Origin of the sequence: Kocuria turfanensis (assembly GCF_001580365.1) — a bacterium.
In the GTDB taxonomy this organism is placed as follows: domain Bacteria; phylum Actinomycetota; class Actinomycetes; order Actinomycetales; family Micrococcaceae; genus Kocuria; species Kocuria turfanensis.
This window is the reverse complement of sequence record NZ_CP014480.1, coordinates 2,696,961-2,753,611: the sequence shown is the minus strand read 5'-3', so window position 1 is coordinate 2,753,611 and position 56,651 is coordinate 2,696,961. Positions and strand designations below refer to the sequence as shown.

The window sequence follows — 56,651 nt, the reverse complement described above, 5'->3', positions numbered from 1 at the left end:
CTGAGCATCCCGTGGGCGCTCGAGAACGTGCTGCCGGACATCGCCGAGGCCGCGGCCTCGGCCGGCGGTCAGTGAGCCCCCGGTCCCGGTGAGCAGCACCAGCACGGCACCCCCCGCCGCCCCCCGGGGCCCCGGCGCCGCCCAGCGGCGCCGGGGCCCCGCCCTGCTCGCCGCCCTCCTGCTGCTGGCGGTCTCCGCGGCGGCGTCCCTGTTCTGGGGCGCCCGCTCGGTGGATCCCGCCACGGTGGTCCAGGTGCTCGCCGGGCTGCCCGCCGCCCTGCTGGACGGCGGGTCCCAGCTCACCGCCGGGCTGGGCATCGACGCGGCCGTGGTGCAGAGCCGGATCCCGCGGACCCTCACCGCCGTGCTCGTCGGGGCGGCGCTGGCCGTGGCCGGCGCCGGCATGCAGGGCGTCAGCCGCAACCCCCTGGGCGACCCGGGACTGCTGGGCCTGACCGCCGGCGCCTCCTGCGCGGTGGTGCTGGGCCTCGGCTGGCTCGGCGTGGCGGCCACGTGGCAGCTGACCGCGCTCGCCCTCACCGGCTCGGCCGTGGCCGCCGTGCTCGTCTTCGGCTCCTCCCGGCTGGGCGGCGGGGCCCCCACCCCGGCGGGCCTGGTCCTCTCCGGCGCCGCGGTCAGCGCCGGCTTCACCGCGCTCACCACCTCCGTGGTGCTCAGCCAGCCCGCAGTGCTGGACCGCTTCCGGTTCTGGAGCATCGGCTCGGTCGCCCGCGCCGAGAGCACCGACCTCGCCGCCGTGGCCCCCCTCGTACTCCTCGGCGTGCTGCTGGTGCTGGGCGGCTCCTCCGGGCTCAACGCCATGGCCCTGGGCGACGAGCTCGCCCGCGGGCTCGGTGTGGACCTGGGCCTGCAGCGCGTGCTGGTCTTCGTGGGCGTGGTCCTGCTCTCGGGCTCCGCGACCGCCCTGGCCGGGCCCATCGCCTTCGTGGGCCTGCTCGTCCCCCACGCCGTGCGCCGCTTCCTGGGCGGCGACTACCGCTGGATCGTGCTGTTCAGCGCGGTGCTCGGGCCCGCGCTGCTGCTGCTGGCCGACGTCCTGGGGCGCGTGCTCACCCCGCCGCAGGAGATCCACGTGGGCATCACCACGGTGGTCCTCGGCGTGCCCGTGCTGCTGGCGCTGCTGCGCCGGGGACGGAGCGTGACCCTGTGACCGGCACCGCGCTCGCCCCCGCCCCCGCCGCCCCGGAGGACACCGGGGCCGCCGAGGCGCTGCGGGCGGTCCGCCGCACCCGCGCCCGCCGGACCCGCCGGGCGGTGGCCCTGCTCGCCCTCGCCCTGCTGGCGGCCCTGGCCGTGCGGGTGCTGCTGGGGCGCTACACCGTGACGATCCCCGACTTCTTCGCGATCCTCGCGGGCGAGCAGATCCCGGGGGCGAGCTTCATCGTCCTGCAGGAGAAGCTGCCGCGCGCGGTGCTGGGCGCCCTGGCCGGGACCGCCCTCGGCTGCTCCGGGGCGCTGTTCCGCCGGGTGCTGCGCAATCCGCTGGCCAGCCCCGACATCCTGGGCATCACCTACGGGGCCGCGGCGGGCGCCGTGGCGGGCACGGCGCTGTGGGGCCTGCGCGGCACCGCCGTGTCCTGGACGGCGCTGGCCGGGGCGCTGCTCGCCGCCGCCCTGATCGCCACCGCCTCGGTGCGCCTGCGCGGCGGGGGGATCGTGGGCGAACGGTTCCTGCTCGCCGGGATCGGCGTGGCCGCCCTGGCCCAGGCGGTCACCGCCGCCATGCTGACGCGGCTGGCCCTGAACTCCGCCCAGGACGCCGCGGTCTGGACCGCGGGGTCCCTGAGCGCGGCCACGTGGGAGCGGATCACCGTGCTCGGCGCCTGCCTGCTGCTGGCGGTGCCCGCGGCCGTGGCCGCGCACCGGGCCCTCGAGCCCGCCGAGCTCGGCCCCGAGCTCGCCGCGGGACTGGGCGCCCACCCGGGTCGCAGCCGGGCCCTCGCCCTGGGCCTGGGCGTGCTGCTCGCCGCCGCCGCGACGGCCGCCACCGGCCCGCTGGCCTTCGTGGCCCTGATGTCCACCCCGGTGGCCACCGCCCTGACCCGCGGCCGGACCTCGATCCTGGCCTGCGCCCTGGTGGGCGCGGTGGTCGTGGTGGTCGCCGACTCGCTGGGCTCGGACCTGCTGGCGGGCACGCAGCTGCCGGCCGGCGTGGTCACCGGGGCCGTGGGCGCGCCCGTGATGCTGTGGCTGCTCGTGCGGCAGCGGAGAGGAGGTACCGCGTGACACCCGACCTGCACGCCGTGGCGGACCCGGAGGCCGAGGCCCCGGCGTTCCGGATGCGCGGGCTGTCCCTGGGCTACGACGACCGCACCGTGGTGCGGGAGGTCGACCTGGACATCCCGCACGGCTGCACCACCGTGCTCATCGGCGCCAACGGATGCGGCAAGACGACGCTGCTCAAGGGCCTGTCCCGGCAGCTCAAGCCGCTGGCCGGGACCCTCGAGGCCGACGGCCGCGGGGTGCGCCAGTGGCACTCCCGCCAGTACGCCCGATCCGTCAGCCTCCTGCCGCAGTCCCCGGTGGTGCCGGAGGGGCTGACCGTCGCCGAGCTCGTGGAGCGCGGGCGGCATCCCCACCGCCGCTGGTGGGGCGCCCCCTCCCCCGACGACGACGCGGCCGTGGCGCGGGCCATGGAGCTCACCGAGCTCACCGCGCTCGCCGGGCGCCCGGTGGAGGAGCTCTCCGGCGGGCAGCGCCAGCGGGCCTGGATCGCCCTGACCCTGGCCCAGCAGGCCCGCACCATGCTGCTCGACGAGCCCACCTCCTACCTCGACCTGGCCCACCAGGTGGACCTGCTGGACATGCTGCGCGGGCTCGAGCACCCGGAGGGGCCGGGCCGGGCCACCGTGGTGGCCGTCCTGCACGAGCTCAACCTGGCCGCCCGCGTGGCCGACCGGCTCGTGGCGATGGCCGCGGGCCGGATCGTGGCCGTGGGCCCGCCGGCCGAGGTGCTCACCCCCGAGCTGCTGGCCGAGGTCTTCGGTCTGCGCGCCGACGTGGTGCCCGACCCCGTGGGCGGGCGCCCCGTCGTCCTGCCGCGCGGGCGGGCCCGGGAGGGCGCCCACCCCGCTCCGTCCACCGGGACCCCGGTCCCGACCCCCGCGGCGGGCACCCGCCCCGCCGCCGAGACCGTGAGGAACCTGTCGTGACCGTCACCAGCACCCCGGGGGCCGCCCCCGCCGCTCCCGTGCTCTGCGTCGAGGCCGCCGTGACGTCCGTGACGCCGCTGTGCCCGTCCTTCCGCCGCATCACCCTGGCGGGCCCGGAGCTCGCCGGCCTCTCCCCGGCCCTGCTCGGGGCCGGGGAGTCGACCCGGTGCCGGGACGCGTACATCAAGCTGCTCGTCCCGCCGCCCGGCCGGGCACCCGAGCGGGCGGACCTCTCCGTGGGCCTGCGCGAGGGCTGGTTCGCCCGCCCCGCCGAGGAGCGCGGCTGGATGCGCACCTACACCGTGCGCGGCGTCCGGCGCACCACCTTCTGCGGGATCGTGGTGCCGGAGCTGGTGATCGACGTCGTGGTGCACGACGGGCACGGCCAGGACGGGCCCGGCAGCCGGTGGGCGGCGGCCGCGGCCCCCGGCGAGCGCGTCTACCTGCTGGGCCCCGGCCCCCAGGAGCGGCCGTGGGCCGCCTGGGACCACGGCGGCGCGCGGCACGTGCTGGCCGTGGGGGACGAGACCGCGGCGCCGGCCCTGATGTCCGTGGCCGAGGAGTTCGCCGAGGAGTTCGCGGACGCGGCCGCCGCCGACGGGTCCCGCCCCCGCCTCGACGTGGTGCTGGAGGTGCCGCACCGCGACGACGTGGCGGCCCACCGGCTGGCCGCCGAGCTGCCCGACGTGCGCCTGCACGTCCTGCCCCGGGCCGGCCGGGGAGCCCCCGCGGGGCACGGGCACCGGGCCGCCGCGCGGCTCGCTGGCCTGCTGGGGCTGCCCGGCGGGGCCGTGGACGACGTCCTGGCGGGCCGGCGCCCGCAGCGCGGGGAGCACGCGCCGGTGCCGCTGCGGGTCGGCGAGCGGCCCGAGGAGCCCCGGGCGTGGTCGGTGGCGGCTCCCGGGCGCGCCGACGTCCCCTACGTCTTCCTGGCCGGGGAGTCCGGCACGGTCAAGGCGCTGCGCCGGCTGTGCGTGGACGCCGCGGGCATCCCCAAGGACAACGTCTCCTTCATGGGCTACTGGCGGCAGGGGCAGGCCGAGTCCTGAGCCCGCCCGCGCCGGGTCAGCCCTCCGCGGCGCGGGCCGTGACGCGCAGCACGGCGTCGTCGTCGCCGTTGGAGGTGGTCACCCACAGCGCGCCGTCCTCGTCGAGGGTCAGCGAGCGCAGCCGGCCGTAGTCGTTCTCCAGCTCCCGCATCCGCGTGGTGCCCGTGATCCCGGTGCCCTCCACCCGGTAGACCCCCACGCCGGTGTTCTTCAGCTCCGCCACGGCGAGGGCCCCGTCCCACGCCCCCCACTGCGGGCCCTCCAGGAAGGCGGCGCCGCTGACGGCCACGGTCGGGCGGCCGGAGGACCATGCGGCCTCGACCGCGTCCGGGAACTTCTCGAGGTCGGTCATCGGGGTGGACTCGTCGTAGCCGGGCACCGGGTCCCACCCGTAGTTGCCGCCGGGGCGCAGTTCGTTGATCTCGTCGTCGCGGCCGGGGCCGTGCTCCGCGGACCACAGGGTGCCCGTGCCCGGCTGCACCGCGAGGCCCTGCACGTTGCGGTGGCCCAGGGTGTACACGGCGGCGGCGCTGCCCTGCCGGTCGGCGAACGGGTTGTCGTCCGGGACCGTGCCGTCGGCGTGCAGCCGCAGCGTCTTGCCCCCGAGCGAGCCGGGGTCCTGCGGGTTCTCGCCCTGGGCCGCGTCCCCGGTGCCCACGCGCAGGGTGCCGTCCGGGGCGAAGCGCAGCCGGCAGCCGCTGTGCCGGCCGGAGCTGATGGGCAGCCCGTCGACCACCGTCCCGGTGCGCTCGGCCGCCCGGGCGGGCCCGTCGAGCCGCCAGCGGGTGACCCGGACGTCGCGCGGCCCGCCGTCCTCCGCCCGCGTCGCGTGGCACAGGAAGAACTCCCGGGTCCGGCCGAACTCCGGGGACACCGCCAGTCCCATCAGCCCCGCCTCGCTGCCCACGAACACGTCGTCCAGGTCGGCCGCGACCTCCCGGGTGCCCTGCGCGTCGTGGGCGAGCAGCCGGCCGCCGCGCTCCGTGACCAGGGCGGTGCCCTCCGGGGTCAGGGCCACGTCCCAGGGGTTGCTCAGCCCGTCGACGACGGTCTGCACCTCCAGCTCGGGCGCGGCGGCCGGGGCGCCCAGCTGCTCGCTCACGGGCCCGAGGCCGCCCGCGGCGCAGCCGGTCAACAGCAGCGCGGCGCACGCCGCAGCCGCTCCCGCCACGCCCCACGGCCGCGGCTCGTCCCGGTCCCCCATGGTGTGCCCCTCTCCACCGTCCAGCATCCTCCCCCCGGATCCCGCCCGGTACCCCGCGCAAGGTCACGTTCTGCTGGAAAAATCAAGTGCTGAACCGTGACCGGGGGCTCAGTAGGATGGGCCGGAGCCACCGGATCTTCCTGATTTCCCTGGTGGCTGGGCCGGTGCGGGGACGATCTCGCGCCGGCCCGCTCATGAGCCGGGCCGGCGCCCCGGCTCAGCAGGTCCTCTCCTGCGCCGGGAGCACGCCCTGGAGCAGGTAGCCGTTGACGACCTCGTCCACGCAGAGGTTGCCCCGCAGGTAGGAGCCGTGCCCCTCCCCTTCCCGGGTGAGCAGGTGCCCGCCCTCCAGCTGCGCGGCGAGCGCCCGGGACCAGGCGTAGGGCGTGGCCGGGTCCCCCGTGCCGCCGACCACGAGGACGGGACCGGCCCCGGCCCCGTCGACCGGCGCCGGCGGGGAGACCGGCTCGTAGGGCCAGACCCCGCAGGTGACCTCGTCGTGGCTGAAGCGGTCCCCGAGCGTGGGCGCGACCTCCTGCAGCCGCGCGTCCAGGGCCGCCATGGCCGCGGGGCTGTCGTCCACGGGGTAGTCCAGGCAGTTCACGGCCGCGTTCGCCTCGTCGGCGTTGGTGTACGTCCCGTCGGGGTTGCGCCCGTACGCCGCGTCGGCCAGGAACATCAGCGCCGTCCCGTCCCCGTGGTCCAGGGCCCGCTCCAGCGCCTGGCCGAGGAGCCACCAGATCCGCTCCTCGTAGAGCGGGGTGTAGATGCCGGCGAACGCGTCGTCCGCGGTCAGCGGCCGGCCGTCGGCGGTGGGCAGCGGCTGCGTCTCGAGGCGTTCCAGCAGGGCGTCGATCTGCGCCACGGCCTCGTCCACGGTGCCCTCGAGCGGGCAGCCGTCCTGCGGCAGGCAGGAGGCGGCGAAGACCCGCAGGGACCGCTCGAACGCGGCGGCCTGCTGGACCGTCATCTCCGCGATGCCCAGGGCCGGGTCGACCGCGGCGTCCAGGACGAACCGGCCGGTGCGCTCCGGGAACAGCTCGGTGTAGGCGGCCCCGAGCTGGGTGCCGTAGGAGTAGCCCAGGTAGTTCAGCTGCTCGTCCCCCAGCGCCGCGCGCAGCAGGTCCAGGTCCCGGGCGGCGCTGTCGGTGTCGACCTCCCCCAGGAGCGGACCGGTGGTGGCGGCGCAGGCGGCGGCGAACTGCTCGGCGCGCGCGATGCGCTCGGCCAGCCCCTCCGGGGTGTCCGGGTCGACCGGGGCGGCGCGCCAGGCGTCGATCGTGGGCCCGTCCACGCACTCCACCGCCGTGGAGGCGCCCACGCCCCGGGGGTCGAAGCCCACGACGTCGTAGGCGGCGCGCACGCTCGGGTCCAGGCCGGCCGCCCAGCCCTCGATCCCCGCGGTGCCGGAGCCGCCCGGGCCGCCGAAGTTGACGAGCAGCGAGCCCTGCCGCGCGGCGGCGCCGGTGCTCGCCACCCGGACGAGGGCGAGGTCGATCTCCCCGGCGGCCGGGTCGGCGTGGTCCAGCGGGGCGCGCACCGTGGCGCACTCGGCGGCCACCCCGCACGGGGTCCACACGATCTCCTGGGCGTAGAACTGCTCGAGCCCGGGAGGGGCCGGGGCGGTGACCACGGGCGCGGTGCCCGGGACCGCGCCGGCCTCGGTGGCCGGGGCGGCCACGAGGAGGACGGTGAGGGCGAGCGCGGCGGCGCCCCCGCGGGCCCGTGCGCGGCGGAACCGCCGTGCACGGGTGCGGGGTGGAGCGGGAATGGCGGTGGGCTGGCAACGGTGCACGGCACATCACGTCCTCGGGACGGGTGACCGGGATGCGGATCGGGATCGCGCGACGGCGCGGGCCGACCGGTGCCCACCGGTCTCGCGGCCGCCCGGACGACCGGGCGTCCCGGTGCGCCGCCGTGTCCGAGCGCTCGCGACCAACTGTGCGGTGACGAGGGGCTTCAGGGTAGATGCGCCGCGCGGCGGGGGTCAACGATGTGTCGGCGCCGCCCCCGGCGTCCCCGGGTCCGCGACGGGAGGCGACGCGGCCGGGGGCAGCGCGGCGGGGGGCCCGCCCACGGCGCAGTGCGTCGGCGCGACCGCCGCCCGCGGCGGAGCCGGCCGGCCGACCGGGGGCCCCGCGCGGGCGGCGGCCTGCTCCGCGGGGGTCCGGACCAGCAGCGCCGACAGCAGCCCGCCCACGACCAGCGCCCCGGCGCAGACCCGGGTGATCAGCACGAACGCGTCGCGCACCCGCTCGGGTTCGGCGAGGCCGCCGTCGCCGAGCCCGCCGAGCAGCGGCAGCGCCGCGACGGCGAGCAGGCCACCGGTGCGGGCGACGGCGTTGTTCACCCCGCTGGCCAGCCCCGCCTGCTCCTCGGGCAGGGCCGCGAGGACGGTGGCGGTCAGCGGCGTGACGATCAGGGTCAGTCCGGCCCCGAACACGGTCGTGGGCACGAGGACGTCGAGCACGTAGTCGGCGCCGGGCCCGACGCGGCCCAGCAGGGCCACGCCGAGCCCGGCGACCAGGGGCCCGAGCGTCATCAGGGGCCGGGGGCCGGTCCGGCTCATGAGGGCGCCGACGGGCGCCGAGAACACCAGCATGAGCAGGGTGACGGGCAGCAGGGACAGCCCGGCCGCGAGCGGGGAGAACCCCGCGCCGACCTGCAGGGCGACGACGAGGGCGAAGAACACCGCCCCCAGGGCCGCGTAGACCAGCAGCGTGATGACGTTCACGACCACGAACAGGCGCACCCGGAGCACCGCGGGCGGCAGGACCGGGGCGCGCGAGCGCCGCTCCCACAGGAGGAACCCGGCCAGCAGCACCAGGCCCCCCGTGAGCAGGCCGAGCGGAACGGGGGCGCCGGGGCCCGCCTCGGCCGCCGCGGTGAGCCCGTAGGTCAGCGAGCCGAGGGCCAGCACCAGCAGCGCGGAGCCGGGCACGTCCGGTCGTGCGGCCGCCCCGGGGTCCCGTGACTCGGGCACGCAGCGCAGGCTGATGACGACGACGGCCAGCGCGAGCGGCAGGTTGATCAGGAACACCCAGCGCCAGCTCACGGCCTGCACCAGCCATCCGCCGAGGAACGGCCCGACCGCCGCGGCGACCCCTGTGAGACCCGACCAGGCGCCGATCGCGCGGGCCCGGTCCTCGGGCGCGAACGAGGCCTGCAGGATCGCGAGGCCGGCCGGCGTCAGCAGCGCCCCGCCCACGCCCTGCGCGGCCCGGGCGAGCACGAGGACCGTGGTGTCCGGGGCCAGTCCGCACAGCACGGACGCCGCGGCGAAGACCGTCACCCCGATGAGGAAGATCCGGCGCCGGCCGTACCGGTCCCCCAGCGCGCCGCCCAGGAGCACGAACGCGGCCAGCGTCAGGGCGTAGGCGTTGACGACCCAGGTCAGCCCGGCCGTGCCCGCCCCGAGGTCGGCCCCGAGGGAGGGCAGGGCGATGTTGACGACCGTCGCGTCGAGGAAGGACAGCGCCGAGCCGAGAACCGTCGCGGTGAGCACCCACCGGGCGCGGGGCTGCCCCCAGGTCAGCGGCGCCGCCGGCCCGCCGGCCGGACCGGGAGCGGCGCGCGCGGAGAAGTCGTTCATCGCGGCAGGACCCGGTGGTTCCCGGTGGGCGTCACCGGTGGATGTGCCGGCGCCAGTCGGCGGGAACGGCCCCCGCCGGGCCGGGGACCGGCTGGTCCTCCGGGCGGTGCTGCGGCGGGGCGAGATCGGGGCCCTCCACGAAGGTGCCGGTGGCGTAGTCCCACCACCAGGACTCCCCCGGCTCGAAGCTGCGCACGTACCGGTGGCCCGTCCGCCGGTGGTGGGCGGTGGCGTGCTGGGCCGGGGAGGTGTCGCAGCACCCGATGTGCCCGCACCGGGCGCACCGGCGCAGGTGCACCCACCAGCCCCCGTCCGCCAGGCACTCGGCGCACCCGGTCCCGCTCGGACCGGCGCCCACGTCGATGTCGTCCTCGGCCATGCCGACCACCCCCGCGTCGCGGGCCGCCGCGCCGCGCGGCGCCCGGCACCACTGTCCCACGGCGGCGGAGCCTCGACCAGCCCTGGATTTCCCGACGGGACGGCCGCACACTGGGCCGAGGAGGACGCCATGGACCACGTCGCTTTCCCCGAGATGCCCTACGAGCCCTGGCGGGAGACCCGGGAGACCGTCCACCGGTTCCTGCAGGTGGTCGGCAAGGTGCGGCTGGCGGCCGCGCCCCGCCGCAACCACTGGTGGAACGTGCCGTTCCACGTCACCGGTCGCGGACTGACCACCCGGCCGATGGGCCGCGACCCGGTCTTCGCGATCGACCTCGACCTGCTCGACCACCGCCTGGACCTCAGCACCGCCACGGGCCTGCGGCACTCCTTCGCCCTCCCGGGGCTGTCCGTGGCGGCGTTCCACGCCCGCCTGCTGCACGCCCTCCGAGCCGCCGGGGTGGAGGTCACCATCGCCGACCCCCGGCCCTTCGACCTGCCCGACTCCGGGCGCCCGTTCGCCGAGGACACCGAGCACGCCGCCTACGACCCCGCCGCCGTGACCCGGTACTGGCAGGTGCTGGGCCAGGTGAACCTGCTGCTCGAGCGGTTCGCCGGCGAGTGGTCCGGCAAGACCAGTCCCGTCCACCACTTCTGGCACACGTTCGACATCGCGGTGACCCGCTTCGCCGACACGGCCGTGGACGTCCCGCCCGGCGCGGACCCGGTGACCGGCGAGGCGTACTCGCGGGAGGTCATCAGCTCCGGGTTCTGGTTCGGCGACGACGCCTTCCCCGAGCCGGCCTTCTACTCCTACACCGCCCCGGAGCCGGACGGGCTGGCCGCCGAGCCGCTGCGGCCGGACACGGCGCGTTGGACCGAGCGCGGCGGGAGCCACCTGGCGGTCCTGCGCTACGACGACGTCCGGGAACTGGCCGACCCGCACGGCGCCGTCCTCGAGTTCTGGGACAGCGCCTACCGGGCCGGGGCGCGCCGCAGCGCCTGGGACTTCTTCCACTACGACTGCCCGGGCGGGGTCACGGACCCCCGCGTCTGAGGGGCGGAGCCGGCGGCGCTCAGCCGCTCTGCTGGGCCTGGCGCCGCGGGTCGAAGAACTTCCCGAGCACCACGGTGTCCTGCACGGCGTAGCCGAGCCGCTCGTAGAAGTCCCGCGTGCCCGCGTTGCCGGTGCGCACCATCAGCTGCATCTTCGGGATGCCGCGCCCGGCCACCCACTGCTCGCACGCGGCCATCAGCGCCCGGCCCAGGCCTCTCCCCCGGTGGGAGGGCCGCACGGCCACGTAGTACACCCAGCCCCGGTGCCCGTCGTGGCCGACCATCGCGGTGCCCACGAGCCCGTCCTCCTCGACGGCGGCCAGCACCGTGGACGAGGGCCCCGCCAGGGCCCGGGCCAGGTCCGCCCGCGGGTCGTTCCACGGACGGGTCAGCCCCGCGTCCTCCCACAGGGCCACGGCGTCCTCGCACAGGTGCTCGGGCAGTCGGTCCACGATCATGCGGCCTCCTTCGACCGGCCCATGCTCTCACGTGTCGCCGCGCCGGGCGGGCGTTCTCGCCCTGCGATAACACGTCTGGCCCGCGGTGGTGATCTGACTCACACTCGGTGGTGACACCCGGCAGCGCCGACGAGGAGGAGACCCATGGTCTATCCCGCGAAGTACTCCGCCCTGAACGCCCTCGCCCTGACGGACGAGGCGAAGCGCACCCTGACGCGGATCGTGCGGGTCGCGTTCCCGCACCCGCAGCTCCCGGACGGCCCGTACGAACGGATGACCGAGAAGATCGTGGCCGAGGCCGAGAACTCCACCTGGTTCCGGATGGCCCTGACCCAGGGGCTGCTGACCCTCGACTCGCTCAGCGACGAGCCGTTCGTGGACCTCCCCGACGAGGCCGCCCTGAACGTGCTCAAGCGGATCGCCGACCTCGAGTTCTTCGGGTTCGTCCGCCGCACCACCGTGCTGCACTTCTACGACGACCACGAGGTGTGGGAGGCCCTGGGCTACGAGGGCGAGTCCTTCTCGAAGGGCGGCTACCTGCACCGCGGCTTCGACGACCTCGACTGGCTGCCCGACCCGCGCGTCGAGGAGTCCGAGGAGGAGCTGCCCGAGTGCGGCCGCCTCGGCTACCCGGTGGTGACCGCCGCCCCCAAGGAGGGGTGGAACCTGGACCAGCAGGGCGCCTCCGAGACCACCGAACAGCCCTTCAGCGACCTCTTCAAGGGGTCGGACGTCGTCGAGCCGGGAGAGACCGCATGACCACCACGCCCCAGGACCAGCAGCAGCCCTCCGCCCGGATCGCGCTGGACGACGACTCCGCCGTCGTCGTCATCGGCTCCGGCGCCGGCGGAGGAACACTGGCCCACGAGCTGACCGAGAAGGGCATCAAGGTGGTCCTGCTGGAGGCCGGGCCGCACCTGACCAGCGAGGACTGGGTCAACGACGAGTGGGAGGCCTTCCACCAGATGGCCTGGCTGGACCCCCGGACCACCACGGGGTCCTGGCGGATCGCCCGGGACTTCCCCAACCTCCCGGCGTGGCTGGTCAAGGCCGTCGGCGGGACCACCACGCACTGGTCGGGGGCCACGCCGCGGTTCAAGGCCCACGAGTTCCGCACGCGCAGCGTCTACGGGCGCGTGGACGGCGCCAACCTGCTGGACTGGCCGATCACGCTCGAGGACCTGGCCCCGTACTACGACCGCGCCGAGCGGAAGATCGGCAGCACCCACCGCCACGGCCGTCCCCCGCTGCCCGCGAACAACAACTACAAGGTGCTCGCGGCGGGCGCGCAGAAGCTCGGCTACCGGCACTACGCGACCGGCCCGTACGGGACCAACGCGGAACCGTACGACGGGCGCCCGGCCTCCATCCAGGACGGGTTCAACTTCCAGGGCGACAAGAACCGGTCCAAGTGGTCCACGCTCGTCTCGGAGATCCCCAAGGCCCTGCGCACCGGCCACCTCGACCTGCGCCCGCAGTGCCACGCCGTGCAGATCACCCACACGGAGAAGGGCCTCGTGGACAGCGTGGTCTACGTGGACGGGGACGGCCAGGTGCAGCGGCAGCGGGCACGGCTCGTGGCCGTGGCGTGCAACGCGATCGAGACGCCGCGGCTGCTGATGCTCTCGGCGTCCCCCCTGTTCCCGGACGGGCTCGCCAACTCGTCGGGGCAGCTGGGCCGCAACTACATGCGCCACACCACCGGATCGGTCTACGCGCAGTTCGACCGCCCGGTGCGCATGTACCGGGGCGAGACGATGGCCGGGATCGTCGCCGACGAGTCCCGGCACGACGTGGACCGGGGGTTCGCCGGCGGCTACTACATGGAGACGATCTCCCTGGGGCCGGCCTTCCTGGCCAGCTTCGGGGACCCCGGCGCGTGGGGACCGGACTTCACCGCCCTGCTCGACGGCTACGAGCACACCGCCGGGATGTGGGTGGTGGGCGAGGACATGCCGCAGGAGACCAACCGGGTGACCCTCAACACCACGGTGACCGACCACCTGGGCCTGCCCGTGCCCAACGTGCACTTCGACGACCACCCGAACGACGTGGCGATGCGCAACCACGGCTACCAGCAGGGCTCCCTGCTCTACGAGTCCGTGGGCGCGGTGTCCACGCACCGCACCCCGCCGTACCCGGCGACGCACAACATGGGCACGGCGCGGATGAGCGAGCGCCCCGAGGACGGGGTGACCAACGCGTTCGGCCAGACCCACGACGTGCCGAACCTGTTCGTCTCCGACGGCTCGCTGTTCACCACCGGGGCGGCGGCGAACCCCACGCTGACGATCGTGGCGCTGGCCACCCGCCAGGCCGACTACATCGCCGAGCAGCTGGCGGGCCGGCACCTGTAGGGCCCGCCCCGCGGCGGAGGACCGCTCAGTCGGCCCGGCGGGCGACCGGGCAGTCCTCCGCCGCGCGCAGGGCCCGGCCCACCCGGTCGGCGGCGTCCCGGAGCACCGGGGCGATCGCCCGGTGCCGCCGCTCGAAGTCCGGCGGCCGCAGGGACACCGCCACGGAGCCGAGGGTGCGGCCCGCGGCGTCGAGCACGGGCGCGGCCAGGCAGGAGGCTCCGGGCACGAACTCCTCCCGCTCCACCGCGATGCCCTCGGCGCGCACCCGCCGGAGCTCCCGGAGCAGGGCCTCCGCCGTGCGCAGCGTCCGGTCCGTCAGGCCGGGCATGCCGTGGCGCTGGAGGTACTCCGCCACCTCGTCGCGGTCCATCCGGGAGAGCAGGATCTTGCCGAAGGCCGTCGCGTGGGCCGCGTCGGTGAACCCGAAGTCCAGGGGGTCGAGCCGTGGCCGGCGCGGGGAGTCGACCACGTGCGCCACCACGATGGCGTCCCCGCGGTACACCGCGAAGTAGGCGGCGGCGTCGGCCGTGGCGTGCAGGTCGCGGACCGCGCGCCGGACCGTGCCGGGCGTGCCGACCTGCTGGCGCAGGGACGTGTCGAGGGCGTGCACCTTGTAGCCCAGCCCGTAGCGCCGCTGGTCCTTGAGGTGGACCACGTGCTCGGAGGCCACGAGCGTCTGCAGCAGCCGGTAGACCGAGGGCAGCGGGATCCCGAGCGCGGCGCTGATGTCCTTGGCCGTCGCGCCCCGGGGTCCCGCGCCACGACGTCGAGCAGCGCGAAGGCCTTCTGGACGGAGGCCATGCCGGCGCCACGTGTGGTCATGCCTCATATTGTGGCGGTCGGCGTTGCACGTGCCAATGGCCCGGGAGCGCCGCTCCCGGGCCACGGACGGTCCACCGGACGTGCCCCCCGGCGTCCTCGGCGGACCTCCCGGTGCACGCCTCGGCGCACGTCTCGGCGCCGACTCACTCGACGGTGATCTCGCCCATCCGGTTCCAGCCCTGGGCGGAGATCGTCTCGCTGATGATCTGCGGGGTCTCCACGAGCGCCTGCGGTGCCTCCGCCGTGAACTTCCGGAAGTGCTCGCTGTTCACGTGCGGCCCGGCGGCGTCGTCCTGGAAGGCCTCGACGAGCACGAACTCGTCCGGGTCGTCCACGCTGCGGGACCAGTCGAACCACAGGTTGCCCGGCTCCTGGCGGGTGGCCTCCGTGAAGTCCCTCGAGAAGTCGATCCAGCGCTCCGACCACTCCGGCTTCACCTTGAACTTGACGACGATGAAGATCATCCCTGCTCCCTTCTCGGCGGACGCCCCGGGCGCGGGTCCCGGTGCTCTCCTGGTCAGTGTCGCGGTCCGCGGCCCGGCCCGCCAAGGCAGGTTATCGCGGACCGATAACCCCGGGGCGCCCCAGGCCCGCCCGCGCCCGGCGGCTCCGGCGCGGACCCCGGGGCCGGGCGGCAGGAGGCGCCGCCCGGGTGAGATCATGGGCCCATGAGCCACAACCTCACCACCGCACTCGTGGACGACCTGCGGGCACGCATCGTCGACGGGCGCATCGCCCCCGGCGAGCGCCTGCCCAGCGAGAGCAGCCTGATCACCGAGCACGGGGTGAGCCGGACGGTGGTCCGGGAGGCCGTCGCCCGGCTCCAGGCCGAGGGCCTCGTGCACACGCGGCGGGGCAGCGGCAGCTTCGCCCTCACCCCGCCGGCCGCGCCCGCCGGGTCCGGGCGGCCCGTGCGGACGCTCCGCGACCGCCGCAGCCTGCTCGCCTTCCGCACCGGGGTGGAGTCCGAGGCCGCGGCGCTGGCCGCCACGGCCCGCGACGAGCAGCAGCTCGCCCGGATGGAGCAGGCGCTGCTGCGCACGGAGCAGGACGCGGACCACCCGGCCGCCGCCCTGGAGCACGACTTCGAGTTCCACCGGACCGTGGCCGAGGCCAGTCACAACCCCTACTACGTCGACGCCCTGACCGGCCTGGGTCCCGCCATGATCACCATGCCGCCGCGGCGGCTCGACGGCGCCGCCGGGACCGGCGGCCGCACCGCCCGGGTCCTGGCCGAGCACCGGGCGGTGCTGGACGCCATCCGGGCCGGTGACCCGCTGGCGGCGTCGGCCGCCATGCGCGTGCACCTGGCGAACTCGCTGTGGCGCCTGGAGGCCGAGGCGGGCAGCCCCCTGAGCCGCACGGCCGTCCCGGTCGAGGACTGAGCCGGGGATGCGCGAGATCGAGGTGGTCGCCGGCACAGCGGTGTCGCCGGTGCAGATGCTGCGGGCCCTGCGGGACCAGCCCGGGCTGGTGGCCCTGTTCGGGGACTGGGACGGCGGGGACAGCCTGATCGGCTTCCGGCCCGTGCACGTGCTGGCCCCGGAGGAGGACCCGTTCGCCGCCCTGGACACGGTGCCCCCGCTCGCCGATCCGGACACGGTGCCCCTGCCCGCCGCCCCGGGCGCGGTGTCCCCGCTCGCCGATCCGGACACGGTGCCCCTGCCCGCCGCCCCGGGCGCGGTGTCCCCGCTCGCCGATCCGGACACGGTGCCCCTGCCCGCCGCCCCGGGCGCGGTGTCCCCGCTCGCCGATCCGGACACGGTGCCCCTGCCCGCCGCCCCGGGCGCGGTGTCCCCGCTCGCCGATCCGGACACGGTGCCCCTGCCCGCCGCCCCGGGCGCGGTGTCCCCGGGGCCGGCCGGGGCGACGGCGGACGGGCCCGGCGCCGCGGCGGCCGGCCCGGGCTGGATCGGGTACCTCGGCTACCAGCTGTCCCGGCGGCTGGAGCGCCTCCCCGCACCCCCGCCGCGCCCGGCTCGGCTGCCGGAGCACCACCTGGGCTTCTACGACCACGTGCTGCGCCGGCGGGCCGGCCGCGGGGACTGGGTGCTCGAGCGGTGGCCCGGGGCCGATCCGGCCCGGACGGCCGCGGCCCGCGGGATCGTGCGGGACGCCCTGGCGGGCCCGAGCGGCCCGGAGGCCTACCGGTGCGAGCCCTTCCGCACGGACGCCTCCGCGGCCGAGCACGCCGCCGCCGTGACCGCGGCGCTCGGTCACATCCGCGACGGTGACATCTTCCAGGCCAACATCTGCCGCGGCCTCGAGGCCGGCTTCGAGGGCGACCCCCTGGACCTCTTCTGCGCCGGGCACGAACGGCTGGCCCCGCGCTTCGCGGCCTTCCTGCGGCTGCCCGGCGGCGCCGTGGCCAGCCTGTCGCCGGAGCTGTTCCTGCGCCGCACCGGACGCGCCGTGCTGAGCTCCCCCATCAAGGGCACCGCGCCGGCCGTCACCGACCCGGCGGAGCTGCACGCCTCGGCGAAGAACCGCGCCGAGAACGTCATGATCGTGGACCTGATGCGCAACGACCTCTCCCGGGCGTGCGTGCCCGGGTCCGTGCGGGCCCCGGCCGCGCCCCGGGTCGAGCCGCACACCGGGGTGCACCACCTCGTGGCGGACGTGCGGGGCCGGCTGCGTCCGGGCCTCGGCGACGGCGACCTGCTGCGGGCCACGTTCCCGCCCGGCTCCTGCACGGGCGCCCCCAAGATCCGGGCCATGGAGATCATCAACGCGCTCGAACCGGCCGGCCGCGAGGTCTACACGGGCGCCGTCGGCTGCGCCGGCCCGGGCGGCCTGGTGCTCAACGTGGCGATCCGCACGTTCGAGTTCACCGGGGACCGGGTCCGGCTCGGCGTGGGCGGCGGGATCGTGGCCGACTCGGACCCCGCCGACGAGGCCCACGAGACCCTCGTCAAGGCGGTGCCCCTGCTCGACGCCGTCGGGGCTGAACTGGACACCGCCCTGCGGCAGGACTGGGACCTCCACGGCGCGCCGGTCCCGGCCGCGCCGCCCGCCCCGGACATCCCCTCCGCGCTGCCGGCCGCGGCCCCCGCCCCGGACGTCCGCTCCGCGGTCTCGAGCTCCGCAGTCCCGGCCTCCGCCGCGCTGACCGTGCTGCCGGGCCCGTCCGCGCCGCCGGCCCCGCTGTTCGAGCTGCCGGCCCGGGTCCCGTTGCGCGCCGAGGGCGTGTTCACCACTCTGCTCGTGGAGGAGGGCGAACCCGTCCAGCTCGACGCCCATCTGCGCCGCCTCGGCGCCAGCTGCCTCGCCTGCTGCGGCACGGAGCTGCCACGGAGCGTCCGCGAGGAGGTGCTGGAGCACGCCGCCGGGCTGCCCGGCCCCCACCGGCTGCGGATCACGGCGGCCCCCACCCCGGGAGGCGCCCTGGACGTGCGGGTGACGGCCACGGCGCTGCCGCCGGGACCGGTGCCCCCGTGGCGGCTGGTCCCCGTGCGGCTGCCCGGTGGCCTGGGCGCGCACAAGTGGGCGGACCGGCGGGCGCTCGCCCACGAGCCCGAGCCCGGGCTGTGGTCGCGCAGCTGCGACCCGCTGCTGGTGGACGCCGACGGCACGGTCCTGGAGACCGGTCGCGCCAACCTCTTCGCGGTGCTCGACGGCACCGTGGTCACCCCGCCCGCGGACGGCCGCATCCTGCCCGGGGTGGTGCGGGCCCGCGCACTGGAGGCGCTGCGCCGATCGGGGCGCCCGGTCGAGGAGCGGCCGCTGCGGCTCGAGGAGCTCGCCGCGGCCACGGAGGTGTTCGTGACCAACTCGGTGGCCGGCGCCCACCCCGTCGGCTCCGTGGACGGCCTGGCCCGGTGGCACCCGGGCCCGGTGGTCCGCTCCCTGGCCCTCACCCTCCGCCGAGGTTGCGGGTGACGGCGACCCAGCACGGGTAGGTCGTCGTCACCCGCAAGCTCGGTGCGGGGGTGCAGGGAGGGGTGCGGGTCAGAAGACGATCGTCTGGCGGTCGTGGCGGACGACCCGGTCCTGGCAGTGCCACAGCACCGCGCGGGCGAGCACCTGCCGTTCCACGTCGGCGCCGCGCCGGGCGAGGTCCTGGGCGGTGTCCCGGTGGGAGACGCGCACCACGTCCTGCTCGATGATCGGGCCCTCGTCGAGGTTCTCGGTGACGTAGTGGGCCGTGGCACCGATGATCTTCACGCCGCGCTCCTTGGCCTTGCGGTAGGGCTCGGCGCCCACGAAGGCGGGCAGGAACGAGTGGTGGATGTTGATCACGGGCACGCCCACGGCCTCGAGGAACGGTGAGGAGAGGATCTGCATGTAGCGGGCCAGCACCACGAGGTCGACGTTGCCCTCCAGCATCCGCAGGTGCTCCGCCTCGGCGGCGGCCTTGTCCTCGGTGGGCACGTGGAAGAAGGGGATGCCGAAGCCCCGCACGTCCTGCGCCAGGTCCGGATGGTTGGAGACGACCATCGAGATCGTCACGGGCAGCTGGCCGCGGCGCTGGCGCCAGATGAGGTCCAGCAGGCAGTGGTCGGACCGCGAGGCGAAGACCGCCACCCGCCGCGGCACCGAGAGGTCCGTGAACCGCCAGTGCAGGTTGAAGCCGCCCGTGAGGGCCGCGGCGAGGTCCTGCTCGAGCACGGGCCGCAGCGCCGGGTAGTCGGGCAGGTGGAAGACCGTGCGCTGGAAGAACGCCCCGCCCTCGGGGTCGTCGGAGTGCTGGTCCAGTGCCACGATGTTCGCCCCGTGCCGGGCCAGCACGGAGGTCACGACGGCGACGATGCCGGGCTGGTCCCGGCCGTGCACCACGAGGCTGGCGTGGTCGGGGCGGAGCACGGACTGCTGCGCGGGCCTCATGACGCCACCCGCTCCCCGCCGAACTGCCGGACCCAGCCGGCCGTGGCCCCCAGTCCGCCGAAGGTGTAGAAGTGCAGCCGCACCGGCCCGTGGACCCCGGCGTCGTGGCCCGCGGCGAGGTCCTGCAGGAAACGGTCGGGGCCCGCGGTGCCCAGCAGGTGCGTGAGGGAGAAGCCGTACTTCTGCGCGATCCCCGCCGAGGTGGCCACGCCGAAGCGGCGGGCGTGGCCGAGCAGCCGGCGAACCCCCGCCGGGCCCGGCACGCCGATCCGCACCGGGGCGTCGATCCCGCGGCGGCGCGCCTCGGCCACCCACGACAGCACCGGGGCGGTGTCGAAGCCGAACTGGGTGATCACCGTGGCCTCGAGGCCCTGCTCGCGCAGGGCGGTCGTCTTGGCCGCCAGGGCCGACCACAGGACGTCGTCGTCGACGGCGGGGTGGCCCTCCGGATAGCCGCCGATGCCCACGCCGCGCACGCCGTGGCGCTGGAGGGCCCCGCTGCGGATGACCGCGAGGGCGTCCTCGTAGGGCCCCTGCGGAGTTCCGGGGTCACCGCCCACCACGAGCACCTGCTCGGCGGCGCCGGCCTCGGCGAGGTCCGCGAGGAAGGCGTCGAGCTCGCCCGGGGAGCGCAGCCGCCGCGCCGAGACGTGGGGGACCGGTACGAACCCGTGCTCGCGCACGGCCCGGGCGGCGGCCACGCGCAGCGCCGGGTCCTCGTGCCCCAGGAAGGTGACGTTGATCCGGGTGCCCGGAGGGATCCCCGGGGCCGCCTCGTGCAGGGCGGTCACGTCCCGGCCCGTCATCTCCAGCGAGAAGTCCGTGAGCATCTCCACGGCGGCCGGACTCCCGGTGGGCGTGCTGATCGGCATGGGTCCCGTCCTCTCCACGGCGCCGGACCGGCCGGGCGCCGTGCACGGGCGTCCGCGCACCGGCGCGGCGATATCCCACCAGTATGCACAGCGGCCTCCCGGACCGGAGCCGGATCACTAGTCATACAAGTTACGTACTTGTATTATTCCTGGTGTTGCCCCACCGCCCCGACCGCGAGGACCCACCATGACCTACACTCCGGACGCCGTCCGCCACCTGCAGCTGTCCACCGTCACCCTGCCGCTGAGCACCCCGATCTCGGACGCCAAGGTCTTCACCGGCCGGCAGCGGCCGATGACCGAGGTGGTCTTTCTCGTCGCCGAGATCACCACCGAGCAGGGACACTCCGGCGTGGGGTTCAGCTACTCCAAGCGCGCGGGCGGGCCGGCCCAGTACGCCCACGCCAAGGAGGTCGCCGAGGGACTCATCGGCGAGGACCCGAGCGACATCGCCAAGGTGTACGACAAGCTGCTGTGGGCCGGCGCCTCGGTGGGCCGCTCCGGCGTGGCCACGCAGGCCCTCGCCGCGATCGACGTGGCCCTGTGGGACCTCAAGGCCAAGCGCGCGGGACTCCCCCTGGCCAAGCTGCTCGGCGCCCACCGGGACTCGGTGCGCACCTACAACACCTCCGGCGGCTTCCTGCAGGCCTCCCTGGAGGAGGTCAAGGACCGTGCCACCGCCTCCCTCGAGGCCGGCATCGGCGGGATCAAGATCAAGGTGGGCCTGCCCGACTCGGCGGAGGACCTCCGGCGCGTGGCCGGGGTGCGCGAGCACATCGGGGCCGGCGTGCCCCTGATGGTCGACGCGAACCAGCAGTGGGACCGGGCCACCGCCCTGCGCATGGGCCGGCGGCTCGAGGAGTTCGACCTCACCTGGATCGAGGAGCCCCTGGACGCCTACGACGCCGAGGGCCACGCCCGGCTCACGGCCGCCCTGGACACCCCGATCGCCACCGGCGAGATGCTCGCCTCCGTGGCCGAGCACGTGCGGCTCATCGAGGCCCGGTCCTGCGACATCATCCAGCCCGACGCCCCGCGGGTGGGCGGCATCACGCAGTTCCTGCGCCTGGCCGCCCTGGCCGACCAGCGCGGCCTGGACCTCGCCCCGCACTTCGCCATGGAGATCCACCTGCACCTGGCCGCCGCCTATCCGCGCGAGCCCTGGGTGGAGCACTTCGACTGGCTCGACCCCCTCTTCGAGGAGCGCCTCGAGACCCGCGACGGCCGCATGCTGGTCCCCTCCCGCCCCGGGCTGGGCATCACCCTCAGCGAGCAGGCGCGCGCCTGGACCACGGACAGCGCCGGGTTCGGCACCGCGTAGCCGACCCCGTTCCGGGCCGGCTGCCCGGCCCCGGTGCGGGGGCAGCACGCCCCGGAAGAAGTCCGTGTCATCTCTTGACCCGTGAGCTGGATCACAGCTACGCTCTGGAAAACGCTTTCCAGCATTCCCCTCGACCGTCAGGAGACACGAACAGCATGAAGAGCACCGGACCTCTCGCCAAGGCCGTGACGGCCCTCGCCGCCTCGGCCCTCGCCCTCACCGGGTGCGGCAGCGCCCACGGCGCCAGCGATGACGGCAACGTCGAGCTCCGCTTCGCCTGGTGGGGCTCGGACACCCGCCACCAGCAGACCCAGGAGATCATCGACGCCTTCGAGGAGCAGAACCCCGGCATCTCGGTGACCGGCGAGTACGGCGACTTCACCGGCTACTGGGACAAGCTCGCCACCCAGACGGCCTCCAACGACGCCCCGGACATCATCCAGATGGACGACAAGTACATCCGCGAGTACGCCGACAACGGCGCCCTGCTGGACCTCTCCGACGTGGACGTGAGCGAGCTCGACGAGGACGTCGTGGAGAGCGGCCGCACCGACGAGGGCCTCTTCGGCGTGGCCACCGGGGTCAACATCATGGCGATCATGGCGAACCCGGCCATCTTCGAGGAGGCCGGCGTCGAGCTGCCGGACGACAGCACGTGGACGTGGCAGGACTTCTCGGACGTCGCCTCGGAGATCACGGAGAAGACGGACGCCTACGGCGCGAGCGCGCCGAACGAGCCCGCCGGGTTCCAGATGTGGCTGCGCCAGCAGGGCAAGGAGCTGACCACCCCGGAGGGCGAGCTCGGTTTCCAGGAGGCCGACGCGGCCCAGTACCTCGCCCTGCAGAAGCAGCTGGTCGAGGACGGGGCCCTGCCCCCGGCCTCCGTGATCACGGAGGACCAGAACCCGGGCCCGGACCAGTCGCTGGCCGGCACCAACCAGTCCGCCATGAGCATGTGGTGGACGAACCAGCTGAGCGCCCTGAACTCGGCGTCCGGAAACCAGTTCGTCCCGCTGCGCTTCCCCAGCACCGACGGCTCCGAGGGCGGCGCGCAGCTCTTCCAGAAGTCGGCCATGTTCATGTCCGGCTCCGCCCGGACCGAGCACCCGGAGGAGGTCAAGAAGTTCATCGACTTCATGGTCAACAGCGAGGAGGCCGGCAAGCTCAACCTCGCCGACCGCGGCCTGCCCGCCAACGAGTCGGTCCGCGAGGCCGTCCTCCCGGAGCTGAGCGAGGCGGACACCGTGGCCGCCGACTTCGTCGAGGAGATCCAGCCCGAGCTCGGCGACCCCATGCCGGTCCCGCCGCTGGGCTTCAGCACCCTCCAGGAGATCCTGTACCGCTACGAGCTGGACGTGGTCTTCGACCGCTCGAGCCCCGAGGACGCCGCCAAGAGCCTGGTCTCCGAGATGGAGTCGGCGATCAGCTGACCCGCACGCTCCGCGGGCGCCGGCCGGGCCGGCGCCCGCGGCTCCATTCGGCCCGCCCCCGGCCGGCCGCCACCCGCTTCTCCTTCGGACCGTCCGGCACGTGCCTGCCGGGAAAGAGGCTTGATTCATGTCTGCTGTGCGCTACGCCAATGTCACCTGCCAGTACCCGGGGGCCGAGCGGCCCTCGGTCACCGACCTGGACCTTCAGGTCGCCGACGGGGAGTTCCTCGTCCTGGTGGGCCCTTCCGGGTGCGGGAAGTCCACCACCCTGCGGATGCTGGCCGGCCTGGAGGAGGTCACCGCCGGCAACATCTACATCGGGGACCGCGACGTCACCGACGTGCCCTCCCGGGACCGCGACATCGCGATGGTCTTCCAGAACTACGCCCTCTACCCGCACATGACCGTGGCCGAGAACATGGGCTTCGCCCTGAAGATCGCCAAGGTCAGCCCCGAGGAGCGCCGGACCCGGGTCGAGGAGGCCGCCAAGATCCTGGACCTCACCGACTACCTGGACCGCAAGCCCAAGGCCCTGTCCGGCGGGCAGCGCCAGCGGGTGGCCATGGGCCGGGCGATCGTGCGCTCCCCGCAGGTGTTCCTGATGGACGAGCCGCTGTCGAACCTCGACGCGAAGCTGCGCGTGCAGACCCGCACCCAGATCGCCTCCCTCACCCGCCGCCTGGGCGTCACCACCGTCTACGTCACCCACGACCAGGTCGAGGCGATGACCATGGGCGATAGGGTGGCGGTGCTCAAGGACGGGGTGCTGATGCAGGTCGACACCCCCCGGGCCCTCTACGACGCCCCCGCCACCGAGTTCGTCGCCGGCTTCATCGGCTCCCCGGCGATGAACCTCTTCCGCTCCCCGGTCACCGAGACCGGGGTCCAGCTGGGCACCCTGCACATCCCGCTGACCCCCGCCCAGCGCACCGGGCTCACCGGCTCCCAGGTCACCGTGGGGATCCGCCCCGAGGACCTCACCCCCGCCCCGGAGGGCACCGGGCTGCCGATCGTGGCCGACGTGGTCGAGGAGCTCGGTGCCGACGCCTTCGTCTACGGCCACCTCGCCCCGGTCACCGCCGCCAACACCATCGTGCAGGTCGACCCCACCGGCCAGGTCGAGGAGGACGCCCCCGCCGCCCACGAGATCGTCGTGCGCGTGGAGGGCCGCACCCCACCCAAGGCCGGGACCACCATCTGGGTGACCCCGAACCTGGACCACGTCCACCTCTTCGACACCACCACCGGCACCCGCCTGCCCGACTGACCCCCACACCGGCCCCACCACACCGGTCGTTGCGCGAGACGACAGCAGCGGGCCCGGCACTCCCACGGGAGGCGCCGGGCCCGCTGCCGTCGTCGTCCGTCGTGCGGGACGTCCGGGCCGTCCCGGGCGCCGGTGCGGCATGGACTCCCGGCGCCCCGGTCCCGGGCTCCGCGGCGCGGCGGCGCCCGCGCCGATGCGGACAGTGTGACTGTTGACACACCGGCACCCCGCCGATACGTTGGAAAGCGCATTCCCACCGCGTCCGAGGAGATCCCGTGCATGCCCAGACCGCTCCCGCCCCGACCGCCGATCCCCACCAGGCAGACGCGCACGGGGAGGTACCCGTGCGCGTCTGCCTGGTGGGGATCGGCGGCTTCGGGGAGCGGCACCTGGCGAACATCCGCCGGCTCGAGGAGGAGGGCGGCGTCCGGCTGGTCGCGGCCGTCGACCGGCGCGCCGACGACGACGGCGTGCTCGGGCCCGAGGTGCCGATGTTCGGCGACCTGGAGCAGCTGCGGGCTGCGGGGCTCGACGTCGACGTGGTGGTGGTCTCCACCCCGATCGACACCCACTTCGACCTCGCCCTGACGGCCCTGGGCCTGGGGGCCGACGTCCTGCTCGAGAAGCCGCCGGTGGCGAACCTCGAGCAGTTCCACCGCCTGCTCGACGCCGCCGAGGAGGCGGACCGCCTCGTCCAGGTGGGGTTCCAGAGCATCGGCTCCCACGCCCTGGGGCTCATCGACCGGCTGCTGGCGAGCGGGGAGATCGGGCGGCTGCGCGCGGTGGGCGCCACGGGCCTGTGGTCCCGGGACACCGGCTACTTCACCCGCTCCCCCTGGGCCGGCCGGCGCCGCATCGGCGGCGTGGACGTGGTGGACGGGGTGGTCACGAACCCCCTGGCCCACGCCGTCATGACCGCCCTGCACATCGCCGGGGCCCGGACCGCCGAGGACGTCGCGCAGCTGCGCACCGAGCTGTACCGCGCCAACGCGATCGAGTCCGACGACACCTCGGTGGTGCAGGTCCGCACCGCGTCCGGCGTCCCCGTCACGTGCGCCCTGACGCTGTGCGCCGCCGAGCAGCAGGACCCCTTCATCACGGTCGAGGGCACGGAGGGCCGGGCGGTGCTGCACTACACCCGGGACGAGCTGACCGTCTCCGGGCCCGAGGGCACGCGGACCGTCACCTCCGGGCGCACGAACCTGCTGGAGAACCTGATCGCCGCACGCCGCGACGGCGCCGCGCTGCTCTGCCACCTGGCCGCCACGGGAGCCTTCATGCGGGTGCTCGACGCCGTGCGCACCGCCCCGGACCCCGCGCCGATCGCCCCGGAGCACGTGCGGTGGCTCGAGGAGGGCGGTTCCCGCCGCCTCGTCCTGCCCGGCGTCGAGGACTGGGCGGTCCGCGCGGTCGCGGCCCAGTCCGGCTTCACGGGGATCGGGGCGCCGTGGGCGGCCCCCGCCGCGACCGGCGAGCGCTTCGTCGTGGCGGGCCACGAGGTCGCCCGGGTCCGCACGGGCGAGGGCATCGCCCCGACCTCCTCGCCGCGTCCGTTCCTGCACCCGGTCCGCACCCTCGGCGGCGTCACCGTCACGGACCAGCAGCCGCTGGACCACGTCTGGCACCTGGGCGTGAGCACCGCCCTGCAGGACGTCGACGGCCTCAACTTCTGGGGCGGGCGCACCTACACCCGCGAGGACCAGCGGTACGTGTGGCGGGACGACCACGGCCGCGTCCACCGCGTCGCGGCCCACGCCACGGAGGACCGGCTGGAGGAGGAGCTGTCCTGGCTCGGCCCGGACGGCACCGCGGTCCTGGCCGAGGAGCGCCGCTGGACCTTCCGCCCCGTGGCGGAGCACGCCTGGGAGCTCGGTCTGCGCTTCCGCCTCTCCCCCGCCGGGGATCGTCCCGTGCAGCTGGGCAGCCCCGGAGCCAACGGACGCCCCGGCGGCGGCTACGGCGGGTTCTTCTGGCGCCTGCCGGACTGCACGGACGCGGACGTGTTCACCGCGGCCGCCGCGGGCGAGGACGCCGTGCACGGCAGCGTGTCCCCGTGGCTGGCCTTCTCCGCCGAGTTCGCCGGGCGCCCCGCCACGCTCGTCCTGCGCCACGGCGGGCCGTCGGCCGACCCGTGGTTCGTCCGCGTCTCGGGCTATCCGGGAGTGGGCCTCGCGCCGGCCTGGGACGCCCCGGTGACCACCGCGCCGGAGGTCCCGTTCGAGCGGGCGGTGCACGTCCTCGTGGTGGACGGCCGCCTCGACGCCACCGGGGTGGAGGCCCTGCTCGACCGTGCCGCCGAGGACCGCGGCCCGGCCGAGAGCCCCGGCGCGTGAGCTCCTCGGGCGCCGACCGGGCGGAGAAGCGGCGCCGGGTCCTGCGCGTGCTCCAGGAGCACGGCGCGGACGCCGTGCTCCTGGAGAGCTCCACGGCGGTGTCCTGGTACCTCGACGGGGCCCGCGTGCACGTCTCCCTCGCCGGCCCGCCGGTGGCGTCCGTCCTGGTGCACCAGGACGGGGACGAGGTGCTGACCTCCACCAGCGAGGCGGCCCGGCTCGCGGCCGAGGAGCTGCCCGACGACGTCCGGCTGCACGAGCTGCCCTGGCACGCCGCCCCGGCCGCCCCGGAGAGCTGGTTCCCCGCCGCCCGCTCGATGGCGGTGCTCGCCGAGGACTGTCTCGCGGCCCCGCTGCGGGCCGCCCGCGCGTCCCTGTTGCCCGGGGAGACGCTGCGCTACGAGGCCCTGTGCCGGGTGGCCGCGACCGTGCTCACGGATGTGCTGAGCCGGGCCACCCCGCGCAGCACCGAGCGGGAGGTCGCCGCCGAGCTGGCCGCCGCGCTGGTGCGGCGCGGCGCGGAGCCGCTCGTCCTCCTGTGCAGCGGTGCGGAGCGACTGGCGCACCGCCACCCCCTGCCGACGGCGGCCCCGCTGGGGCGGCGGGCCATGGCCGTGGTCTGCGCCCGCCGCGGCGGGCTGATCGCCAACGTGACCCGCTGGGTCCGCTTCGGCCCCGCCACCGCGCGGGAGGCCGACGCGGAGGCGGGGATCGCGGAGGTCGAGGCCGACGTCCTGGACGCCCTGCGCCCCGGGCTGCCCCTCGCGGACGTGCTCCCGGTCCTGCAGCGGGCCTATCCGCGCCACGGCTTCGACGCCGGGGAGTGGACCCGGCACCACCAGGGCGGCCCGGCCGGCTACGCGGGCCGGGATCCGCGGCTGGTCCCCGGCGTCCCGGACCGGGTGCACGAGCACCAGGCGTTCGCGTGGAACCCGTCCGCCCCCGGCGCGAAGATCGAGGACACCGTGCTGCTGGGCGCCGGCGGCCCCCGGCCCCTGTCGGTGGACCCCCGCTGGCCGGTCGTCCGGGTGCGCGGCCGGGACCGCCCCACCACGCTCGAGCGCTGACCGGCGCCGGGGACCCTGCGGTCGTCCGGCGGGCCCGGCGGACGACGATGACCGGCTCCGCGGTGCGCCAGGGGCGCGAGCCGTTGCCTCTCGCGGCCGCCTCCACTAGATTGTGCTGACAGTCACACGACTGTCGCCATCGACGCGCGGCGGGAGAGACCCGCTCGGCCACACCGATCGGGCGCCGTAGGAGCAATTCCTCCCCGGGAAACTCTCAGGCCCATGCACCGCCGCGCCGAGGCACCTCTGGAAAGTAGCGTGGCCTGGCCCGCGCTCGCCGACGGAGCAAGCCGCACCCCGTCCGGGTGCGGCGGAAACTCTCAGGCTGTGCAACAGATCGGGGAGGAACCCGCAGACCGCGCGAGCCCACCGCGCAGAAGCCCGGAGTTCCTCGATGACGACCACCTCGGCCCGGCCCGCCGCGACCGCACCGGATCGCGCCCGTGCCGCCGGAGACGTGCGCGGGGACACCGCCTCCGCCGGGTTCCTCGCCCCGGCCACCGGCGCCGGCCGACCCGTCGGCGGGGAGACCTCCCCGCCGGACCCGCCGTCGTTCCCCGAGGACATGCCGAGGACGACGGAGGCGGGCTCACGCGAGACGCACCTGGCCGCGTGCAGCAGCCGCTGCCGGCCGTCGTCCAGAGGGGGAGCGGGGCCGAGGCCCGGCGGCCGGCGCCCTCCCCGTCATCCCGTCCACCCCTTCCCGGGGCCGCCACTCTGTTCTGGAGCACCACCATGGCCATCAGCGTCTTCGATCTGTTCACCGTGGGCATCGGCCCCTCGAGCTCTCACACCGTCGGGCCCATGCGCGCCGCCCGGCGCTTCGCCGTCGCCCTGGTCGCCCAGGACCTCCTGGAGCGCACCGCCGACCTGCGCGTGGACGTCTACGGGTCGCTGTCCGCCACCGGCCGCGGCCACGGCACGTTCACCGCGATCCTGCTGGGCCTGGAGGGCTACGACCCGGAACAGGTCCGCCCCGACGAGGTGGAGGAGCGGCTGGCCGACATCGCCGGCACCGGGACGCTGCGGCTGTGCGCCGCCCTCGGGCACCGCCGGGACATCCGCTACGGCGTCGAGGACATGGTGCAGCACCCGCTGACCGTGCTGGAGCGGCACACCAACGGCATGCGCTTCCAGGCGCTCGGCGCGGACGGGACCGTCCTCGCCGACGAGACCTGGTTCTCGGTCGGCGGCGGGTTCATCGTCCAGGAGGGCGAGGAGGACACCGCCGCGGCGGAGCTGGAGGCCGCCAGCGCGCAGGTGCCCCACCCCTTCCGCACCGCCCGGGAGCTGCTGGGCCACTGCGCGAGCACCGGCCGGCCGATCAGCGAGGTGATGCTGGCCAACGAGCGGACGTGGCGCGGTGAGGACGAGATCCGGGAGCAGCTGCTGCACATCTGGACCGTGATGGAGGAGTGCAAGGACTCCAGCCTCCGGCGCACCGGCCCGCTGCCCGGAGGGCTGAACGTCGCCCGCCGCGCCCCGCAGTGGCACCGGCGGCTGCGCACCGAGGACCCGGACCGGGACCCGGGCTTCTGGCCGGAGTGGGTGAATCTCGTGGCCCTGGCGGTCAACGAGGAGAACGCCTCCGGCGGTCGGGTGGTCACCGCCCCCACCAACGGGGCGGCCGGGATCATCCCGGCGGTGCTGTTCTACGCCACCCACTACTCCCCCGCGGCCCGCGCCGCCGCCGCCGAGGGCCCGGAGGCGCTCGGGGCCGCCCGGCAGGACATCGTGGTCCGGTTCCTGCTCACGGCCGGGGCCGTGGGGGTGCTCTACAAGGAGCAGGCCTCGATCTCCGGGGCCGAGGTCGGCTGCCAGGGCGAGGTGGGCTCCGCCTCCTCGATGGCCGCCGGCGGACTGGCGGAGGTCCTCGGCGGCACGCCCGCCCAGGTGGAGAATGCCGCCGAGATCGCCATGGAGCACAACCTCGGGCTGACCTGCGACCCGATCGGCGGCCTGGTGCAGATCCCGTGCATCGAGCGCAACGCGATCGCCGCGACCAAGGCGATCAACGCCGCCAAGATGGCCATGTGGGGCGACGGCACGCACCGGGTCAGCCTCGACGAGGTCATCGTGACCATGCGCGAGACCGGCAAGGACATGAGCCACAAGTACAAGGAGACCGCCCTTGGCGGGCTCGCCGTCAACGTCGTGGAGTGCTGACCCGCCACGCCCCGTCCCGCGGCGGAGGGACCGCCCGCGCGGCTTCCCCGCCGCCCCGGCCGCCGGAACCGCCCTGCCGGGGTCGTGTCCGAGGGCGGACACGTCATGCAGTGGAACACTGTGCCCCGGACTGGACAAAGGTCTAGCCTCGTGCAGAGGAGGTTTGCACATGAGAATGACCTTGGCAGACGTGGTGGCCGCCCTCGGCGTGCTGATGACGGCTCCCGCGATGGCCGGCATGGGACTCACGCTCCTCGGCGGCCGGGCCCCGTACGACCTGCTCGTCGGCACGGTGGTGCTCGGCGTCGTCCTCACGATCGCCGGTCTCGTGCCCCGCTTCGAGCAGCACCGGCTCGGCTGGGCGAGCCAGACGGATGCGCTGCTGCGGGCCCGGCAGCAGGCCGGGCGCACCGCCGTCGCCCCGGGGCCGGACCCCACGGCGGACCGCGCGCGGGAGCGGCAACGTGCGGTCACAGTGGCTCCGGAGGGCGCACGGGGGCCCGGCAGCGCCTAGCGTCGGAGCATGGGCAGCAGAACGGGCAGCATCTACGTCAATCCCGTCACCCAGGAGCGCGCGGTCGTGCTGGTGAGCTCGGCCGACTCCGGCGGGGAGCTGGTGCGCGCCGAGCTGTGGGCCCCGCCCGGCGCCCGGGTCGCGGCCCCGCACACCCACCCCCGGCAGAGCGAGCGGTTCGAGGTCCGGCAGGGCCGGCTGGGCGTCCGCTACGGCTCCGACACCGGGGTGCTCGACGTCGGGGGTGCCGTGGAGGTCCCGCCGGGGACGGTGCACGACTGGTGGACCCACGGGGACGAACCGGCACGCGTCCTCGTCGAGGTGCGGCCCGCCCTCCGGTTCGAGGAGGCCATCGTGACGCTGTGGGGACTGGCCGCCGCGGGGCGCACGAACCCCCGCGGGATGCCGGGGCCGTTGCAGCTCGCCCTGCTGTCCCACGAGTGGGACGACACCATCCGCTTCGTCTCCCCGCCGCGGCCCGTGCAGCAGCTGATGCACCGCGTGCTCGGCCCGGTGGCCCGGCGCCGGGGGCTTCGCGGCGCCTATCCGGAGCTCGAGCAGCGCATCCTCATCGGGCGCCTGGGCGAGCCCCTGACGCTCCGCGGACCGGCGCCCGCCGGCACCTGATCCGGCCGCCGCGGCACGGGGAACGGACGGGGTCCCGCGCCGCCGGCACGGCCGGGGCAGCCGGCCGGGCTCAGACCACGGCCGCCTGCGGGGCGGGCAGCGACTGCTGCCGCAGCGCCAGGCCGAGCCCGGGGCGGTCCAGGAGCTGCAGCCGCGAGCCCGTGACCCGCACCGGGGACGGCTCGGCGAGGACGCCGAGCTCGGCGAACCCGGCGTCCTCGACCACCTCCACCATGGTCGGCTCCGCGAGGGTCAGCGCCAGCTGCCCCGAGAGCTCCGGCAGCAGGTGGGGCGCGATCCCCACGTTGTGGGTGCGGGCGAGCTCCACGATCCGCCGGAAGGGCGTGATGCCGCCCACCCGCACGATGTTCGGCTGGACGATGTCCACGGCCCCGGCGCCGATGAAGTCCCGGAACCGGTAGACGTTGTGCAGGTTCTCCCCGAGCGCGATGGGCACCCGGCTGAACCGGCGCAGCTGGCGGTAGCCCTCGAGGTCGTCCGCGCGCAGCGGCTCCTCCAGCCACGACGGGGCGAAGGGCGCCAGCGCGTCCAGGGCCCGGCGGGCCGTGGGCAGGTCCCAGCGCTGGTTGGCGTCGATCATCAGGCCGCGGTCGGGGCCGAGCAGCTCGCGCACGGCGGCGACGCGCTCGACGTCCTCGCGCAGGTCCGGCCGGCCCACCTTGATCTTGACGGCGCCGAAGCCCGCCGCGACCCAGCGGCGCACCTGCTCCTGCAGCTCGTCGAGCTCGTAGTGCAGGTTCACGCCGGAGCCGTAGACGGCCACGTCGCGCTGCCGCCGGCCCAGCAGCGCGGGCACCGACAGGCCGGCGCGCCGGGCCCGCAGGTCCCACAGGGCCAGGTCGATCCCGGCGAGGGCGATGCCGGTGAGCCCCGTGCCGCCCTCGTGCAGGAACTTCCAGGCGTCGTCCCACAGCACCTCCGGGTGCTCGTCACGGCCGCGGACGAAGCCCGCGAGGTCGTCGTCGAGCAGCGCCTGCACGGCCCGCGCCCCGATGGTCGGGGTCCAGGAGAAGCCGGTGCCGGTGGCGCCGTCGTCGGCCACGACCGTGACGGCGATCAGGTGGTTGCGCGGGGCCTCGGGGCCCCAGCTGCGCAGCAACCGGGCGGTGATCAGCTCGGTGCGCACGGCGGCGATGCTCATGCGGTGTCCTTCCCGTGCCGTCCGGTGCCGGCGAGCTGCCCGGGAGCCGGGTCGCCGGCGTCCTCCCGCAGCTCGGTGCGCCAGGTGCGCGCCGGCTCCCAGTCCAGCTCCTCACGGGCCTTGTCGATGCTGAAGGCCGGCGCCGTCCCGGTCAGGCCGGCGGCGAGCGCCTCGCTGCCGGGGACGAACTGCGGGATGAGCTCCGCCAGCGGGCGCCGGGCCAGGGCGTCGGCGGCGCCCACGAAGTACGTGTCCCCGTTGCGTGTGGCGCCCATCCGCTCGAGCAGCGCCTCGAGGAAGGTGGTGACGTCCCGGGCGTCCACGTAGTTGAACAGCGCCGGCGCGGCGAGCGCCGGGTCGTCCAGGCGCTCGCGCACGGTGTGGCCCTGCTGGGTCGGCGCACCGGCCCACTCCTCGGGGGCGATGACGTAGCAGGGGCGGAAGGAGGCGTAGCGCACGCTCCCGCCGCGGGCCGCCGCGAACATCTGCGCGACCTGCTCCGCGACGTGCTTGGACAGCCCGTAGGCGTGCCACGGCCGCGGCGGGGTCCGCTCGGTCAGCGGGAAGGCGGGCGGCAGCCAGCCGGCCGGGGAGCCGTAGCCGAGCACGGTGGGGCTGCTGGCCATCACGATCCGGCGGGCTCCGGCCTCGGTGGCGGCATCGGCCACGGTGTGGGCGATCACGGCGTTGGTCTGCAGGATGACGTGCTCGGGGGCGCTGAAGGGCACGGCGATGGCCGCAAGGTTGATCACCGCGTCCGGGCGCGCGGCCCGCATCAGCGCGAGCGTGGCCTGAGGGTCGGTGAGCTCGGCGGACCGGTGCTCGACGGCCCGGTGCGCGGCCGCCCGCTGCTCCTCGGGCGGCAGCGCGCGGTCGACGCTGACGACCTCGTAGCCGGCCTCCGCCAGCCCGCCGACGACGCTGCGTCCGAGCCGGCCGGACCCGCCGGTGACCATCACCCGGGTCATGCCGGGACCTCGCTGCGCCGGGCCGCGGCGGTGCTGCCGAGGTCCAGGTCGGCGATCCGCACCGGCGCGCCCGTCTCGAGGGAGAGGTTGCCGGCGATGCCCACGGACACGGCCGCCACGCCGTCGCGGTAGCCGGAGGGCCGGCCGTAGGGGTCCTCCCCCGGTCCCCGGAACACGTCGGCCAGCAGGAGCCGGTCCCCGCCGCCGTGGCTGCCGGAGCCGTTGCGGACGGGCACCTCCTCGGCGGTCTCCCAGTGCCGCTGGACGACCAGCCGCTCGCCGCGCCGCCTGGCCCCGCCCCGGTCCGCCCCGGCGGTGACCGAGGGGTCCACCGGGGTCCCGCCGGCGGCGGGCAGCACGGCGGCGCGCTCCACGACCTCCAGCTCGGCCCGGCCCTCGGTGCCGTTGACGGCCACCCGGTAGCCCTCCCAGGGCGAGTGGGCGTTGAGGGAGTAGCAGAGGGTGGCGCCGCGGGCGTAGTCGACCACGAGCGCGAGGTTGTCCTCGATGGTGATCCCGTCGGAGAACACGTCCTGGTCCCGGCGGTAGCCGTCGTGGTGCTGGTGGTCGAGGTAGAGCCGGCTGAGCCGCTCGTCGGAGCGCAGGTCCAGGGCGAAGGGGTCGCCGTCCGGGCCGACGGGCCGGGGGACGCCGGCCCGCGCCCGGGCCTCGGCGTTGTCCCGCCCGTAGAAGCGGAGGCCGCCGGAGGCGTAGACGCGCTCCGGGGTGTCCCCCAGCCACCAGTTGACCAGGTCGAAGTGGTGGGAGGACTTGTGCACCAGCAGCCCGCCGGAGTTCTGCTTCTGCCGGTGCCAGCGGCGGAAGTAGTCGGCGCCGTGGACGGTGTCCAGCACCCAGCTGAAGTCCACGGAGGTGACCGTGCCGACCGCTCCGGACTGCACGACGTCCTTGAGCGCGGTGTTGCGCGGGGAGTAGCGGTAGTTGAACGTGACCACCACGTCGCGGCCCGTCTCCTCCACGGCCGCGGTGACGCGGCGGCAGCCCTCCGCGTCGATGGTCAGGGGCTTCTCGACGACGGCGTCCGCGCCGGCGTGCAGGGTCTCGCAGATGTAGTCGGCGTGGGTGACGTCGGGGGTGGTGATCAGGACCCGGTCGATGCCCTGCTCGCGGATCGTGCGGGTGAGCGCCGCGGGGTCGAAGACCTGGACCGGCGCCCCCGCGGCCTCCTCGGCCAGCCGGCGGTAGTGCTCGGCCCGTCCGGGGTTGCTGTCGCCCACCGCCACCAGCTCGGCGACGTCGGCGTGGTCGTCCAGCAGCGAGCGGAGGTACATCTCGCACCGGTGGCCGGTGCCGACCAGGAGGTAGCGGGTCCGTCCCTCCCGCGGTGCCGTGCCGTCCGGGCCGGTGGGGTCTGCGCTGGGCATCGAGTGCTCCTTCTGCTGGGGGTGGGTGGTCTTCGGCGGGGTCCGCGCCGGCGGGGATCGGTGTCGGCGGACCCGCCGGCCGGGCGGTCCCGGCCGGCGGGCACGGAGCCCGGGCGGGCTACTTGATGCCGGTGGTGGCGATGCCCTTGACGAGGAACTTCTGCCCCACGAGGAAGGCGATGAACACCGGCAGCAGGGACACGATCGACATCGCGAACAGCGAGCCCCAGGAGGACTCCCCCGTGGCGTCCACGAAGGCGCGCAGCGCCACCGGGACGGTGAACATGTCCGGGTCGGTGAGGTAGATCAGGGCGCTGAAGAAGTCGTTCCAGGTCCAGATGAACGTGAAGATCGTGGTGGTGGCCAGGGCCGGGACCATCATCGGCAGGATGATCTGCCCGAAGATCCGGGGGTGGCCGGCGCCGTCGATGCGGGCCGCCTCGTCCATGTCCCGCGGGATGCCGCGGATGAACTGGACCATGAGGAAGACGAAGAACGCGTCCGTGGCGAGCAGCTTCGGCACGATCAGCGGCCAGAAGGTGTTCACCCACCCGATCTGGGAGAACATGATGTACTGCGGCACGATCACCACGTGGAACGGCAGCATGATCGTGAGGAGCATCAGGGCGAAGGCCGGCTTCTTGAACCGGAACTCCAGCCGGGCGAAGGCGTAGGCGGCCATCGAGCAGGAGACCAGGTTGCCCACGATGCACCCGAGCACCACGACCGCGGAGTTGAACAGGTACACGCTGAACGGGCTGGACAGGGCGGTCCACCCGTCCGTGTAGTTGGCGCTCTCGAAGGTCTCGAGCAGGATGCCCGGCTCGCGGAAGATGACGTCGTTGGGGCGCAGGGAGCTGGCCAGCATCCACAGCAGCGGGTAGATCATCACCCCGCCCGTGAGGATCAGCGCCAGGTGCTTGAGCAGGGAGCGGATCCGCCCCCGGGCGCCGGGGCCGCGGGACCGGCGGCTCGCCGCGCCCTGCGGCGGGGCCGGGGCGGAGTCCTGCTCGGCCGTCGGGGCGGGGTCGTAGGCGATTGTCGAGTTAGTCATCGTAGAACACCCAATACTTAGACGCGATGAAGTTGAGAGCGGTGAACGCCCCGATGATGACGAGCAGCAGCCAGGCCATGGCCGCGGCGTAGCCCATGTCGAACTGGCCGAAGCCGGTCTGGTAGAGGTACAGCGTGAAGAACATCGTCGAGTCGGAGGGGCCTCCCCGGCCGCCCGAGACGATGAAGGCCTGGGTGAAGGACTGGAACGCCTGGATGATCTGGAGCACCAGGTTGAAGAAGATGATGGGGCTCAGCAGGGGCAGCGTGATCCGGAAGAACTGCGTGACCTTGCCGGCGCCGTCGATGGAGGCCGCCTCGTAGTACATGGTGGGGATCTGCCGCAGGCCCGCCAGGAAGATGATCATCGGGGCCCCGAAGGTCCACACGTGCAGCAGGATGATGCTGCCGAGCGCCGTCCGGGGGTCCGAGATCCACCCGATGCCCTCGATGCCGACGAGGGCCAGCACCTGGTTGACCAGCCCGCTGGTCCCGAAGAGCTGCTTCCACAGGATCGCGATCGCCACGGAGGCGCCGAGCAGGGACGGAGGTAGAAGACCGAGCGGTAGAACGCGAGGCCGCGCAGGCCCCGGTCCAGGACCATGGCGATCGCCAGGGCGAGCGCCAGCTGCAGCGGGACCCCCACGAACACGTAGGTGAAGGTCACCTTCAGGGAGTTGTGCAGCCGCGCGTCCTCGAGCATCCGGGAGAAGTTCTCCAGGCCGATCCAGTCCGGGGACCGCATCAGGTTGTAGTCGGTGAAGGAGAGGTAGAGCGACATCAGCATGGGGCCGAGGGTGATGACCACGAGCCCCACGATCCAGGGCGCCAGGAAGACCGCCGCGGCCTTGTTGTCCCGCCGGTCGGGGCGGGGCCCCTGCCGGCCGGCCGCGCGCTTCCCGCGGCCCCCGGGCAGGCCCTTCCGGGTGATCTCCTCGACGGCGCTCATACCGGGACCGCCCCTCGGCGCAGCCGCGGCCGGGCGACCCGGAGCGGTTCGGTGTCGATCTGCCTGATTGTCATCGGTCTCTCCTCGGAACGGATGGGAAAGCGTTTTCCATGCTCGCGTTGCCCTCAAGGCTAGGGGTCGCGGGGTGTGACGTCAACCACAATGCCGGATGGATCCGGGTGTGTCCTCGTGCGTCCGGACCGGCGCGTCGCGCCCCGGCTCAGGACGCACGCGATCGAGCTGCCGCAGGGCCTCGGCCGCGGCCAGCGGCGCGTAGTGGCCCGCCCGGGCCCGGGCCTCGGCCTCGGAGGGGGCGACGTCCACGAGGGACGCGGCGGCCCCGACGCCGGCCTCGCGCAGCTGCCGGGCGGACAGGGACAGCCGCCCGGCGACCGCCGCCACGGGGATCCCCCGCGCCGCGGCCACGGCCGCGGCGGCCAGCGGCGCCTTGCCCTGCAGCGACTGCTCGTCCAGGGACCCCTCCCCGACCAGCAGCAGGTCGGCTCTCTGCAGGTGCTGCTCGAGGCCCACGAGCGCGGCCACGAGCTCGAAGCCCCCCTCCAGCACGGCGGGGGTCAGGGCCAGGAAGCCGGACGGGAAGCCGCCGGCGGCTCCCGCGCCCGGGCGCCGGAAGGGGCGGGACCCGGGCGTGCCGGCCAGCAGGGCCGCCCAGCGCCGCAGCGCGGCGTCGAGCTCGGCGCGGGCCCCGGCGTCGGCGCCCTTCTGCCCCGCGAAGACGTGGGCGGCGCCGGCGGGCCCGTACAGCGGGTTCTGGACGTCCACCGCCAGCCGCAGCCGCACCGACCGCAGCCGGGGGTCCAGCCCGGAGGCGTCCAGGCGGGCGGCCCGCAGCAGGCCCGCGCCGCCCAGCGGCACGGGGGCGCCGCCGTCGTCGAGCACCTCCAGCCCGAGCGCCCGCAGGGCGCCGGAGCCTCCGTCGGTCATCGCCGAGCCGCCCAGGCCGACCACGACGTCCGCCGCCCCGGCGTCCAGCGCCGCGCGGATCAGCTGGCCGCAGCCGTAGCTGTGCGCCGCACGGGCCGTGGCCGGGCTGGGCCGGACCTGGTCGAGCCCGGCGGCCTGGGCGGACTCGACCACCGCGGTGGTGCTGCCGTTCTCGGCCGTGAGCAGCGCCCAGCGCGCCCGCACGCGGGCCCCGAGCGCGCCGCGGACCGCCGTCCGGCGCAGCTGCGCACCGGCCGCCACGGCGGCGTCCACCGTGCCCTCGCCGCCGTCGGCGAGCGGGACCGTGCTGACCCGGGCTCCGGGCCAGTGCCGCCGGACCCCGGCGGCGAGGGCCTCGGCGGCCTCGGGGGCCGTGAGCGTGCCCTTGAACTTGTCCGGCGCCACGACCACCCGGGGGCGGCCGCCCGGTGCGCGCCCGCCGCCCTCAGGCGGGGGCACGAGCGGGCTCGCCCGTCAGGGACGGCAGCACGAGGGACGCCCAGCGCTGCTTCATCACGGCGAGCGTGACGTCGGCGTCCTGGTCGAAGATCTCCTGGTTGAAGATCTCCACCTCCACCGGGCCCGTGTAGCCCGCGGCGGCGACCCAGCGGCCGATCGTGGCGAAGTCGATCACCCCGTCCCCCATCATCCCTCGGGAGAGCAGGGCGTCGGCGGCGATCGGCAGGTTGAAGTCGCACACCTGGTAGGACGCCAGCCTCCCCTCGGCCCCGGCCCGGGCGATCTGCGCCTCCAGCTCGGGATCCCACCACACGTGGAAGGTGTCGACCACCACGCCCACGGTCTCCGGGGGGTGGGGCGCGGCGTAGTCCAGCGCCTGCTTCAGGGTGGAGAGCACGGCCCGGTCCGCGGCGTACATGGGGTGCAGCGCCTCGAGCACCAGGCGGACCCCGTGCTCCCGGGCGAAGGGCACGAGCTCGGCCAGCCGGTCGGCCACCCGCGCCCGGGCGGCCACCAGGTCCTTGTCGCCGCGGTCGCCGGTGCCGCCGAGGACGTGGGCGGCGGCGGGCAGGCCGCCGACGACCATGATCAGCTCGCCGGTGCCCAGGGCCGCGGCCTCGCGGATCGCGGCCCGGTTGTCCTCGAGTGCGGCCCGCTGCCCCGCCTCGTCGGTCGCCGTGAGGAAGCCGCCCCGGCAGAGGCTGGAGACCTGCAGGCCGGCGCGGGAGATCATCCGCGCCGCCTCCTCCAGGCCCGCCTCGGCCACGCGGTCGCGCCACACCCCGATGTGCCCGAGCCCCGCCCGGGCCGTGGCGTCGACGGCCTCCTGCAGGGTGAGGTTGCGGGTGGTGCCGGTGTTCAGCGACAGCTGGAAGTCCGCGCTCACGCCGCACCTCCCGCGCCGCCGGCCGGGACCAGGGCCGGAGCCCCGGCTCCGGCGACGTCCAGGAAGGCGCCCATCCGCCGGGCCGCCAGCTCGGGGTCGAGCAGCAGCCCGGCGCGGTCGGCCAGCTGGAAGACCCGCACGAGGTGCGGCACCGAGCGCCCGGAGTGGAGGCCGCCGACCATCTGGTAGCCGGGCTGGTGCCCGTTGAGCCAGGAGAGGAAGGCGATGCCGGACTTGTAGTAGAAGGTCGGGGCGCCGAAGACGTGGCGCCCGAGGGCCTCCGTGGAGTCGAGGATCGCCCGCGCCCGGTCCGGCTGCCCGTCGTCGTAGGCCTGCAGGGCGGTGGAGGCGGCCGGGTAGATGCCGGCGAAGATGCCCAGCAGGGCGTCGGAGTGCCGGGTGCCGTCGCCGTGGACGAGCTCGGGGTAGTTGAAGTCGTCCCCGGTGTAGAGGCGGACCCCGTCCGGCAGGGCTGCCCGCAGCCGGGTCTCGTGCCCGGCGTCCAGCAGGGAGACCTTGACGCCGTCGACCTTGTCCGGGCGGGACCGGATCAGCTGCAGGAACGTCTCCGTGGCGGCCTCGACCTCCTCGCTGCCCCAGTACCCGGTGAGGGCCGGGTCGAACATCGTGCCGAGCCAGTGCAGCACCACTGGGTGCCGGACCTCGTCCAGCAGGCCGGTGTAGACCCGCAGGTAGTCCTCCGCGCCGCGCGCGGCGCGCACCAGCGCCCGGGAGGCCATGAGCACGACCTTGGCCCCGGCGCCCTCCACGACCGCCAGCTGCTCCCGGTAGGCGGCCTCGACGGCGCGCAGCCCCGCCTCGCCCGGGGCGATCCCCGCCGGGTCCAGCTGGTCCGTGCCGGCCCCGCACGCGATGAGGTCGCGCACCGTGCGGCCCCGCAGGCCCGGGTGCCCGGCGGTCAGCGCGGCGGCCGCCTCGGCGGTGGAGCGGCGGATCAGCTCCTGGGTGGCGGGCCAGTCCAGGCCCATGCCCCGCTGGGCGGTGTCCATGGCGTCGGCCACGCCCAGCCCGTAGGACCAGACGTCGTGCCGGAAGCCCAGGGTCGCGTCCCAGTCCAGCTGCGCCGGCGCCCCGGGGGTGTTGTCGGCGAGGACGTGCGGCACGACGTGCGCCGCGGCATAGGCCCGCCGCGAGCCGATCGGCGCCTGCGGGCGGGGCCAGGCCCCCGGTTCGGCGAGCACGTGCTCGGTGCGGGAGCCGGCGCCGTCCGGCAGGTGCACGGCGGTCACCGGAGCGCTCCGGCGGCCTCGGGGTCCGCCGTCCGGTCCGCGCCCCGGCCGGCCTCCGCGGTGAGGTCCAGCTCCGGGATGTCGATGGTGCGGCGCTCGGCCGAGGACTGCAGGCCCAGCTCCGCGAGCTGGACGCCGCGGGCGGCCGAGAGCAGGCCGAAGCGGTGCTCGCGCCCGGCGACGACGTCCGCGAGGAACTCTTCCCACTGCGCCTTGAAGCCGTTGTCCAGCTCGGCGTTGGCGGGCACCTCCAGCCACTGGTCGCGGAAGGACTCGGTGACGGGCAGGTCCGGGTTCCACACCGGCTTGGGCGTGTGGGCGCGCTGCTGGGCGACGCACTTGGTCAGCCCGGCGACGGCCGAGCCGTGCGTGCCGTCGACCTGGAACTCCACGAGCTCGTCGCGGTACACGCGCACGGCCCAGGAGGAGTTGATCTGCGCGATCACGGGGTCCCCGGCGGGCGTCTCGCACTCGAAGACGCCGTAGGCGGCGTCGTCGGCGGTGGCCGGGTACTCGTGGCCCTGCTCGTCCCAGCGGGCGGGGATGTGCGTCACCGCCTTGGAGGTGACCGAGCGCACCGGGCCCACGATCCCCTCCAGGACGTAGTTCCAGTGGCAGTACATGTCCGTGGTCATCGACCCGCCGTCCTCGCGCCGGTAGTTCCACGAGGGGCGCTGGGCCTCCTGGTGCTCGCCCTCGAAGACCCAGTACCCGAACTCCCCGCGCACGGAGAGGATCCGGCCGAAGAAGCCCTCGTCCACCAGCCGGCGCAGCTTCACCAGCCCGGGCAGGTAGAGCTTGTCGTGGACGACCCCGGCGGTCACCCCGCTCTCGCGGCCGACGCGCGCGAGCTCCACGGCCTCCCGCAGCGTCTCGGCGGTCGGCTTCTCGGTGAACACGTGCTTGCCGGCGGACATGGCCTTCCGGAGGGTGCTCGCGCGCAGGCTGGTCATGGAGGCGTCGAAGACGATGTCCACCGTGGGGTCGGCGATGAGGGCGTCGAGATCGGTGCTCCAGCGCTCGACCCCGTGCCGGCGGGCCAGCTCCTCGAGCTTCGCGGCGCTGCGGCCCACGAGGATCGGCTCGACGGTGACGCGGCTGCCGTCGGGCAGCGTGATCCCGCCCTGGTCCCGGATGGGCAGGATCGAGCGCAGCAGGTGCTGCCGGTAGCCCATGCGGCCGGTGACGCCGTTCATGGCGATGCGTAGGACTCGGGGTTGGGACATCGTCCACTCCAAACGGTTGGGGAATTTGCAGGAAAGCGCTTTCCACTCTAGAGTTGCCTCAGTGTGACTGTCAACACATTCGCGGCCCGGACTTCACGGGCGACGACACCAGAGGCCCGACGGCAGCGGGGAGGAAGCAGGACCGCACGATGAGCGCAGTGACCCTGTCCCAGGTGGCGCGGCAGGCCGGGGTGTCCCTGGCCACGGCCTCCCGGGTGCTCAACGGCTCGGACCGGCGGCCGGCGGAGGAGATCGCGGAGCGCGTGCGCCTGGCCGCGGAGACCCTCGGCTACGTGGCCAACGCGCAGGCCCAGGCGCTGGCCCGCTCCACCACCGGGCTCGTCGGGCTCGTCGTGCACGACATCGCCGACCCCTACTTCTCGTCGATCGCCAAGGGGGTGCAGCGCCGGGCCCGGACCCACCGGCACCAGCTGCTGCTGGCCGCGACCAGCGGCACCGACCAGCTCGACGCGGTGTCCGCCTTCGCCGCCCACCGCACCGACGCCATCATCATGGCCGGCTCACGCCGGGAGAGCATCGACCCGCGGCTGCTCGCGGAGCTCGAGCGGTACCAGAGGAACGGCGGCCGCGTGGTGACCATCGGCCAGGACTGGCTGGAGGGCGCCGGAGCGGTCACCATCGACAACCGCAGCGCGGGGTCGGACCTGACCGGCATGCTGGTCGAGGCCGGGCGGACCCGGTTCGCCTTCCTCGGCGGGCCGGACGACCTGACCACGGCGGCCGAGCGGCGGGCGGGGTTCCGGGCGGCCCTGACCAGGGCGGGACTGGCGGCCGAGGTGGAGACCGTGCACGGCTTCGACAGCGAGGGCGGCTACGAGTCGGTCCGGGACCTCGTCGCGCGCGTCGGTGCCGAGGGGCTGCGCGGGCTCACGCTCGTCGCCGCCAACGACGTCATGGCCCTCGGCGCGATCGCGGCCCTGCGGCACGCGGGGCTGCACGTGCCCGAGGACCTCTGGGTGGCCGGGTTCGACGACATCCCGAACCTGCGGGACTTCGCCCCGGGACTGACCACGGTCCGCTTCCCGCTGGAGGAGATCGGGGAGACGGCCGCGGACATCGCGCTCAGCGGCGACGCCCCCCGGGTGGAGCACGTCGTCGGCGAGCTCGTGCGGCGCGAGAGCGCCTGACCCGCGGAACGGGCGAGGCGCCGCCGCCGGCACGGGCCGGCAGCGGCGCCTCGGGGCGACCGCGGGTGCTCAGAGGTGCGCGTCGGGGGCCTTGACGGCCAGGACCGGACGGTCCGCCTGCAGCAGGATCCGCTGGGCGTGGGAGCCCATGATGAACTTGCCCACCTGCGTGCGCTGGCGCAGCCCGATGACGATCCGGGACACGTCGTGCTCGCGGGCGAGGTCGAGGATCTCCTCGGCCAGGTCGCTGCGGTGGGACGGCTGCAGGACGGTGCAGTCCACCCCGGCGGCGGCCGCGGCGTCCGTGACGCGCCGGAGGTCGTCGTCGGAGGCCACGGTCGGGTCCGCCAGGGCGCCCTCCCGGACCGAGTTGACGACCAGCAGCGGCTCCTCGCGGAGGCTGGCCTCCTCGACGGCCGCCCGGACGGCGGCCTCTCCGACGGGGGTGGGGACGTAACCAACCAGGATGCTCATGCGTTCTCCTTGACGGGGGTGCGATCGGCGTCGCCGGCGGGCTCCGCGGAGGATCCGGGGGACCGGCGGCGCCGCACGGCGGACTGGACGAGGGGCAGAACGGCGACCAGCACGAACAGCAGCAGCAGGGTCGCCGAGATGGGCCGGGTGAAGAAGCCGGTGGCGTCGCCCTCGAAGACCAGCAGGGACCGGCGCAGGTTGGACTCCAGCAGGGAGCCGAGGACGAAGGCCAGCACCAGCGGGCCCGGCTCGAACCCGTACTTCTTCATGAGGTAGCCGATGGCGCCGAACACCACCACCAGCATGACGTCGAACATCGAGTTGTTGATGGTGTAGGCGCCCAGCATCGTGATGAGGACCGTGATGGGGGCCAGGATGGCGCCCCGCACCCGCAGGATGCGCACGAAGATCCCGATCAGCGGGATCGACATGATCAGCAGCAGGATGTTGCCGATGTACATCGAGTTGACGACGCCCCAGAACAGCTCCGGGTCCTGCTGGACGAGCTGGGGGCCGGGCGTGACGCCCTGGATCAGCAGGGCGCCGAACATCAGGGCCATCGTGGCGTTCGCCGGGATGCCCAGGGTGAGCAGCGGGATGAAGGAGCTCGTGGCCGCGGCGTTGTTGGCCGTCTCGGGTCCGGCCACGCCCTCGACCGCTCCCCTGCCGAACCGTTCGGGCTGCCTGGCGCGCTTCTTCTCCATCGCGTAGGCGGCCATCGAGGAGATCGTGGCGCCGCCGCCGGGGAGGATGCCGAGGAAGAAGCCCAGGACGGACCCGCGGCCGATGGCCCCGGAGGACTGCTTGAGGTCCGCCCGGGAGGGCCAGACGTTGGAGACCCTGTCGGGGGCCTTGGCGGCCCGGTGGCGCTCCTCCAGGTTGTGCAGGATCTCGCCCAGGCCGAACAGGCCCATCGCGACGGGCACGAAGTCGATGCCGTCGGCGAGGTTGAGGTTGCCGAACGTCAGCCGCTCGGCCCCGGTGAAGACGTCCCGGCCCACCGTGGCCAGCAGCAGCCCGAAGCAGGCGGCGATGAGGGCCTTGGCCTTGTTGCCGTTGCTGATGGTCGCCACCAGCAGGATCCCGAGCAGGGCCAGGGCCGTGTACTCGGGCGGACCGAAGTCGAGGGCGAAGCCGGCCACCACCGGGGCGAGGAACGTCAGGCCGACGATGGCGACGGTGCCGCCGACGAAGGACCCGATCGCGGCGATGCCCAGGGCGGTGCCGGCCCGGCCCTGCTTGGCCATCATGTAGCCGTCGAAGACGGTGACCACGGAGCTGGCCTCGCCGGGCAGCCGGAGCAGCACCGAGGTGATCGTGCCGCCGTACTGGGCGCCGTAGAAGATGCCGGCGAGCATGATGATCGCCGTGACCGGTTCGATGCCGTAGGTCAGCGGCAGCAGGATGGCGATGGTCGCGGCCGGGCCGAGGCCCGGCAGCACGCCGATCAGCATGCCGATGACCACGCCGAGCAGGCAGTACAGGAGGTTGGTCGGCTGGAGGACGACGCCGAAGCCGTCCAGGGCGGGTTGCAGGAAGTCCATGCGGGAGCCTTTGGTCGGTGGCCGCCGGGAGCGGCGGCCGTCAGAACAGGTGCGGGATCGACGTGCCGAGGGCGGAGATGAAGATCAGATAGAACGCGACGACGACGAGGACCGAGTAGAGCGTCGCCGCCCGCCACGTCTCACCGCCCAGGAACTTCATCCAGACGAAGGACAGGAGCAGGGCGGGGATCTCGAACCCGATCACGGGCATGAGCAGCACCAGCCCGACCAGCGTCACGAGGCCGTGGACGGCCAGCAGCGACTCCCGGGTGAACTTCTCGCCCTCACCCCCGCGCCGCCCCGTGACGAGGTGGGCCAGCCCGATCACCACGGCCGCCACGCTGACCAGGAACGGCCACAGGCCCGGGCCCGGCTGCTGAGGGGTGCCCAGTCCCATGCCCAGGGACAGCAGCGCCGCCGCGGCGGCCAGCACCGTGACCACCAGGGTCGACCCGAGCGCCGCCGCCCGGCCGCCGGGCGGCGGGCCCTCGGCCTCCCACTCGGCGGCGAGCTGCTCCGGGGTGAGGTCCTCGGCGGCGGCGTCCTCGTCGACGAGGACCTCGGCGACGGAGGCGTGGTCGGCCGTGCGGGAAGGTTTCATGGAGGCGCTCCTGGGGATGGTGGTCGTCATGGCGGCGCGGGGTCCTTCGCGTCCGCCTACTCGGCGAGGGAGATGTCGTGCTCCTCGACGAGCTGCTGGTAGCGGTCGGCCAGCTCGGTCCACTCCTGCTCGACCTCCTCGCCGGAGACCTCCCACGGGGTGAGCAGGTTCTGCTCGTTGAAGTCCTGGTAGGACTCCGAGGCCACGGCGGCGTCGAAGGCCTCGACCAGACGGGCCTTGACGTCCTCCGGCAGTCCCTCGGGGGCGGCCACGGCACGGTACTGGGAGACGGGGACGTCGTAGCCGGACTCCACCGCGGTGGGCACGTCGGGCAGGAACTCGTTGCGCTCCTTCGAGAACACCACGATGGGCGTCACCTCCCCGGCGTCGATCTGCGGCTTCGCCTCGCCCAGCTGGACCGTGGCCACCTGCACCTGGTCGCCGAGCACGGCGGTCAGCGCCGGGGCGCCGGAGTCGAAGGGCACCTCGGTGCCGGTGATGTCGGCCTGGGCGAACAGCACGGTCTGGGCGAGCTGGGAGCCGGTGCCCACGCCGGTGGTGCCGTAGCTGAAGGAGCCGGACGCGTTCTCCACGTCCTGGAGGTTCTCGAACCCGGACTCGCTGCTCGCCACCATGACGTAGTCGTCCTGGGAGAGCCCCTTGAGCACCTCGAGGTCGTCCAGGGACACCGCTTCCTCCTCCCCCACGGCCAGGGGGGTGATGGTGATCAGCGAGGCGTTGAGCAGCACCAGGTTCTGCCCGTCGGGCGCCGCGCCGGCGACCTCCTGGGTGGCGAGGGCGCCGTTGGCGCCGGGCTGGTTCACGACCGGCACGGGGACCCCGAGGTCCTCGGTGGCGGCGTCGGCCACGGCACGGGCGATGAGGTCGGTGGAGCCGCCCGCCGCCTGGCCGACGGTCAGGGTGATCGGCTCGGAGGGGAACTCCTGGCCGGCGTCCGCGGACCCGGCGCCGACGTTGCCCCCGCAGGCGGTGAGGGCGAGCAGCGAGGTCGCCGCGGTCGCGCCGACCAGGACCTGGCGCAGCGATGTCTTGTTCATGGGAGCTCCTGACGCAGAGAGGGGCGGGGCGCTCCGGCGGACCCGCCGGGAACGCGGTGCTGTGAGTGCAGTCACAGGCGATGTGAGACTTGAGACTAGGAAGAGACTACGATGCCTGTCCAAGCCCATTCGTGCATTGAGTAATACCCGAAGGACATGATGTTCACCCTTGACCAGGCCCGCAGCTTCATCGCCGTCGCGGAGGAGCTGCACTTCGGCCGCGCCGCCGCGCGGCTCAACATGACCCAGCCCCCGCTGAGCCGGCAGATCCAGAAGCTGGAGAAGACGCTCGGGGTGGAGCTGCTGGAGCGGGACAACCGCCGCGTGGCCCTGACCGCCGCCGGGCGGGCCTTCCTGGTGGAGTCGCGCAAGCTGGTGGTCGCCGCCGACCGCGCCCCCCTGCTCGCGCGCCGGATCGCGGCCGGGCGGTCGGGAGTGCTGCGGATCGGCTTCACGGCCGCCTCCGGCTTCAGCCTGCTGGGGCCGCTGCTGAGCGAGATCGAACAGGTGCTGCCGGACGTCGACGTCAACCTGCAGGAGCTGGTGACCGGGGAGCAGCTGCACGCCCTGCAGGACGGGGACCTCGACCTCGGGCTGGCCCGCCCGCCCTTCGACACGGACGTCTTCGAGTCCCAGCTGCTGCTCGCCGAGGACCTCCTCGTGGCCGCCCCGGCAGACCATCCCCTGACCGCGCTCAAGCGGCCCGTCACCTCGGCGGACCTCAAGGACCTGCCGCTGATCATGCACTCCCCCACCAAGGCGCGGTACTTCTACGACCACGTGGTGCGGCTCGTGGAGGTGGAGCACCGCAACGTCGTCCACACCGTCAGCCAGATCCTCACCATGGTGGCGCTCGTGGCCGCCGGCCGCGGGCTCGCCTTCGTCCCCGAGTCCGCCCGCCTGCTCGGCATCCCCGGGGTCGCCTACCTCCGGCTCTCCAGCAGCTCCACGGACTCGGTGGAGCTGCACGCCCTGTGGGACCGCCACTCCCGGAACCCCGCCCTGCACCACCTGCTGGAGCTGCTGCGCACGCAGCTGCACTGAGCGCCCTGCTCAATACCTTCGCAGCATCAACTCATTCACAAATGGGCTTGGACAGGCATCGAAGCCCCTTCCTAGGGTGAGACGTGATTCCCGGGCATTCCGCCCCACGCCTGACACGAAGGACGACGACCGTGGCCCGACACACTCCCCAGGAACTCGCCGCTCGGCTCAAGGACGGCCTGCTGTCCTTCCCGGTGACCGCGTTCGACGCCGACCTGCTCTTCGACGAGCACGCCTACCGGCAGCACCTGGCCTGGCAGGCCTCCTACCCGGTGGCCGGGCTCTTCGCCGCCGGCGGCACCGGGGAGGGCTTCTCCCTGACCCCGGAGGAGACCGCCACCGTGGTGCGGGCCGCGGTCGAGGAGGTCGGGGCCACCGTGCCGGTGCTCGCCCCCGCCGCCGGCAACACCGCCCAGGCCGTGTGCAACGCCACCGACGCGGCCGCCGCCGGGGCCGAGGGCCTGCTGCTGCTGCCGCCCTACCTCACCGAGTGCGACCAGGACGGCCTGCTCGCCCACGCCAGCGCGGTGTGCGCGGCCACCGACCTGGCGGTGATCGCCTACAACCGTGCCAACGCCATCTACTCCGCCGAGACCATCGCCCGGCTGGCCGACCGCCACGAGAACTTCATCGGGTTCAAGGACGGCGTCGGCGACATCGAGCACCTCACCAAGGTCTACACCCGCAACGGCGACCGGCTGTTCTACCTCGGCGGTCTGCCGACCGCCGAGACCTTCGCCCTGCCGCTGCTGCAGCTGGGCATGAGCACCTACTCCTCGGCCATGTACAACTTCGTCCCCGAGTTCGCCCTGGAGTTCTACCGCGACGTCCGCGCCCAGGACCGTGCGGCGGTCACGGAGAAGCTGAAGAACTTCGTGCTCCCCTACCTGGAGATCCGCGACCGGGCCAAGGGCTACGGGGTGTCGATCATCAAGGGCGGGCTGAAGGCCGTGGGCCGGGACGCCGGCGGCGTGCGCCCCCCGCTGCAGGACCTCACCGGGGCCGACCTCGCCGACCTCACCGCCCTCATCGAGACCAACCGCGCCACGACCTGGGGCAGCAGCCTCCAGCGGGCCTGACGCCCCGAGCGCGCCCCGTCCACCAGACCGCAGCACAGACAGCGAAGGAAGCCCATGTCCGTGAGCACCCAGACCACCGCCCTCTCCGGCCACTCCATCATCGCCGGCCGTCAGGTCGTCGGCACCAACGGCACCACCCGCGGCATCGACCCCGCGACCAACGGCGAGCTCGAGCCCGAGTACTCGCTGATCAGCGAGGACCAGCTCGCCGAGGCCACCGCGGCCGCCGAGGAGGCCGTCGCGTCCTTCAGCACCCTCGACCCGCAGACCCACGCCACCTTCCTGGAGACGATCGCCGCCAACATCGAGGCCGTCGGCCCGGAGCTCGTCGAGCGCGCCTCGACCGAGACCGGGCTGCCGGTGCCGCGCCTGCAGGGCGAGCTGGCCCGCACCACCGGGCAGCTGCGGCTGTTCGCGTCCGTCGTGCGCCAGGGCGACCACCGGGGCGTGCGCATCGAGCCGGCCCTGCCGGAGCGCACCCCGCTGCCGCGCCCGGACCTGCGCCAGCGCAAGGTCCCCCTCGGCCCGGTGGCCGTCTTCGGCGCCAGCAACTTCCCCTTCGCCTTCTCCACCGCCGGCGGGGACACCGCCTCGGCGCTGGCCGCCGGCTGCCCGGTGGTCTTCAAGGCGCACAACGCCCACCCGGGCACCGGGGAGCTCGTCGGTCGCGCCCTCACCGACGCCGTGGCCGAGTGCGGGCTGCACCCCGGGGTGTTCTCCCTGGTCTACGGCCCGGGCGCGAGCATCGGCCAGGCCCTGGCCAGGGACCCCGCCGTCAAGGCCATCGGCTTCACCGGCTCCCGCGGTGCGGGCACCGCGCTGATGGCCACGGCCGCCGCCCGCCCGGAGCCGATCCCCGTCTACGCGGAGATGAGCTCCATCAACCCGGTGTTCCTCTTCGACTCCGCGCTGCGCGGCGACGCCGACGAGTTCGCCCGCGCCTACGTCACCTCCCTCACCGGCTCCTCCGGGCAGCTGTGCACCAACCCGGGGCTGCTGTTCGTCCCCGCCGGAGCCGCCGGGGACGCCTTCCTCGCCGCCGTGGACCGGGCGCTGGCCGACGCCGAGGGCGCGACCATGCTCACCCCCGGCATCGCCCGCTCCTGCCGGGAGGGCATCGACGCCCTGGCCGCCCAGGACGGCGTCGAGGTCGTGGCCCGGGGCCGGGAGGGCGCCACCGAGAACGCCCCGGCGCCGGTGGTCTTCGGCACGGGAGTCCCCACCTTCCTGACCAACCCCGTGCTGCAGGAGGAGATCTTCGGCGCCTCCTCCCTGGTGATCCGCTATGGCTCCGCCGAGGAGCTGGTGACGGCGGCCGCCCGGATGGAGGGCCAGCTCACCGCCAGCCTGTTCCTGTCCGAGGAGGACTTCGACACCGCCGCCCCGCTGCTGCCGGTGCTCGAGCGCAAGGTCGGGCGGATCCTCGCCAACGGCTGGCCGACCGGCGTGGACGTCGGGGACGCCATGGTCCACGGCGGCCCGTTCCCGGCGACCTCCGACTCCCGGACCACCTCCGTGGGCACGCTGGCGATCGAGCGCTTCCTGCGCCCGGTGGCCTACCAGAACATCCCCGACGCCCTGCTGCCCGCCCCGGTGCAGGCCGCCAACCCCTGGCACCTCAACCGGCGCGTCGACGGCCGCATCCAGCTGGCCGGGAACTCCGCGGGAGACCAGGCATGAGCACCCAGCCCACCATCGCCCGGGTGGAGGTCGTGCCGGTCGCCGGGCACGACTCCATGCTGCTGAACCTCTCCGGCGCCCACGGGCCCTTCTTCACCCGCAACGTCGTGATCGTCACCGACTCCGACGGGCGGACCGGCCTGGGCGAGGTGCCCGGCGGGGAGAAGATCCGCGCCACCCTCGAGGAGGCCGGGACCCTGATCACCGGGGAGCCGGTGGCCCTGTTCCGCAGCCTGCTGCGCCGGATCGCCACCGTCTTCGCCGGCCGCGACGCCGGGGGCCGCGGGCTGCAGACCTTCGACCTGCGCACCACCGTGCACGCGGTGACCGGCATCGAGTCGGCGCTGCTGGACCTGCACGGGCAGTTCCTGGGCGTTCCGGTGGCGGAGCTGCTCGGGGAGGGCCGGCAGCGGGACGCCGTGCCGATGCTGGGATACCTGTTCTTCGTGGGCGACCCGGACAGCACGGACCTGCCCTACCTGCGGGAGCCGGACGGCACGGACGCCTGGGCGCGGGTGCGCCGGGAGGAGGCGATGACCCCCGAGGCCGTGGTCCGCCTGGCCGAGGCCTCGAAGGAGCGCTACGGCTTCACGGACTTCAAGCTCAAGGGCGGGGTCCAGGCCGGGGACGTGGAGGTCGACGCCGTCACCGCGATCAAGGAGCGCTTCCCCGAGGCGCGGGTGACCCTGGACTCCAACGGCGGCTGGCTCCTGGAGGAGGCGGTCCGGCTGGGCCGGCGGATGCAGGGCGTCGTCGCCTACGCGGAGGACCCGTGCGGGGCCGAGGGCCGGTTCTCGGGCCGTGAGGTGATGGCGGAGTTCCGGCGGGCCACGGGGCTGCGGACGGCCACGAACATGATCGCCACCGACTGGCGCGAGATGTCCCACGCGGTGCGGTCCAACGCCGTGGACATCCCCCTGGCCGACCCGCACTTCTGGACGATGGCCGGGTCCGTGCGCGTGGCGCAGCTGTGCCACGAGTTCGGCCTGACGTGGGGCTCGCACTCGAACAACCACTTCGACATCTCGCTGGCCATGTTCACCCACGTGGGCGCGGCGGCCCCCGGGGAGATCACCGCGCTGGACACCCACTGGATCTGGCAGGACGGCCAGGGGCTCACCCAGGAGCCGCTGCGCATCCGCGACGGTGCGATCGAGGTCCCGGCCACCCCGGGGCTCGGCGTGGCGCTGGACCGCGAGCGCCTGGCGGCGGCGCACGAGCTCTACCTCGAGCACGGGCTGGGCGCCCGCGACGACGCCGCGGCCATGCAGTACCTGATCGAGGGCTGGAGCTTCGACCCCAAGCGACCCTGCCTGGTCCGCTGACCGAACGGGAGAGGACCGGATGACGGGGGTGCTGCTGGGCTTCGGCGTGGTCGCCGTGATCGCGCTGCTCGGCTTCGCCACCTCCGCGCTGCTGCCCGGTGAGGCCCGCGCCATGCGGGCGGGCCTCACCCCCGTCGTCTACTACCTCACCAACCCGGCCCTGATGCTGGTGCTCGTCGCGGGCACCGACCTGCGGGCCGTGCTGGGGGTCTACACCCCGATCGCCCTCGCCACCGCAGCGGTGGCGGGGGCGGTCTTCGCGCTGTACAGCGCCGCGGTGCTGCGCCGTGGCGCGGCGCGCACGGCGGTCGGGGCGATGGCCTCCTCCTACGTCAACGCCGGGAACATCGGGCTGCCCGTCGCCCTCTACGCGGTGGGCAGCGCCGCCCCCGTGGTCTCGGTCCTGCTCGCCCAGCTGCTCGTGATCGCCCCGCTCTACCTGCTCGTGTTCTCCTGGGTCGCCCGCCCGTCCCGGCGCGCCGGCCCGGGCGCGGCCACGGCCACCAGGACACCGGCCCCGTCCCGGACCGGCGCGTCCGCCGGGCGCACGATCCTGCGCTCGGTCGCCAATCCGGTGACGGTCGGCACCGCGCTGGGGGTGGTGCTCTCCGCCACCGGGCCGGCGGTTCCCGAGGTGCTCTGGGTCCCCCTGGAGATGCTCGGGGAGGCGTCCGTCCCGCTGCTGCTCCTGCTGTTCGGCATGGGCCTGCACGGGCAGCGCCCGTTCCGCAACCGTGCGCTGGTGCCGGACGTGATCGGGGGAACGCTCGTCAAGGTGGTGCTCATGCCGGTCGTGGCGTGGGGGATCGCCCGCTTCGGCTTCGGCCTGGGCGCCACCGAGCTGCTGGGGGTCGTCGTCATGGCGGCGCTGCCCACGGCGCAGAACGTGTTCCTGTTCTCGTCCCAGTTCCGGATGCCCTCCAACGCGGGGCGCGACATCATCCTGCTCAGCTCGTTCCTGTCCTTTCCGGCCGTCCTCCTGGCCGGCCTGCTGCTGCGCTGACGCCGTGGATCCGCCCCGGCGGGGGTGGCCGGGAGCACACGGGGGCCGGCGGTTTTCGTCGTACCCTGGGACCCGGCCCGGGCCTCGTGGCGCCGGGTCAGCCCCCGATTCCCGAGGAGACCGCCCCGTGCCCACCCCGCCCGCCGTGCAGCAGGCTCCCGCTTCGACCTCGCGCCGGGCCCTGGTCTACCTGGGGGTCTGCGTGGTGCTGGTGGGGCTGAACCTGCGCACCGTCTTCTCCAGCTTCTCCGCGATCCTGCCGGAGATCACCGCCGCGGCCGGCCTGCCCTCCTGGGCGGTGACCGTGCTGACCACGGCCCCGGTGACGCTGCTGGGGGTGTTCGCCCCGCTCGCCCCGCGGCTGGCCCGCCGGTACGGGGCGGAGACCGTGCTGCTGGGCGCGATGGTCCTGCTCGCCGCCGGGCTGGCCGCCCGCGGGCTGCCCCTGCCCGCGGGCGCCACCGTGCCGCTGCTGCTGGCCGGGACCCTGGCGTGCGGGGCGGCGATCGCGGTGGGCAACGTGCTGCTGCCCTCGATCGTGAAGCGGGACTTCACCCACCGCCTCGGGCTGATGAGCGGGCTCTACACCACCGCCATCGCCGCCTCCGCCGCGCTCGGGGCGGGGCTGACCTACCCGCTGTTCCAGGCCACGGGCTCCTGGCGGGCGGGCCTGGCCGGGTGGGCGGCACCGGCCGCGCTGGTGGTCCTGCTCCTGCTCCCGGTGGCGGCCCGGCACCGCAGCCCCGCGCCGGCGGCCCCGGCCGGGGGCGGTGGCGGGAACAGCCCCTGGCGGTCGCCGGTGGCCTGGCAGATCACCGGGTTCATGGTCTTCCAGGCGATGATGTCCTTCAGCGTCTTCGCCTGGCTCGCTCCCATCCTGCGCGACCGGGGGGTCGACGGGGCCACCGCGGGGGTGATCGTGGCGGTGTCCATCCTGCTGCAGATGACCGGCTCCCTGTTCGCCCCGGCCCTGGCGGTGCGCCTGGCCGACCAGCGGGTCCTCAACGCCGTGGTGGCGCTGATGGCCGGCGGCGGGTTCGTGCTCTCGATCTTCGGCCCCCTCCAGCTGATCTGGGTCTGGACCGGGCTGCTGGGGCTGGGCCAGGGCGCGCTGACCGCCGTGGCCCTGACCATGATCGCCCTGCGCACCCGCAGCGCCGCCATGGCCGTGCGGCTGTCCGGGATGATGCAGGGCGTGGGCTACGGCCTGGGCTCCTCGGGCACCTTCCTGGTCGGGCAGCTGCTGCACGCCACCGGCGGCTTCGCCGCCGCCGGCGTCATGTTCGCCGTGGTCGGCGCCCTCGCCGCGGTCTTCGGCTGGCAGGCCGGGCGGGACCGCTCGGTGCAGGAGCGCTGAGCGCTCAGGCCGGGCGGGGCGGGGCGGTCGAGGAGCGCTCGACCAGCGAGGTCTGCAGCTGGAGCGGGTGCGTGCGGCGGGACCCGCCGGCCAGCAGGGCGAGCGCCTGCTCGACCGCCATCTCCCCCATGGCGTGCAGGGGCTGGCGCACCGTGGTCAGCTTCGGGGAGGCCCAGCGGGCGATCAGCGTGTCGTCGAAGCCCACGACGCTCAGGTCCTCGGGCACCCGCAGGGACGCCTGCCGCGCCGCCTCGAACGCGCCCAGCGCGGCCTCGTCGGAGGCCGCGAACAGCGCGGTCGGCGGGTCCTCGAGCTCCAGCAGCTGCTGGGCGGCGTCGAAGCCGGCCTCGTAGCTGAAGCCGTCCCCCGCCACGAGCCGGGGGTCGCGCGGGAGCTCCGCGCTCTCCAGGGCGCTGCGGTACCCGGCCAGGCGCTCGCGCGCCGGGACCGACCCGCCCGCGCCGGCGAGGTGGCCGATCCGGCGGTGCCCGAGCTCGGCCAGGTGCGTGGTGGCCGCGTAGCCGCCGGCCCAGTTCGTGGAGCCGATGCTCGGCACCGTGGAGGGCAGGCTGTTGACGGGGTCGATGGCCACCAGCGGGACCTGCGCGTGGGCCGCCGCCGCCACCTGCTCCGCGGTCAGCGGCGTGGTCACGGCCACGACCGCCGTCTCGCCCCTCCGGCCGCAGACCGCGAACCAGTCGTCGGAGAAGGGCGGGAGGTCGCCCTGCTCCAGGGCGGGCAGGGTGTTCAGCAGCAGGTCGGCGTCGGCGCGGCCGCAGGCGTCCACGGCACCGGCCATGACCTGCAGCGAGTAGTTGCTCTCCAGGGTGTCGAACACCAGCACGATCGCCGGGCGGGGGCGCCGCGCGGCGGAGCCCGTGTAGCCCAGCACCGCGGCCGCGGCCCGGACCTTCTCCCGGGTGTCCTCCCCGACGTCGGGGCGCCCGTTGAGCACCTTCGAGACGGTGCCCTTGGACACGCCGGCCTGCGCCGCCACCTCGCTCAGCGTCGTTCTCTTCATGTCGGGCCGGCCTCCTCGGACGTCGGGCACCCTGCCGGTGCGCGGCGAAACGTTTCGTTACGTCACATGTAGTGGTCTCGCTCACAGTAAGGGCTTGACGGCTGTGAAACGCGCCACTTACCCTTCTCGCAACGAAACGCTATACGAAAAGTTTCGTAAGCGCAAGGCATCACTCGACGCTGAGGAGCACGCCATGACCACCGACCGCACCCGCCGCCCCGCCCCCGCCCTGTGGACGCCCTTCTCCCGGCGGTCGCTGTCCCGCATCGCGCTCGTGGGCGCCGCGGCCCTGACCCTGGCCGGGTGCGGCGGCGGCGCGCAGCCGGGCCAGGCCGACGGCGCCACCGCCTGGACCCTCACCGGCGGCGCGGAGGAGACCTTCCGCACCTCCTTCCAGGAGTGGAACGACGCCCACGCCGAGGAGCCGATCACCGCCGAGTACTTCGCCAACGACGCCTTCAAGGAGAAGATCCGCACCAGCGTGGGCTCCGGCAACGCCCCGACCCTGATCTACAACTGGGGCGGGGACAACCTCGAGAGCTACGTGGAGAACGGCAACGTGGTGGAGCTGACCGGCAAGATCCCGGGCATGGAGGAGCGCGCACTCGACTCCGTCCTGGAGACCGGCACGGTGGACGGGAAGCTCTACGCGGTCCCGAACAACAACACCCAGCCGGTGATCCTGTACTACAACACCAAGCTCTTCGAGCAGGCCGGGGTGAAGGTGCCCACCACGTGGGAGGAGATGCTGGACGCCGTGGAGGCCTTCAAGGCCGAGGGCGTCACGCCGATCTCCGTGGCCGGCTCCAGCCAGTGGCCCTACCTGATGTGGATCCAGTACCTCACCGACCGGATCGGCGGCCCGGAGGTCTTCCAGGCGATCGTGGACGGCGAGGAGAACGCCTGGTCCGACCCCGCGATCACGGAGGCGCTCGAGAAGATCCAGGAGCTCGTGGACGCCGGCGGCTTCGGCGACGCCTACGGCTCGGTGGTGGCCGACGCGGGCGCCGACGTCGCCCTGGTGCACACCGACCAGGCGGCCATGATGCTGCACGGCAGCTGGGTGTACTCCAGCTTCCTCACCGACGCCCCGGAGTGGACCGCGGAGGGGAACCTCGGCTACACCACCTTCCCCGAGATCGAGGGCGGACAGGGCGACCCGCAGAACATCGTGGGCAACCCCGCGAACTTCTGGGCCGTGTCCGCGGACGCCAGCGAGGAGGAGCAGCAGACGGCCTTCGAGTACCTCGAGCAGACGAACCTCGACGACACGGCCGTCGACACGCTCTTCGACGCCGGCCTGATCCCGGCGGTGGACGGCGTGGAGGACAAGATCGCCGAGACCGAGCACCCGGAGTACCTCGACTTCGCCTACTCGATGGTCCAGGACGCGCCGCACTTCCAGCTCTCCTGGGACCAGGCGCTACCGGCCGACCAGGGCCAGGCCCTGCTGACCAACCTCAGCCAGGTCTTCGCCGGTGAGATGACCCCCGAGCAGTTCCAGACCGCGATGAACGGGACGCTGTGATGCTCCTGCGCGCGCCCGCCCGGCGCAGGGCCCGGGCGGGCGCGGGACCCAGCAACTGGCTGCTGGCCCCCGCCCTGGCCTTCTTCGGCATCTTCTCGATCGGCCCGCTGCTGGGCGTGCTGGTGCTGTCCTTCATGCAGTGGGACGGGCTCGGCACGCCGCAGTGGGCGGGGGGCGGGAACTGGGTGTCGGTGCTCGAGAACCCGGTCTCGCGCCAGGCGATGTGGCTGACCGTGAAGCTGACCCTGCTCAGCTACGCCGTCCAGTTCCCGCTGAGCCTGCTGCTCGGGGTGTTCATGGCCGGTCACCAGCGCTACCGCGAGTTCCTCTCGGTGCTGTACTTCCTGCCGATGCTCTTCTCGGCCGCCGCGATCGGCATCGCCTTCAAGGCCCTGCTGGACCCGAACTTCGGGCTGTCCCAGGCCTTCGACGCGGCCGTGCTCCGGCAGGACTGGCTCGGCCGGCCGGACCTGGCGTTCTACGTGGTCGTGGTCGTCATCTCCTGGTCGTTCATCCCGTTCCACTCGCTGCTCTACCAGGCGGGCGTGCGGCAGATCCCGCAGAGCATGTACGAGGCCGCCACGCTCGACGGCGCCGGGACCGTGCGGAAGTTCTTCTCGATCACGCTCCCGCAGCTGAAGTACACGATCGTCACGTCCTCGACGCTGATGCTGGTCGGGTCGCTGACCTACTTCGACCTGGTCTTCAGCCTCACCGGCGGCGGACCGGGCACCGCGACCCGGATCCTGCCCCTGGACATGTACCTGACCGGTTTCCGCAGCAACCAGATGGGCGAGGCCAGTGTCCTGGCGGTCATCCTCGTCGCCGTGGGGCTCACGCTCGCCCTCGGCCTGCAACGGCTCACCGGGGCCGACAAGATGGAGAGCCAGGCGGAAGGTGCGTAGCCCCATGAGCACACGTCCTGCGGACACCCGTCCCCACAGCACCGGCAGCACGGGCACCCGCCCCACGGCCCCGCCGCCGGCGGGCCCCCGC

Annotated in this window: 49 protein-coding genes, 1 pseudogene and 1 riboswitch (1 of these 51 only partly in view); of the genes and pseudogenes, 27 read left to right on the top strand and 23 right to left on the bottom strand. The window is 74.5% G+C overall.

Annotated features, from left to right (window positions below):
• The 5 genes in view from AYX06_RS12650 to AYX06_RS12630 are tightly spaced (at most 53 nt apart) and all read left to right on the top strand, a layout consistent with a single transcriptional unit that may run on beyond the window.
• On the top strand, positions 1-75 hold the final stretch of the coding sequence (locus AYX06_RS12650; protein ID WP_084271768.1) for an iron-siderophore ABC transporter substrate-binding protein. It extends 1,017 nt beyond the left edge of the window; only the last 75 of its 1,092 coding nucleotides appear in the window; the start codon falls outside the window, past its left edge; its stop codon occupies positions 73-75.
• A gap of 13 nt (positions 76-88) precedes the next feature.
• A complete protein-coding gene (locus tag AYX06_RS12645; RefSeq protein WP_062736072.1) occupies positions 89-1,171 on the top strand; it encodes a FecCD family ABC transporter permease in 1,083 nt (360 codons plus the stop codon).
• The gene (locus tag AYX06_RS12640) at positions 1,168-2,247 is read left to right on the top strand and encodes a FecCD family ABC transporter permease (protein ID WP_062736071.1); all 1,080 of its coding nucleotides are present in this window, start codon (positions 1,168-1,170) and stop codon (positions 2,245-2,247) included. The genes AYX06_RS12645 and AYX06_RS12640 overlap by 4 nt, the downstream gene beginning before the upstream one ends.
• A 53-nt stretch (positions 2,248-2,300) precedes the next feature.
• Positions 2,301-3,173 carry an ABC transporter ATP-binding protein gene (locus AYX06_RS12635; RefSeq protein WP_084271767.1) on the top strand — a complete coding sequence of 291 codons (873 nt, stop codon included), beginning with the start codon at positions 2,301-2,303 and terminating at the stop codon, positions 3,171-3,173.
• A complete protein-coding gene (locus tag AYX06_RS12630; RefSeq protein WP_062736070.1) occupies positions 3,170-4,222 on the top strand; it encodes a siderophore-interacting protein in 1,053 nt (350 codons plus the stop codon). Before AYX06_RS12635 ends, AYX06_RS12630 begins: the two co-directional genes overlap by 4 nt.
• A 16-nt stretch (positions 4,223-4,238) precedes the next feature.
• On the opposite strand, the gene AYX06_RS12625 is transcribed toward AYX06_RS12630, so the two are convergent.
• From AYX06_RS12625 to AYX06_RS12610, 4 genes are all read right to left on the bottom strand, one after another.
• A complete protein-coding gene (locus AYX06_RS12625) occupies positions 4,239-5,426 on the bottom strand; it encodes a PQQ-dependent sugar dehydrogenase (RefSeq protein WP_084271614.1) in 1,188 nt (395 codons plus the stop codon).
• A 217-nt stretch (positions 5,427-5,643) separates the two neighbouring features.
• Positions 5,644-7,221, bottom strand: coding sequence for an alpha/beta hydrolase (locus tag AYX06_RS12620; protein ID WP_062736069.1), 1,578 nt, complete (start codon positions 7,219-7,221; stop codon positions 5,644-5,646).
• A gap of 192 nt (positions 7,222-7,413) precedes the next feature.
• A complete protein-coding gene (locus AYX06_RS12615) occupies positions 7,414-9,018 on the bottom strand; it encodes an MFS transporter (protein ID WP_084271613.1) in 1,605 nt (534 codons plus the stop codon).
• Between the two features lie 31 nt (positions 9,019-9,049).
• Entirely contained in the window at positions 9,050-9,397 is a 348-nt protein-coding gene (locus AYX06_RS12610) for a UBP-type zinc finger domain-containing protein (RefSeq protein WP_062737050.1), read from the bottom strand.
• A gap of 129 nt (positions 9,398-9,526) precedes the next feature.
• Here AYX06_RS12610 and AYX06_RS12605 point away from each other — a divergent pair, with 129 nt between their 5' ends.
• Positions 9,527-10,453 (top strand): DUF5996 family protein, encoded by a 927-nt coding sequence (locus AYX06_RS12605; protein WP_062736068.1) that lies wholly within the window; start codon positions 9,527-9,529, stop codon positions 10,451-10,453.
• A 19-nt stretch (positions 10,454-10,472) separates the two neighbouring features.
• Here AYX06_RS12605 and AYX06_RS12600 read toward each other — a convergent pair whose 3' ends face one another.
• Positions 10,473-10,910 carry a GNAT family acetyltransferase gene (locus AYX06_RS12600; protein ID WP_062736067.1) on the bottom strand — a complete coding sequence of 146 codons (438 nt, stop codon included), beginning with the start codon at positions 10,908-10,910 and terminating at the stop codon, positions 10,473-10,475.
• A 144-nt stretch (positions 10,911-11,054) separates the two neighbouring features.
• Here AYX06_RS12600 and AYX06_RS12595 point away from each other — a divergent pair, with 144 nt between their 5' ends.
• Together AYX06_RS12595 and AYX06_RS12590 are read left to right on the top strand one after the other, a co-directional pair.
• Positions 11,055-11,669, top strand: coding sequence for a hypothetical protein (locus AYX06_RS12595; protein ID WP_062736066.1), 615 nt, complete (start codon positions 11,055-11,057; stop codon positions 11,667-11,669).
• Entirely contained in the window at positions 11,666-13,267 is a 1,602-nt protein-coding gene (locus tag AYX06_RS12590) for a GMC family oxidoreductase (RefSeq protein ID WP_062736065.1), read from the top strand. Before AYX06_RS12595 ends, AYX06_RS12590 begins: the two co-directional genes overlap by 4 nt.
• Before the next feature lie 25 nt (positions 13,268-13,292).
• Here AYX06_RS12590 and AYX06_RS12585 read toward each other — a convergent pair whose 3' ends face one another.
• Together AYX06_RS12585 and AYX06_RS12580 are read right to left on the bottom strand one after the other, a co-directional pair.
• A complete protein-coding gene (locus AYX06_RS12585; RefSeq protein WP_232319306.1) occupies positions 13,293-14,096 on the bottom strand; it encodes an IclR family transcriptional regulator in 804 nt (267 codons plus the stop codon).
• A 136-nt stretch (positions 14,097-14,232) separates the two neighbouring features.
• A complete protein-coding gene (locus tag AYX06_RS12580; protein WP_062736063.1) occupies positions 14,233-14,553 on the bottom strand; it encodes a putative quinol monooxygenase in 321 nt (106 codons plus the stop codon).
• A gap of 204 nt (positions 14,554-14,757) precedes the next feature.
• On the opposite strand from AYX06_RS12580, the gene AYX06_RS12575 reads away from it, so the two are divergent.
• Both AYX06_RS12575 and AYX06_RS20540 read left to right on the top strand, forming a co-directional pair.
• Positions 14,758-15,474: a FadR/GntR family transcriptional regulator gene (locus AYX06_RS12575; RefSeq protein WP_062736062.1), complete on the top strand. Its 717-nt coding sequence runs from the start codon at positions 14,758-14,760 to the stop codon at positions 15,472-15,474.
• Positions 15,475-15,481: 7 nt separating this feature from the next.
• Entirely contained in the window at positions 15,482-17,968 is a 2,487-nt protein-coding gene (locus tag AYX06_RS20540; RefSeq protein ID WP_232319305.1) for a bifunctional anthranilate synthase component I family protein/class IV aminotransferase, read from the top strand.
• Between the two features lie 69 nt (positions 17,969-18,037).
• Here the strand turns inward: AYX06_RS20540 and purU are convergent, their stop codons facing one another.
• A complete protein-coding gene (gene purU / locus AYX06_RS12565; RefSeq protein ID WP_062736061.1) occupies positions 18,038-18,913 on the bottom strand; it encodes a formyltetrahydrofolate deformylase in 876 nt (291 codons plus the stop codon).
• Entirely contained in the window at positions 18,910-19,785 is an 876-nt protein-coding gene (locus tag AYX06_RS12560) for a methylenetetrahydrofolate reductase (RefSeq protein WP_062736060.1), read from the bottom strand. The genes purU and AYX06_RS12560 overlap by 4 nt, the downstream gene beginning before the upstream one ends.
• Positions 19,786-19,972: 187 nt before the next feature.
• Here AYX06_RS12560 and AYX06_RS12555 point away from each other — a divergent pair, with 187 nt between their 5' ends.
• From AYX06_RS12555 to AYX06_RS12520, 8 genes are all read left to right on the top strand, one after another.
• Positions 19,973-21,106: an L-talarate/galactarate dehydratase gene (locus tag AYX06_RS12555; RefSeq protein WP_062736059.1), complete on the top strand. Its 1,134-nt coding sequence runs from the start codon at positions 19,973-19,975 to the stop codon at positions 21,104-21,106.
• Between the two features lie 155 nt (positions 21,107-21,261).
• On the top strand, positions 21,262-22,536 hold the full coding sequence (locus tag AYX06_RS12550; protein WP_062736058.1) for an ABC transporter substrate-binding protein: 1,275 nt from the start codon (positions 21,262-21,264) through the stop codon (positions 22,534-22,536).
• Between the two features lie 127 nt (positions 22,537-22,663).
• A complete protein-coding gene (locus AYX06_RS12545) occupies positions 22,664-23,803 on the top strand; it encodes an ABC transporter ATP-binding protein (RefSeq protein ID WP_062736057.1) in 1,140 nt (379 codons plus the stop codon).
• A gap of 275 nt (positions 23,804-24,078) precedes the next feature.
• Entirely contained in the window at positions 24,079-26,136 is a 2,058-nt protein-coding gene (locus AYX06_RS12540; protein ID WP_062736056.1) for a DUF6807 family protein, read from the top strand.
• Positions 26,133-27,203 carry a M24 family metallopeptidase gene (locus tag AYX06_RS12535; protein WP_062736055.1) on the top strand — a complete coding sequence of 357 codons (1,071 nt, stop codon included), beginning with the start codon at positions 26,133-26,135 and terminating at the stop codon, positions 27,201-27,203. Before AYX06_RS12540 ends, AYX06_RS12535 begins: the two co-directional genes overlap by 4 nt.
• A gap of 140 nt (positions 27,204-27,343) precedes the next feature.
• Positions 27,344-27,443: riboswitch (glycine riboswitch) on the top strand.
• 495 nt (positions 27,444-27,938) lie between these two features.
• Positions 27,939-29,369, top strand: coding sequence for an L-serine ammonia-lyase (locus AYX06_RS12530; RefSeq protein ID WP_062736054.1), 1,431 nt, complete (start codon positions 27,939-27,941; stop codon positions 29,367-29,369).
• A gap of 169 nt (positions 29,370-29,538) precedes the next feature.
• The gene (locus AYX06_RS12525; protein WP_147017690.1) at positions 29,539-29,883 is read left to right on the top strand and encodes a hypothetical protein; all 345 of its coding nucleotides are present in this window, start codon (positions 29,539-29,541) and stop codon (positions 29,881-29,883) included.
• 9 nt (positions 29,884-29,892) lie between these two features.
• On the top strand, positions 29,893-30,510 hold the full coding sequence (locus AYX06_RS12520; protein WP_062736052.1) for a cupin domain-containing protein: 618 nt from the start codon (positions 29,893-29,895) through the stop codon (positions 30,508-30,510).
• Between the two features lie 70 nt (positions 30,511-30,580).
• Here the strand turns inward: AYX06_RS12520 and AYX06_RS12515 are convergent, their stop codons facing one another.
• From AYX06_RS12515 to AYX06_RS12475, 9 genes and pseudogenes are all read right to left on the bottom strand, one after another.
• On the bottom strand, positions 30,581-31,672 hold the full coding sequence (locus tag AYX06_RS12515) for a mandelate racemase/muconate lactonizing enzyme family protein (protein WP_062736051.1): 1,092 nt from the start codon (positions 31,670-31,672) through the stop codon (positions 30,581-30,583).
• Complete coding sequence (locus AYX06_RS12510) at positions 31,669-32,640, bottom strand: NAD-dependent epimerase/dehydratase family protein (RefSeq protein ID WP_062736050.1); 972 nt, start codon at positions 32,638-32,640, stop codon at positions 31,669-31,671. Before AYX06_RS12510 ends, AYX06_RS12515 begins: the two co-directional genes overlap by 4 nt.
• Positions 32,637-34,025, bottom strand: coding sequence for a Gfo/Idh/MocA family oxidoreductase (locus AYX06_RS12505; protein WP_062736049.1), 1,389 nt, complete (start codon positions 34,023-34,025; stop codon positions 32,637-32,639). Before AYX06_RS12505 ends, AYX06_RS12510 begins: the two co-directional genes overlap by 4 nt.
• A 118-nt stretch (positions 34,026-34,143) precedes the next feature.
• Positions 34,144-35,079, bottom strand: a complete 936-nt coding sequence (locus AYX06_RS12500; RefSeq protein ID WP_062736048.1) for a carbohydrate ABC transporter permease — start codon at positions 35,077-35,079, stop codon at positions 34,144-34,146.
• Positions 35,072-36,027 (bottom strand): annotated as a pseudogene (locus AYX06_RS12495) (carbohydrate ABC transporter permease). Before AYX06_RS12495 ends, AYX06_RS12500 begins: the two are co-directional and overlap by 8 nt.
• A 153-nt stretch (positions 36,028-36,180) precedes the next feature.
• Complete coding sequence (locus AYX06_RS12490; protein WP_062736047.1) at positions 36,181-37,431, bottom strand: glycerate kinase; 1,251 nt, start codon at positions 37,429-37,431, stop codon at positions 36,181-36,183.
• Positions 37,418-38,317, bottom strand: a complete 900-nt coding sequence (locus tag AYX06_RS12485; RefSeq protein WP_062736046.1) for a sugar phosphate isomerase/epimerase family protein — start codon at positions 38,315-38,317, stop codon at positions 37,418-37,420. The genes AYX06_RS12490 and AYX06_RS12485 overlap by 14 nt, the downstream gene beginning before the upstream one ends.
• Positions 38,314-39,567: a dihydrodipicolinate synthase family protein gene (locus AYX06_RS12480; protein ID WP_062736045.1), complete on the bottom strand. Its 1,254-nt coding sequence runs from the start codon at positions 39,565-39,567 to the stop codon at positions 38,314-38,316. Before AYX06_RS12480 ends, AYX06_RS12485 begins: the two co-directional genes overlap by 4 nt.
• A complete protein-coding gene (locus tag AYX06_RS12475) occupies positions 39,564-40,793 on the bottom strand; it encodes a Gfo/Idh/MocA family protein (RefSeq protein WP_062736044.1) in 1,230 nt (409 codons plus the stop codon). Before AYX06_RS12475 ends, AYX06_RS12480 begins: the two co-directional genes overlap by 4 nt.
• 149 nt (positions 40,794-40,942) lie before the next feature.
• Between AYX06_RS12475 and AYX06_RS12470 the strand changes: the two genes are divergently transcribed.
• Complete coding sequence (locus AYX06_RS12470) at positions 40,943-41,941, top strand: LacI family DNA-binding transcriptional regulator (protein WP_062736043.1); 999 nt, start codon at positions 40,943-40,945, stop codon at positions 41,939-41,941.
• A gap of 69 nt (positions 41,942-42,010) precedes the next feature.
• On the opposite strand, the gene AYX06_RS12465 is transcribed toward AYX06_RS12470, so the two are convergent.
• Genes AYX06_RS12465 through AYX06_RS12450 form a run of 4 tightly spaced genes read right to left on the bottom strand, consistent with a single transcriptional unit; the run spans position 42,011 to position 45,618 of the window.
• A complete protein-coding gene (locus AYX06_RS12465; protein WP_062736042.1) occupies positions 42,011-42,415 on the bottom strand; it encodes a universal stress protein in 405 nt (134 codons plus the stop codon).
• On the bottom strand, positions 42,412-43,959 hold the full coding sequence (locus tag AYX06_RS12460) for a tripartite tricarboxylate transporter permease (RefSeq protein WP_062736041.1): 1,548 nt from the start codon (positions 43,957-43,959) through the stop codon (positions 42,412-42,414). Before AYX06_RS12460 ends, AYX06_RS12465 begins: the two co-directional genes overlap by 4 nt.
• Before the next feature lie 40 nt (positions 43,960-43,999).
• Positions 44,000-44,560 carry a tripartite tricarboxylate transporter TctB family protein gene (locus tag AYX06_RS12455; RefSeq protein ID WP_062736040.1) on the bottom strand — a complete coding sequence of 187 codons (561 nt, stop codon included), beginning with the start codon at positions 44,558-44,560 and terminating at the stop codon, positions 44,000-44,002.
• Positions 44,561-44,616: 56 nt separating this feature from the next.
• Positions 44,617-45,618: a Bug family tripartite tricarboxylate transporter substrate binding protein gene (locus tag AYX06_RS12450; protein WP_062736039.1), complete on the bottom strand. Its 1,002-nt coding sequence runs from the start codon at positions 45,616-45,618 to the stop codon at positions 44,617-44,619.
• 159 nt (positions 45,619-45,777) lie between these two features.
• Between AYX06_RS12450 and AYX06_RS12445 the strand changes: the two genes are divergently transcribed.
• The 6 genes from AYX06_RS12445 (at position 45,778) to AYX06_RS12420 (ending at position 53,106) form a co-directional block, all read left to right on the top strand.
• Positions 45,778-46,662, top strand: coding sequence for a LysR family transcriptional regulator (locus AYX06_RS12445; protein ID WP_062736038.1), 885 nt, complete (start codon positions 45,778-45,780; stop codon positions 46,660-46,662).
• A 131-nt stretch (positions 46,663-46,793) separates the two neighbouring features.
• Entirely contained in the window at positions 46,794-47,741 is a 948-nt protein-coding gene (kdgD, locus tag AYX06_RS12440) for a 5-dehydro-4-deoxyglucarate dehydratase (protein WP_062736037.1), read from the top strand.
• Between the two features lie 54 nt (positions 47,742-47,795).
• The gene (locus AYX06_RS12435) at positions 47,796-49,421 is read left to right on the top strand and encodes an aldehyde dehydrogenase (NADP(+)) (protein WP_062736036.1); all 1,626 of its coding nucleotides are present in this window, start codon (positions 47,796-47,798) and stop codon (positions 49,419-49,421) included.
• Entirely contained in the window at positions 49,418-50,746 is a 1,329-nt protein-coding gene (locus tag AYX06_RS12430) for an enolase C-terminal domain-like protein (RefSeq protein ID WP_062736035.1), read from the top strand. The genes AYX06_RS12435 and AYX06_RS12430 overlap by 4 nt, the downstream gene beginning before the upstream one ends.
• 19 nt (positions 50,747-50,765) lie before the next feature.
• On the top strand, positions 50,766-51,749 hold the full coding sequence (locus tag AYX06_RS12425) for an AEC family transporter (protein ID WP_062736034.1): 984 nt from the start codon (positions 50,766-50,768) through the stop codon (positions 51,747-51,749).
• Positions 51,750-51,876: 127 nt separating this feature from the next.
• The gene (locus AYX06_RS12420) at positions 51,877-53,106 is read left to right on the top strand and encodes an MFS transporter (protein ID WP_062736033.1); all 1,230 of its coding nucleotides are present in this window, start codon (positions 51,877-51,879) and stop codon (positions 53,104-53,106) included.
• Between the two features lie 4 nt (positions 53,107-53,110).
• Here the strand turns inward: AYX06_RS12420 and AYX06_RS12415 are convergent, their stop codons facing one another.
• Positions 53,111-54,127: a LacI family DNA-binding transcriptional regulator gene (locus AYX06_RS12415; RefSeq protein ID WP_062736032.1), complete on the bottom strand. Its 1,017-nt coding sequence runs from the start codon at positions 54,125-54,127 to the stop codon at positions 53,111-53,113.
• A gap of 193 nt (positions 54,128-54,320) precedes the next feature.
• On the opposite strand from AYX06_RS12415, the gene AYX06_RS12410 reads away from it, so the two are divergent.
• Both AYX06_RS12410 and AYX06_RS12405 read left to right on the top strand, forming a co-directional pair.
• Positions 54,321-55,655 carry an ABC transporter substrate-binding protein gene (locus AYX06_RS12410; protein ID WP_147017692.1) on the top strand — a complete coding sequence of 445 codons (1,335 nt, stop codon included), beginning with the start codon at positions 54,321-54,323 and terminating at the stop codon, positions 55,653-55,655.
• Positions 55,655-56,560: a carbohydrate ABC transporter permease gene (locus AYX06_RS12405; protein WP_147017694.1), complete on the top strand. Its 906-nt coding sequence runs from the start codon at positions 55,655-55,657 to the stop codon at positions 56,558-56,560. Before AYX06_RS12410 ends, AYX06_RS12405 begins: the two co-directional genes overlap by 1 nt.
• Positions 56,561-56,651: the final 91 nt, after the last annotated feature.

Bases quoted from the DNA above. Each gene is read 5' to 3' on its own strand.
- AYX06_RS12635 (WP_084271767.1), top strand. From the start codon at position 2,301: ATGCGCGGGCTGTCCCTGGGCTACGACGACCGCACCGTGGTGCGGGAG.
- AYX06_RS12625 (WP_084271614.1), bottom strand. From the start codon at position 5,426: ATGGGGGACCGGGACGAGCCGCGGCCGTGGGGCGTGGCGGGAGCGGCT.
- AYX06_RS12615 (WP_084271613.1), bottom strand. From the start codon at position 9,018: ATGAACGACTTCTCCGCGCGCGCCGCTCCCGGTCCGGCCGGCGGGCCG.
- AYX06_RS12610 (WP_062737050.1), bottom strand. From the start codon at position 9,397: ATGGCCGAGGACGACATCGACGTGGGCGCCGGTCCGAGCGGGACCGGG.
- AYX06_RS12605 (WP_062736068.1), top strand. From the start codon at position 9,527: ATGGACCACGTCGCTTTCCCCGAGATGCCCTACGAGCCCTGGCGGGAG.
- AYX06_RS12600 (WP_062736067.1), bottom strand. From the start codon at position 10,910: ATGATCGTGGACCGACTGCCCGAGCACCTGTGCGAGGACGCCGTGGCC.
- AYX06_RS12595 (WP_062736066.1), top strand. From the start codon at position 11,055: ATGGTCTATCCCGCGAAGTACTCCGCCCTGAACGCCCTCGCCCTGACG.
- AYX06_RS12590 (WP_062736065.1), top strand. From the start codon at position 11,666: ATGACCACCACGCCCCAGGACCAGCAGCAGCCCTCCGCCCGGATCGCG.
- AYX06_RS12585 (WP_232319306.1), bottom strand. From the start codon at position 14,096: ATGAGGCATGACCACACGTGGCGCCGGCATGGCCTCCGTCCAGAAGGC.
- AYX06_RS12580 (WP_062736063.1), bottom strand. From the start codon at position 14,553: ATGATCTTCATCGTCGTCAAGTTCAAGGTGAAGCCGGAGTGGTCGGAG.
- AYX06_RS12575 (WP_062736062.1), top strand. From the start codon at position 14,758: ATGAGCCACAACCTCACCACCGCACTCGTGGACGACCTGCGGGCACGC.
- AYX06_RS20540 (WP_232319305.1), top strand. From the start codon at position 15,482: ATGCGCGAGATCGAGGTGGTCGCCGGCACAGCGGTGTCGCCGGTGCAG.
- purU (WP_062736061.1), bottom strand. From the start codon at position 18,913: ATGAGGCCCGCGCAGCAGTCCGTGCTCCGCCCCGACCACGCCAGCCTC.
- AYX06_RS12560 (WP_062736060.1), bottom strand. From the start codon at position 19,785: ATGCCGATCAGCACGCCCACCGGGAGTCCGGCCGCCGTGGAGATGCTC.
- AYX06_RS12555 (WP_062736059.1), top strand. From the start codon at position 19,973: ATGACCTACACTCCGGACGCCGTCCGCCACCTGCAGCTGTCCACCGTC.
- AYX06_RS12550 (WP_062736058.1), top strand. From the start codon at position 21,262: ATGAAGAGCACCGGACCTCTCGCCAAGGCCGTGACGGCCCTCGCCGCC.
- AYX06_RS12545 (WP_062736057.1), top strand. From the start codon at position 22,664: ATGTCTGCTGTGCGCTACGCCAATGTCACCTGCCAGTACCCGGGGGCC.
- AYX06_RS12530 (WP_062736054.1), top strand. From the start codon at position 27,939: ATGGCCATCAGCGTCTTCGATCTGTTCACCGTGGGCATCGGCCCCTCG.
- AYX06_RS12525 (WP_147017690.1), top strand. From the start codon at position 29,539: ATGAGAATGACCTTGGCAGACGTGGTGGCCGCCCTCGGCGTGCTGATG.
- AYX06_RS12520 (WP_062736052.1), top strand. From the start codon at position 29,893: ATGGGCAGCAGAACGGGCAGCATCTACGTCAATCCCGTCACCCAGGAG.
- AYX06_RS12515 (WP_062736051.1), bottom strand. From the start codon at position 31,672: ATGAGCATCGCCGCCGTGCGCACCGAGCTGATCACCGCCCGGTTGCTG.
- AYX06_RS12510 (WP_062736050.1), bottom strand. From the start codon at position 32,640: ATGACCCGGGTGATGGTCACCGGCGGGTCCGGCCGGCTCGGACGCAGC.
- AYX06_RS12505 (WP_062736049.1), bottom strand. From the start codon at position 34,025: ATGCCCAGCGCAGACCCCACCGGCCCGGACGGCACGGCACCGCGGGAG.
- AYX06_RS12500 (WP_062736048.1), bottom strand. From the start codon at position 35,079: ATGACTAACTCGACAATCGCCTACGACCCCGCCCCGACGGCCGAGCAG.
- AYX06_RS12475 (WP_062736044.1), bottom strand. From the start codon at position 40,793: ATGTCCCAACCCCGAGTCCTACGCATCGCCATGAACGGCGTCACCGGC.
- AYX06_RS12470 (WP_062736043.1), top strand. From the start codon at position 40,943: ATGAGCGCAGTGACCCTGTCCCAGGTGGCGCGGCAGGCCGGGGTGTCC.
- AYX06_RS12465 (WP_062736042.1), bottom strand. From the start codon at position 42,415: ATGAGCATCCTGGTTGGTTACGTCCCCACCCCCGTCGGAGAGGCCGCC.
- AYX06_RS12460 (WP_062736041.1), bottom strand. From the start codon at position 43,959: ATGGACTTCCTGCAACCCGCCCTGGACGGCTTCGGCGTCGTCCTCCAG.
- AYX06_RS12455 (WP_062736040.1), bottom strand. From the start codon at position 44,560: ATGAAACCTTCCCGCACGGCCGACCACGCCTCCGTCGCCGAGGTCCTC.
- AYX06_RS12450 (WP_062736039.1), bottom strand. From the start codon at position 45,618: ATGAACAAGACATCGCTGCGCCAGGTCCTGGTCGGCGCGACCGCGGCG.
- AYX06_RS12445 (WP_062736038.1), top strand. From the start codon at position 45,778: ATGTTCACCCTTGACCAGGCCCGCAGCTTCATCGCCGTCGCGGAGGAG.
- AYX06_RS12435 (WP_062736036.1), top strand. From the start codon at position 47,796: ATGTCCGTGAGCACCCAGACCACCGCCCTCTCCGGCCACTCCATCATC.
- AYX06_RS12430 (WP_062736035.1), top strand. From the start codon at position 49,418: ATGAGCACCCAGCCCACCATCGCCCGGGTGGAGGTCGTGCCGGTCGCC.
- AYX06_RS12425 (WP_062736034.1), top strand. From the start codon at position 50,766: ATGACGGGGGTGCTGCTGGGCTTCGGCGTGGTCGCCGTGATCGCGCTG.
- AYX06_RS12415 (WP_062736032.1), bottom strand. From the start codon at position 54,127: ATGAAGAGAACGACGCTGAGCGAGGTGGCGGCGCAGGCCGGCGTGTCC.
- AYX06_RS12410 (WP_147017692.1), top strand. From the start codon at position 54,321: ATGACCACCGACCGCACCCGCCGCCCCGCCCCCGCCCTGTGGACGCCC.
- AYX06_RS12405 (WP_147017694.1), top strand. From the start codon at position 55,655: ATGCTCCTGCGCGCGCCCGCCCGGCGCAGGGCCCGGGCGGGCGCGGGA.